This window comes from Streptomyces sp. NPDC026301, assembly GCF_055567935.1.
The window spans coordinates 283,233-339,042 of record NZ_JBVHPN010000009.1; the positions used below are offsets into that span (position 1 = coordinate 283,233).

54 protein-coding genes (2 of these 54 only partly in view) are annotated in these 55,810 nt (G+C 71.7%); 36 read left to right on the forward strand and 18 right to left on the reverse strand.

Going from position 1 to position 55,810, the window contains the following annotated elements:
* The 22 genes from ACZ4MH_RS18410 to ACZ4MH_RS18515 form a co-directional block, all read left to right on the forward strand.
* Positions 1-1,149, forward strand: the 3' portion of a protein-coding gene (locus ACZ4MH_RS18410) for a homoserine dehydrogenase (protein ID WP_351598209.1). 144 nt of this gene lie to the left of the window's left edge; the window shows 1,149 of its 1,293 coding nt (coding positions 145-1,293); the start codon falls outside the window, past its left edge; its stop codon occupies positions 1,147-1,149.
* Positions 1,150-1,157: 8 nt separating this feature from the next.
* Entirely contained in the window at positions 1,158-2,240 is a 1,083-nt protein-coding gene (gene thrC / locus ACZ4MH_RS18415; RefSeq protein ID WP_351598212.1) for a threonine synthase, read from the forward strand.
* A 369-nt stretch (positions 2,241-2,609) separates the two neighbouring features.
* Entirely contained in the window at positions 2,610-3,527 is a 918-nt protein-coding gene (thrB, locus tag ACZ4MH_RS18420) for a homoserine kinase (RefSeq protein WP_031051838.1), read from the forward strand.
* Positions 3,528-3,910: 383 nt separating this feature from the next.
* Positions 3,911-6,007: a transcription termination factor Rho gene (gene rho / locus ACZ4MH_RS18425; RefSeq protein ID WP_351598215.1), complete on the forward strand. Its 2,097-nt coding sequence runs from the start codon at positions 3,911-3,913 to the stop codon at positions 6,005-6,007.
* Positions 6,008-6,434: 427 nt separating this feature from the next.
* Complete coding sequence (locus ACZ4MH_RS18430; protein ID WP_351598218.1) at positions 6,435-7,559, forward strand: LCP family protein; 1,125 nt, start codon at positions 6,435-6,437, stop codon at positions 7,557-7,559.
* Between the two features lie 168 nt (positions 7,560-7,727).
* A complete protein-coding gene (rpmE, locus tag ACZ4MH_RS18435; protein WP_030258568.1) occupies positions 7,728-7,952 on the forward strand; it encodes a 50S ribosomal protein L31 in 225 nt (74 codons plus the stop codon).
* 131 nt (positions 7,953-8,083) lie between these two features.
* Positions 8,084-9,154 carry a peptide chain release factor 1 gene (gene prfA / locus ACZ4MH_RS18440; protein ID WP_351598221.1) on the forward strand — a complete coding sequence of 357 codons (1,071 nt, stop codon included), beginning with the start codon at positions 8,084-8,086 and terminating at the stop codon, positions 9,152-9,154.
* A 134-nt stretch (positions 9,155-9,288) separates the two neighbouring features.
* Complete coding sequence (gene prmC / locus ACZ4MH_RS18445; protein ID WP_351598252.1) at positions 9,289-10,128, forward strand: peptide chain release factor N(5)-glutamine methyltransferase; 840 nt, start codon at positions 9,289-9,291, stop codon at positions 10,126-10,128.
* 88 nt (positions 10,129-10,216) lie between these two features.
* Positions 10,217-10,864, forward strand: coding sequence for an L-threonylcarbamoyladenylate synthase (locus ACZ4MH_RS18450; RefSeq protein ID WP_351598224.1), 648 nt, complete (start codon positions 10,217-10,219; stop codon positions 10,862-10,864).
* Positions 10,861-11,520, forward strand: coding sequence for an arsenate reductase/protein-tyrosine-phosphatase family protein (locus ACZ4MH_RS18455; RefSeq protein WP_351598227.1), 660 nt, complete (start codon positions 10,861-10,863; stop codon positions 11,518-11,520). Before ACZ4MH_RS18450 ends, ACZ4MH_RS18455 begins: the two co-directional genes overlap by 4 nt.
* Positions 11,521-11,667: 147 nt before the next feature.
* Positions 11,668-13,008 carry a serine hydroxymethyltransferase gene (locus ACZ4MH_RS18460; RefSeq protein WP_351598230.1) on the forward strand — a complete coding sequence of 447 codons (1,341 nt, stop codon included), beginning with the start codon at positions 11,668-11,670 and terminating at the stop codon, positions 13,006-13,008.
* Positions 13,009-13,107: 99 nt separating this feature from the next.
* Positions 13,108-14,457, forward strand: coding sequence for an MraY family glycosyltransferase (locus ACZ4MH_RS18465; protein ID WP_467754570.1), 1,350 nt, complete (start codon positions 13,108-13,110; stop codon positions 14,455-14,457).
* 325 nt (positions 14,458-14,782) lie between these two features.
* Entirely contained in the window at positions 14,783-15,220 is a 438-nt protein-coding gene (locus ACZ4MH_RS18470) for a hypothetical protein (protein ID WP_351598239.1), read from the forward strand.
* 279 nt (positions 15,221-15,499) lie between these two features.
* The gene (gene atpB / locus ACZ4MH_RS18475) at positions 15,500-16,303 is read left to right on the forward strand and encodes a F0F1 ATP synthase subunit A (protein ID WP_351598255.1); all 804 of its coding nucleotides are present in this window, start codon (positions 15,500-15,502) and stop codon (positions 16,301-16,303) included.
* 78 nt (positions 16,304-16,381) lie between these two features.
* Complete coding sequence (gene atpE, locus ACZ4MH_RS18480) at positions 16,382-16,633, forward strand: ATP synthase F0 subunit C (protein ID WP_351598242.1); 252 nt, start codon at positions 16,382-16,384, stop codon at positions 16,631-16,633.
* A gap of 41 nt (positions 16,634-16,674) precedes the next feature.
* The gene (locus ACZ4MH_RS18485; protein WP_351598244.1) at positions 16,675-17,244 is read left to right on the forward strand and encodes a F0F1 ATP synthase subunit B; all 570 of its coding nucleotides are present in this window, start codon (positions 16,675-16,677) and stop codon (positions 17,242-17,244) included.
* A complete protein-coding gene (locus ACZ4MH_RS18490; protein WP_467754571.1) occupies positions 17,241-18,056 on the forward strand; it encodes a F0F1 ATP synthase subunit delta in 816 nt (271 codons plus the stop codon). Before ACZ4MH_RS18485 ends, ACZ4MH_RS18490 begins: the two co-directional genes overlap by 4 nt.
* Positions 18,057-18,210: 154 nt before the next feature.
* A complete protein-coding gene (atpA, locus tag ACZ4MH_RS18495; RefSeq protein ID WP_351598647.1) occupies positions 18,211-19,800 on the forward strand; it encodes a F0F1 ATP synthase subunit alpha in 1,590 nt (529 codons plus the stop codon).
* Between the two features lie 20 nt (positions 19,801-19,820).
* On the forward strand, positions 19,821-20,741 hold the full coding sequence (locus ACZ4MH_RS18500; protein ID WP_351598649.1) for a F0F1 ATP synthase subunit gamma: 921 nt from the start codon (positions 19,821-19,823) through the stop codon (positions 20,739-20,741).
* Positions 20,741-22,183, forward strand: coding sequence for a F0F1 ATP synthase subunit beta (atpD, locus tag ACZ4MH_RS18505; protein WP_351598651.1), 1,443 nt, complete (start codon positions 20,741-20,743; stop codon positions 22,181-22,183). Before ACZ4MH_RS18500 ends, atpD begins: the two co-directional genes overlap by 1 nt.
* Before the next feature lie 109 nt (positions 22,184-22,292).
* Complete coding sequence (locus ACZ4MH_RS18510; protein WP_223735126.1) at positions 22,293-22,676, forward strand: F0F1 ATP synthase subunit epsilon; 384 nt, start codon at positions 22,293-22,295, stop codon at positions 22,674-22,676.
* Between the two features lie 119 nt (positions 22,677-22,795).
* Positions 22,796-23,263 carry a DUF2550 domain-containing protein gene (locus ACZ4MH_RS18515; RefSeq protein ID WP_351598654.1) on the forward strand — a complete coding sequence of 156 codons (468 nt, stop codon included), beginning with the start codon at positions 22,796-22,798 and terminating at the stop codon, positions 23,261-23,263.
* A gap of 81 nt (positions 23,264-23,344) precedes the next feature.
* On the opposite strand, the gene ACZ4MH_RS18520 is transcribed toward ACZ4MH_RS18515, so the two are convergent.
* Both ACZ4MH_RS18520 and ACZ4MH_RS18525 read right to left on the reverse strand, forming a co-directional pair.
* Positions 23,345-24,058: a response regulator transcription factor gene (locus ACZ4MH_RS18520; RefSeq protein ID WP_351598656.1), complete on the reverse strand. Its 714-nt coding sequence runs from the start codon at positions 24,056-24,058 to the stop codon at positions 23,345-23,347.
* Positions 24,055-25,248 (reverse strand): sensor histidine kinase, encoded by a 1,194-nt coding sequence (locus ACZ4MH_RS18525; RefSeq protein ID WP_351598658.1) that lies wholly within the window; start codon positions 25,246-25,248, stop codon positions 24,055-24,057. The genes ACZ4MH_RS18520 and ACZ4MH_RS18525 overlap by 4 nt, the downstream gene beginning before the upstream one ends.
* 160 nt (positions 25,249-25,408) lie before the next feature.
* Between ACZ4MH_RS18525 and ACZ4MH_RS18530 the strand changes: the two genes are divergently transcribed.
* Positions 25,409-25,990: a hypothetical protein gene (locus ACZ4MH_RS18530; RefSeq protein WP_351598686.1), complete on the forward strand. Its 582-nt coding sequence runs from the start codon at positions 25,409-25,411 to the stop codon at positions 25,988-25,990.
* Here ACZ4MH_RS18530 and ACZ4MH_RS18535 read toward each other — a convergent pair whose 3' ends face one another.
* Positions 25,991-26,563, reverse strand: coding sequence for a cob(I)yrinic acid a,c-diamide adenosyltransferase (locus ACZ4MH_RS18535; RefSeq protein ID WP_351598660.1), 573 nt, complete (start codon positions 26,561-26,563; stop codon positions 25,991-25,993).
* Between the two features lie 134 nt (positions 26,564-26,697).
* Here ACZ4MH_RS18535 and ACZ4MH_RS18540 point away from each other — a divergent pair, with 134 nt between their 5' ends.
* The 4 genes from ACZ4MH_RS18540 to ACZ4MH_RS18555 all read left to right on the forward strand — a co-directional run bounded on the left by ACZ4MH_RS18540 (position 26,698) and on the right by ACZ4MH_RS18555 (position 31,689).
* Positions 26,698-27,339 carry a TetR/AcrR family transcriptional regulator gene (locus tag ACZ4MH_RS18540; RefSeq protein WP_351598662.1) on the forward strand — a complete coding sequence of 214 codons (642 nt, stop codon included), beginning with the start codon at positions 26,698-26,700 and terminating at the stop codon, positions 27,337-27,339.
* 136 nt (positions 27,340-27,475) lie between these two features.
* Positions 27,476-28,324, forward strand: coding sequence for a 3-hydroxyacyl-CoA dehydrogenase family protein (locus tag ACZ4MH_RS18545; RefSeq protein ID WP_351598664.1), 849 nt, complete (start codon positions 27,476-27,478; stop codon positions 28,322-28,324).
* A gap of 145 nt (positions 28,325-28,469) precedes the next feature.
* Positions 28,470-28,793: an STAS domain-containing protein gene (locus ACZ4MH_RS18550; protein WP_031051797.1), complete on the forward strand. Its 324-nt coding sequence runs from the start codon at positions 28,470-28,472 to the stop codon at positions 28,791-28,793.
* A 286-nt stretch (positions 28,794-29,079) separates the two neighbouring features.
* Positions 29,080-31,689: an ATP-binding protein gene (locus tag ACZ4MH_RS18555; RefSeq protein WP_351598667.1), complete on the forward strand. Its 2,610-nt coding sequence runs from the start codon at positions 29,080-29,082 to the stop codon at positions 31,687-31,689.
* A 90-nt stretch (positions 31,690-31,779) separates the two neighbouring features.
* On the opposite strand, the gene nucS is transcribed toward ACZ4MH_RS18555, so the two are convergent.
* Positions 31,780-32,442 carry an endonuclease NucS gene (gene nucS, locus ACZ4MH_RS18560; protein ID WP_030258485.1) on the reverse strand — a complete coding sequence of 221 codons (663 nt, stop codon included), beginning with the start codon at positions 32,440-32,442 and terminating at the stop codon, positions 31,780-31,782.
* A 282-nt stretch (positions 32,443-32,724) separates the two neighbouring features.
* Here nucS and ACZ4MH_RS18565 point away from each other — a divergent pair, with 282 nt between their 5' ends.
* On the forward strand, positions 32,725-33,117 hold the full coding sequence (locus ACZ4MH_RS18565) for an SCO5389 family protein (RefSeq protein ID WP_030258482.1): 393 nt from the start codon (positions 32,725-32,727) through the stop codon (positions 33,115-33,117).
* 233 nt (positions 33,118-33,350) lie between these two features.
* Here the strand turns inward: ACZ4MH_RS18565 and ACZ4MH_RS18570 are convergent, their stop codons facing one another.
* A complete protein-coding gene (locus tag ACZ4MH_RS18570; protein WP_351598670.1) occupies positions 33,351-34,379 on the reverse strand; it encodes an LLM class flavin-dependent oxidoreductase in 1,029 nt (342 codons plus the stop codon).
* A gap of 191 nt (positions 34,380-34,570) precedes the next feature.
* On the opposite strand from ACZ4MH_RS18570, the gene ACZ4MH_RS18575 reads away from it, so the two are divergent.
* Positions 34,571-34,888: an ATP/GTP-binding protein gene (locus tag ACZ4MH_RS18575; RefSeq protein ID WP_351598672.1), complete on the forward strand. Its 318-nt coding sequence runs from the start codon at positions 34,571-34,573 to the stop codon at positions 34,886-34,888.
* 84 nt (positions 34,889-34,972) lie between these two features.
* On the opposite strand, the gene ACZ4MH_RS18580 is transcribed toward ACZ4MH_RS18575, so the two are convergent.
* From ACZ4MH_RS18580 to mce, 8 genes are all read right to left on the reverse strand, one after another.
* On the reverse strand, positions 34,973-35,755 hold the full coding sequence (locus tag ACZ4MH_RS18580; RefSeq protein ID WP_467754580.1) for an ABC transporter permease: 783 nt from the start codon (positions 35,753-35,755) through the stop codon (positions 34,973-34,975).
* 299 nt (positions 35,756-36,054) lie between these two features.
* Complete coding sequence (locus tag ACZ4MH_RS18585) at positions 36,055-37,320, reverse strand: ABC transporter ATP-binding protein (RefSeq protein ID WP_351598676.1); 1,266 nt, start codon at positions 37,318-37,320, stop codon at positions 36,055-36,057.
* 97 nt (positions 37,321-37,417) lie between these two features.
* On the reverse strand, positions 37,418-38,308 hold the full coding sequence (locus ACZ4MH_RS18590; RefSeq protein WP_351598678.1) for a hypothetical protein: 891 nt from the start codon (positions 38,306-38,308) through the stop codon (positions 37,418-37,420).
* Positions 38,308-39,081, reverse strand: a complete 774-nt coding sequence (locus ACZ4MH_RS18595) for an ABC transporter permease (RefSeq protein WP_351598680.1) — start codon at positions 39,079-39,081, stop codon at positions 38,308-38,310. Before ACZ4MH_RS18595 ends, ACZ4MH_RS18590 begins: the two co-directional genes overlap by 1 nt.
* A 2-nt stretch (positions 39,082-39,083) precedes the next feature.
* Complete coding sequence (locus ACZ4MH_RS18600) at positions 39,084-40,121, reverse strand: ABC transporter ATP-binding protein (RefSeq protein ID WP_351598682.1); 1,038 nt, start codon at positions 40,119-40,121, stop codon at positions 39,084-39,086.
* Positions 40,122-40,323: 202 nt separating this feature from the next.
* Entirely contained in the window at positions 40,324-41,262 is a 939-nt protein-coding gene (locus ACZ4MH_RS18605) for a coiled-coil domain-containing protein (RefSeq protein ID WP_351598684.1), read from the reverse strand.
* Positions 41,263-41,376: 114 nt separating this feature from the next.
* The gene (scy, locus tag ACZ4MH_RS18610; protein WP_467754572.1) at positions 41,377-45,804 is read right to left on the reverse strand and encodes a polarized growth protein Scy; all 4,428 of its coding nucleotides are present in this window, start codon (positions 45,802-45,804) and stop codon (positions 41,377-41,379) included.
* Between the two features lie 162 nt (positions 45,805-45,966).
* Positions 45,967-46,395 (reverse strand): methylmalonyl-CoA epimerase, encoded by a 429-nt coding sequence (mce, locus tag ACZ4MH_RS18615; protein WP_030258452.1) that lies wholly within the window; start codon positions 46,393-46,395, stop codon positions 45,967-45,969.
* Between the two features lie 136 nt (positions 46,396-46,531).
* Between mce and ACZ4MH_RS18620 the strand changes: the two genes are divergently transcribed.
* Both ACZ4MH_RS18620 and meaB read left to right on the forward strand, forming a co-directional pair.
* Positions 46,532-47,737, forward strand: a complete 1,206-nt coding sequence (locus ACZ4MH_RS18620) for an acetyl-CoA C-acetyltransferase (RefSeq protein ID WP_351599480.1) — start codon at positions 46,532-46,534, stop codon at positions 47,735-47,737.
* 80 nt (positions 47,738-47,817) lie between these two features.
* Complete coding sequence (gene meaB / locus ACZ4MH_RS18625) at positions 47,818-48,777, forward strand: methylmalonyl Co-A mutase-associated GTPase MeaB (RefSeq protein ID WP_351599479.1); 960 nt, start codon at positions 47,818-47,820, stop codon at positions 48,775-48,777.
* A 126-nt stretch (positions 48,778-48,903) separates the two neighbouring features.
* Here meaB and ACZ4MH_RS18630 read toward each other — a convergent pair whose 3' ends face one another.
* On the reverse strand, positions 48,904-49,563 hold the full coding sequence (locus tag ACZ4MH_RS18630; RefSeq protein ID WP_351599478.1) for a PepSY domain-containing protein: 660 nt from the start codon (positions 49,561-49,563) through the stop codon (positions 48,904-48,906).
* A 200-nt stretch (positions 49,564-49,763) separates the two neighbouring features.
* On the opposite strand from ACZ4MH_RS18630, the gene ACZ4MH_RS18635 reads away from it, so the two are divergent.
* Together ACZ4MH_RS18635 and ACZ4MH_RS18640 are read left to right on the forward strand one after the other, a co-directional pair.
* Entirely contained in the window at positions 49,764-50,426 is a 663-nt protein-coding gene (locus tag ACZ4MH_RS18635) for a response regulator transcription factor (protein WP_351599477.1), read from the forward strand.
* Positions 50,427-50,430: 4 nt separating this feature from the next.
* The gene (locus ACZ4MH_RS18640; RefSeq protein WP_351599476.1) at positions 50,431-51,822 is read left to right on the forward strand and encodes a sensor histidine kinase; all 1,392 of its coding nucleotides are present in this window, start codon (positions 50,431-50,433) and stop codon (positions 51,820-51,822) included.
* 116 nt (positions 51,823-51,938) lie between these two features.
* On the opposite strand, the gene ACZ4MH_RS18645 is transcribed toward ACZ4MH_RS18640, so the two are convergent.
* The 4 genes from ACZ4MH_RS18645 to ACZ4MH_RS18660 all read right to left on the reverse strand — a co-directional run bounded on the left by ACZ4MH_RS18645 (position 51,939) and on the right by ACZ4MH_RS18660 (position 54,607).
* Positions 51,939-52,415, reverse strand: a complete 477-nt coding sequence (locus tag ACZ4MH_RS18645; RefSeq protein ID WP_351599475.1) for a MarR family winged helix-turn-helix transcriptional regulator — start codon at positions 52,413-52,415, stop codon at positions 51,939-51,941.
* A gap of 136 nt (positions 52,416-52,551) precedes the next feature.
* Positions 52,552-53,322: an AIM24 family protein gene (locus tag ACZ4MH_RS18650; protein ID WP_351599474.1), complete on the reverse strand. Its 771-nt coding sequence runs from the start codon at positions 53,320-53,322 to the stop codon at positions 52,552-52,554.
* The gene (locus ACZ4MH_RS18655; protein WP_351599473.1) at positions 53,319-53,969 is read right to left on the reverse strand and encodes an AIM24 family protein; all 651 of its coding nucleotides are present in this window, start codon (positions 53,967-53,969) and stop codon (positions 53,319-53,321) included. The genes ACZ4MH_RS18650 and ACZ4MH_RS18655 overlap by 4 nt, the downstream gene beginning before the upstream one ends.
* Positions 53,969-54,607, reverse strand: coding sequence for an AIM24 family protein (locus ACZ4MH_RS18660; protein ID WP_351599472.1), 639 nt, complete (start codon positions 54,605-54,607; stop codon positions 53,969-53,971). The genes ACZ4MH_RS18655 and ACZ4MH_RS18660 overlap by 1 nt, the downstream gene beginning before the upstream one ends.
* 184 nt (positions 54,608-54,791) lie before the next feature.
* Between ACZ4MH_RS18660 and ACZ4MH_RS18665 the strand changes: the two genes are divergently transcribed.
* The 3 genes from ACZ4MH_RS18665 to ACZ4MH_RS18675 form a co-directional block, all read left to right on the forward strand.
* The gene (locus ACZ4MH_RS18665; protein ID WP_351599471.1) at positions 54,792-55,142 is read left to right on the forward strand and encodes a DUF3817 domain-containing protein; all 351 of its coding nucleotides are present in this window, start codon (positions 54,792-54,794) and stop codon (positions 55,140-55,142) included.
* Positions 55,139-55,441, forward strand: coding sequence for an MTH1187 family thiamine-binding protein (locus tag ACZ4MH_RS18670; protein ID WP_351599470.1), 303 nt, complete (start codon positions 55,139-55,141; stop codon positions 55,439-55,441). The genes ACZ4MH_RS18665 and ACZ4MH_RS18670 overlap by 4 nt, the downstream gene beginning before the upstream one ends.
* Positions 55,442-55,528: 87 nt before the next feature.
* Positions 55,529-55,810, forward strand: partial view of a MarR family winged helix-turn-helix transcriptional regulator gene (locus ACZ4MH_RS18675; protein WP_351599469.1) — the 5' portion only. 228 nt of this gene lie beyond the right edge of the window; only the first 282 of its 510 coding nucleotides appear in the window; it begins with the start codon at positions 55,529-55,531; its stop codon lies beyond the right edge, outside the window.

The following is a 55,810-nucleotide window of genomic DNA, read 5'->3' on the forward strand; positions in this document are numbered from 1 at the left end:
CGTCCCGACCGGGTGCGCGAGGGCGTGCCGGCCGAGCTGATCACCACCGACGCGACCGCGCTGGTCAAGCGCGGCGACATTGATGTCGTCATCGAGGTCATCGGTGGGATCGAGCCCGCGCGGAAGCTGATCACGACCGCGTTCGAGCAGGGCGCGAGCGTCGTCTCCGCGAACAAGGCGCTGGTCGCCGCCGATGGTGCCGCGCTGCACGCCGCCGCCGAGGCGCACGGCGCCGACCTGTACTACGAGGCCGCGGTGGCGGGCGCGATCCCGCTGGTCAGGCCGCTCCGCGAGTCGATGGCCGGGGACAAGGTCAACCGGGTGCTCGGCATCGTGAACGGGACGACCAACTTCATCCTCGACAAGATGGACACCAGCGGGGCGGGCTACAGCGAGGCGCTGGACGAGGCCACCGCGCTCGGGTACGCCGAGGCCGACCCGACCGCCGACGTCGAGGGCTTCGACGCCGCGGCCAAGGCCGCGATCCTGGCGGGCATCGCCTTCCACACCCGGGTGACCATCGACGATGTGCACCGGGAGGGGATCACCGAGGTCACCGCCGCGGACATCGCCTCCGCCAAGCGCATGGGCTGCACGGTCAAGCTGCTCGCGATCTGCGAGCGCGCCGCGGACGGCGAGTCGGTCACCGCGCGGGTCCACCCGGCGATGATTCCGCTGACCCACCCGCTGGCCTCCGTCCGCGAGGCGTACAACGCCGTCTTCGTGGAGTCGGACGCGGCCGGGCAGCTGATGTTCTACGGTCCGGGCGCGGGCGGCTCGCCGACCGCCTCGGCCGTACTGGGCGACCTGGTCGCCGTGTGCCGCAACAAGCTCAGCGAGGCCACCGGGCCCGGCGAGTCCGCGTACACGCAGCTGCCGGTCAGCCCCATGGGCGAGGTCGTCACCCGCTACCACATCAGCCTCGACGTGGCCGACAAACCCGGCGTCCTGGCCCAGGTCGCCATGGTCTTCGCCGAGCACGGCGTATCGATCGATACGGTCCGTCAACAGGGCAAGGACGGCGAGGCGTCCCTCGTCGTCGTCACCCACCGCGCGGCCGACGCCGCGCTGTCCTCGACTGTCGAGGCGCTGCGCAAGCTGGACACCGTCCGGGGCGTCGCCAGCATCATGCGGGTCGAAGGGGAGTAAAGGAACCCATGTCTGCCAATACGAGCGCCGGTACCACTCATCAGTGGCGCGGCATCATCGAGGAGTACCGCGACCGCCTGCCGGTCAAGGACACGACCGAGGTCGTCACCCTGCGCGAGGGCGGTACGCCTCTCGTGCCGGCGCAGGTGCTCTCCGAGCGCACCGGCTGCGAGGTGCACCTCAAGGTCGAGGGTGCCAACCCCACCGGTTCGTTCAAGGACCGCGGCATGACGATGGCCATCACCCGGGCCAAGGAGGAGGGTGCCAAGGCCGTCATCTGCGCGTCGACGGGCAACACTTCGGCCTCCGCCGCGGCTTATGCCGTGCGTGCCCAGATGGTCTCCGCCGTCCTGGTTCCGCAGGGCAAGATCGCGCTGGGCAAGATGGGCCAGGCCCTGGTGCACGGGGCGAAGATTCTCCAGGTCGACGGGAATTTCGACGACTGTCTGACGCTCGCGCGCAGCCTTTCGGAGAAGTACCCGGTCGCACTTGTGAACTCCGTGAACCCGGTGCGCATCGAGGGTCAGAAGACCGCGGCGTTCGAGATCGTGGACATGCTGGGCGACGCGCCCGACATCCACGTGCTGCCGGTCGGCAACGCGGGCAACATCACCGCGTACTGGAAGGGCTACAAGGAGTACGCGGCGGACAGCATCGCCTCGCGCACCCCGCGCATGTGGGGCTTCCAGGCGTCCGGCAGCGCGCCGATCGTGCGCGGCGAGGTGGTCAAGGACCCGAGCACGATCGCCACCGCGATCCGGATCGGCAACCCGGCCTCCTGGTCCTTCGCGGAGGCCGCGCGGGACGAGTCGGGCGGCGCCATCGACGAGGTGACCGACCGTCAGATCCTGGCCGCCTACCGGCTGCTGGCCTCGCAGGAGGGCGTCTTCGTGGAGCCGGCCTCGGCCGCTTCGGTGGCCGGTCTGCTCAAGGCCGCCGAAGAGGGCAAGGTCGACCCGGGTCAGAAGATCGTCTGCACGGTGACCGGCAACGGCCTGAAGGACCCGGACTGGGCGGTGGCCGGCGCGCCGCAGCCGGTGACGGTCCCGGTCGATGCGGACGCCGCAGCCGAGCGTCTCGGCCTGGCGTAGGCCGGGCGTCCGGGCCCGCCGGGTCCAGGACAAAAATTCGGCCGGAAAGAACCGGTCGGAACGGGTCTCGCGGGACCGGCGCGGCTGTCGCACCGGTCCCGTTCCGCCCCACAGGGCAAACCCTGCAAAGGCTGCAAAGTGAGTGATGTGGCATGAGAGGGCGCGCGACACGCATCGTGCGCCTCCCGTGCGCCCTATGTCGCCACTGAACCTTCCTTCGATAGGCTGGCAGCCAACTCCCCTCCCCGCGGCATAGTGCAGTGGTGTGCAGGGCAGGTCAGAACGGACCCCATGAGCCGATCAGGTGCCTCGGTACCGCGGCACTCAGGGGCAGTACCGCAGTTTCACATCAAGGAGAGTCATCGAGCGATGGCCGGTCCAGCGTTCCGCGCCGCCGCCGTCCGGGTGCGCACCCCCGCCACCAGCGCCAATCTCGGTCCCGGCTTCGACGCCCTCGGCCTGTCCCTGGGTCTGTACGACGACGTCGTAGTACGCGTCGCCGACTCCGGACTGCACATCGACATCGCGGGTGAGGGTGCCGAGACCCTGCCGCGCGACGAGAGCCACCTGCTCGTACGGTCCCTGCGTACCGCGTTCGACCTGCTGGGCGGGCAGCCGCGCGGTCTCGAGGTCGTGTGCGCCAACCGCATCCCGCACGGCCGGGGCCTGGGCTCCTCCTCCGCGGCCATCTGCGCCGGCATCGTCGCCGCCCGGGCGGTGACCATAGGCGGCGAGCAGAAGCTCGACGACGCCGCGCTGCTGGAACTGGCCACCGAGATCGAGGGCCACCCCGACAATGTCGCCGCCTGTCTGCTGGGCGGATTCACGCTGTCCTGGATGGACGCCGGTGCGGCGCGTGCCATCAGGATGGAGCCCGCCCGTTCCGTCGTTCCGGTGGTTTTCGTGCCCGGCAAGCCGGTGCTCACCGAGACCGCGCGCGGCCTGCTGCCGCGCACCGTGCCGCACGGGGACGCGGCGGCGAACGCCGGTCGCGCAGCGCTGCTCGTCGAGGCCCTGACCAGGCGCCCCGAGCTGCTGCTGGCGGCGACCGAGGACCGACTTCACCAGGAGTACCGCGCGCCGGCCATGCCGGAGAGCATCGCCCTGGTGAACCGACTGCGCGCGGACGGTGTCCCCGCGGTTGTCTCCGGCGCGGGCCCGACGGTGCTCGCGCTGGTCGAGGAGGGAGCGGCCGACAAGGTCGCGCGCCTGGCGGGCGAGGGATGGGCGGCCAACCGGCTGTCCCTCGACGCGGCGGGGACGAGCGTCCTGCCGCTCGCGGGGTGACCGACGGATTGCCGGTCTGAGAGAGGGGGAATGTTTGTTGGATCCGGTAGTGTTAACCTCAAGTGAGTACCCGACGCCGCAATGGCGTGGTGCTTCGTGTCCCCAGTCGGGACCACTTTTCTTCCGGGAGCCTCCCAATCTGCTTGGAGTAAAGACCTAAAGCAGCAGCGAGCACGCTCCGGAAAATCGGCGTGATGTGCATGAAGCGTGACCTGCATGAATGCGCAGCATCTTTCGCGTCGGAATCATGAACTGATCTCTCCGCCGAATTCGGCGGGACCACCGCCCCGGCCCGGTCCGTGAACGTCGAGGGACCGCGGTCGGACAGCACAACCGGTCGCCGAGCCAGACAGGCCGACGCCCGCTCCAGGGAAGGACCCTTCGTGAGCGACACCACCGATCTGATGGGCGTACGCACCGATGGCAGTGCCGCAGCGCCCGCCACGGACGCTCCCGCCGCGCCTGCCACCGGGGCCGCCACTGGTGCCTCGCGGCGACGCCGTTCCGGCACCGGCCTCGAGGGCATGGTCCTGGCCGAGCTGCAGCAGGTAGCCTCCGGCCTCGGCATCAAGGGCACTGCGCGGATGCGCAAGAGCCAGCTCATCGAGGTCATCAAGGAGAAGCAGGGCGCCGGCGGTGCCGGTGCGGCCAAGGCCGCCGAGGCGCCTGCGGACGCGCCCGCAGAGGCGAAGCCCAAGCGCCGAGCCACCTCCAAGGCCCGTACCGGCGACGCGGCGGCCGAGAAGACCGCCGAGAAGCCCGCCAAGGCCGAGAAGGCGGAGAAGGCCGCGGACACCGCCGGCCAGCAGCAGATCGAGATCCCCGGCCAGGGCGCCGGCGACGAGCAGCCGGCCGGCGAGCGCCGCCGGCGCCGCGCCACCGCCGCGGCGGGGAGCCCCGAGTCCGCCGCAGGCGAGGCCAAGGCCGAGCAGAAGACCGAGGTCAAGGACGGCCAGAAGGCCGACTCCGGCCAGGACGGCGAGGGCCGCAAGGACCGCGGGGACCGTCAGGACCGCGGCGACCGCCAGGAGCGCGGTGACCGCCAGGACCGTGGTGACCGCCAGGACCGCGGCGACCGTCAGGACCGCGGCCAGAAGGGCGACCGCCGCGGCGGCCGCGACCGCCGCAAGAACGACGGCAACGACGCCGGCGGCCAGCAGGGCGGCGGTCAGCAGGGCGGTGGCCAGCAGGGTGGCGGAAACCGCCAGCAGGGCGGCCGTCAGGACGAGTTCGACGACGAGAGCGGCGGCCGTCGCGGGCGCCGGGGCCGTTACCGGGACCGCCGTGGCCGCCGTGGCCGCGACGACTTCGGTGCCGAGCCGCAGGTCGCCGAGGACGACGTCCTGATCCCCGTCGCGGGCATCCTGGACATCCTCGACAACTACGCCTTCATCCGGACCTCCGGCTACCTGCCCGGTCCGAACGATGTGTACGTCTCCCTCGCCCAGGTCCGCAAGAACGGCCTGCGCAAGGGCGACCACGTCACCGGCGCGGTCCGCCAGCCCCGCGAGGGCGAGCGCCGCGAGAAGTTCAACGCGCTGGTGCGTCTGGACTCGGTCAACTCCGTCGCCCCCGAACAGGGCCGCGGCCGCCCGGAGTTCGGCAAGCTGACGCCGCTGTACCCGCAGGACCGGCTCCGCCTGGAGGGCGAGGCCGGCCAGCTGACCACGCGGATCATCGACCTCGTGTCGCCGATCGGCAAGGGCCAGCGCGGTCTGATCGTGGCCCCGCCGAAGACCGGTAAGACCATGATCATGCAGGCGGTCGCCAACGCGATCACCCGCAACAACCCCGAGTGCCACCTGATGGTCGTCCTGGTCGACGAGCGTCCGGAAGAGGTCACCGACATGCAGCGGTCGGTCAAGGGCGAGGTCATCTCCTCGACCTTCGACCGCCCGGCCGAGGACCACACCACCGTCGCCGAGCTCGCCATCGAGCGCGCCAAGCGGCTGGTGGAGCTGGGCCACGACGTCGTCGTCCTGCTGGACTCCATCACCCGCCTGGGCCGCGCGTACAACCTCGCGGCGCCCGCCTCCGGCCGCATCCTGTCCGGTGGTGTCGACTCGACCGCGCTGTACCCGCCGAAGCGCTTCTTCGGTGCCGCGCGCAACATCGAGGACGGCGGCTCGCTGACCATCCTGGCCACCGCGCTGGTCGAGACCGGCTCGCGGATGGACGAGGTGATCTTCGAGGAGTTCAAGGGCACCGGCAACATGGAGCTCAAGCTCGACCGGAAGCTCGCGGACAAGCGCATCTTCCCCGCGGTGGACGTGGACGCGTCCGGTACGCGTAAGGAAGAGATCCTCATGTCCAGCGACGAGCTGGCGGTCGTGTGGAAGCTGCGCCGGGTGCTGCACGCCCTGGACCAGCAGCAGGCCATCGAGCTGCTGCTGGACAAGATGAAGCAGACGAAGTCCAACGCGGAGTTCCTGCTGCAGATCCAGAAGACGACGCCGACCCCGGGCAACGGCAACGACTGACGCCGCCCGGCGGCCGCGCGCCGTCAGCGAGAGCCCTCCCCGTCACTCCGGTGACGGGGAGGGCTTCGTCGTACCGCGGGTTCGTCGTGCCGCGGCTGCGTCGTACCACGACCGGGCGGCCGCGCCGTGAAAATGGTGTGACGCATTCCGCGCTCCGAAGGCCCCCTCTTGAGACCTTCCGCACAGACCTAAAGTCCGGTTACGTCCCGTTGCGCGACCGCCGCGCCGGGCGAAAGCCCTGGTGAGCGAGGTGCGAACGGCCGTACGGCGGGTCCGGCACGCCCGGCCGGCGCAGCCCGGCCCGCCCCGCCGTCTGTGCAACCCTTCCCGGATGCCTCCCGTCTGAAGGGGTGCGAGACCACCACCGGTGAGAGGACGTGACAGCCGGGGACGGCGAGGCCGGCCGAGCAAGAGGACTGAGGAGCAGATGGCGGACAGCAGCAGGGCCGGGCGGACGGCCGCGAGCCGTTCCGGCGGCATACGCGCCACCGGCCGCCGGCGCAAGGGACCCACGAGGCGCCGCAGGGCGCTGACGATCACACTGTGCGCACTGGTGAGCTGTGTGCTGCTGGGCGGCGCGGGGCTCGGATTCGTCTACTACCAGCTCAACGGCAACCTCAAGGGCGTCGACATCGACGCGGCGCTGGGTGCGGACCGCCCGGACAACGTCGACAACGGCTCGATGGACATCCTGGTGCTCGGCTCGGACTCCCGGGCCGGGGACAACGCCAAGTACGGCTCGGACGGCGGCGGCGCCCGCTCCGACACCGCGATGGTCGTGCACGTCTACAAGGGCCACAAGAAGGCCAGCGTGGTGAGCATCCCGCGGGACACCCTGATCTCGCGGCCCTCGTGCACCAAGGACGGGCAGCAGACCCCGGCGGCGCAGCACGTCATGTTCAACACCGCGTACGAGGTCGGCGGCCCGGCCTGTGCCGTCAAGACGGTGGAGTCCATGAGCGGCATCCGTATGGACCATTTCGTCGAGGTCGACTTCAGCGGCTTCAAGAAGCTGATCACCGCCCTCGGCGGCGTCGACATCACCACGACGAAGCCCATCCACGACCCGGACAGCCACCTCGACCTGGACCCCGGTACGCACAAGCTGGACGGCGAGCAGGCCCTCGGTCTGGTCCGCACCCGGCACGGCGTGCCCGGCGGCGACGGCAGTGACCTGGGCCGCATCCAGCTGCAGCAGACCTTCATCAAGGCGCTGATGGACCAGTTCAAGCAGCTCGGCGTGCTGTCCAACCCGGCCAAGCTCTACGACATCGGGGACACCGCCACCAAGGCGATCACCACCGACACCCGGCTGAACTCGGTGAACTCGCTGGTCGGCCTGGCCAAGAGCGTCGGCGGCATCGGCTCGGACCACATCAACATGGCCACGCTGCCGGTGACCTACGACCCGCAGAACCCGAACCGGGTGCTGCCGCTGGAGGCCGCGAACAAGCAGGTCTGGAAGGCGCTGCGGGCGGACAAGGCCATCCCGAAGTCGGCACTGAAGGACTCGGCCGGCGACAAGGGCGGCACGAGCAACTACGTACGGTGAACGAGGCGGCCCCGTTGCCCGGCCCGCACACGGGCCGGGAATAACGGGAGGCGCCCCCCGGTTTGGGGAGATGCGGCCAGTACTGGCAAACTGGACCGTCGGCCCCGGTTCACGTGACGCAACCCGCGAGCACGACCCGGTGCCCTCCCGAAACACTAGGAGAATCCCTTGAAGCGCGACATCCACCCGGAGTACGTCGAGACCCAGGTCAGCTGCACCTGTGGCGCCTCGTTCACCACCCGTAGCACCGTTGCAGGCGGCGCCATCCGCGCCGACGTCTGCTCCGAGTGCCACCCGTTCTACACGGGCAAGCAGAAGATCCTCGACACCGGTGGCCGCGTGGCCCGCTTCGAGGCCCGCTTCGGCAAGGCTGCTGGGTCCGCCAAGAAGTAGCGACCCACAAGGCGCCGGTTCTCGGTCGCCCCGCGCAGGGGCGACCGGACCGGCGTTTTGCCGTCCTTGGCCCGCCGGCCCGCCGGCCGCGGGCACCCCCGGTAAATCCCAGCCAGCAGAGGAACACCACGATGTTCGAGGCGGTCGAGGAACTGATCGGCGAACACGCCGACCTCGAGAAGCGGCTCGCCGACCCCGCGGTCCACGCCGACCAGCGCGAGGCGATGCGGCTCAACAAGCGTTACGCCGAACTGACCCCGATCATCGCCACGTACCGCGCCTGGAAGCAGACCGGCGAGGACATCGAGACGGCCCGGGAACTGGTCGCCGACGACCCCGATTTCGCCGACGAGGTGAAGGAGGGCGAGGTCCGCCGCGAGCAGCTCACGGACAAGCTCCGGCTGCTGCTCGTACCGCGTGACCCCAGCGACGACAAGGACGTCATCCTCGAGGTCAAGGCCGGCGAGGGCGGCGAGGAGTCCGCGCTGTTCGCCGGCGACCTGCTGCGGATGTACCTGCGCTACGCCGAGCGGGTCGGCTGGAAGACCGAGATCCTGGAGGCCAACGAGTCCGACCTCGGCGGCTACAAGGACGTCCAGGTCGCCGTGAAGGTCAAGGGCCGCACCGAGCCCGGCCAGGGCGTGTGGGCCCGCATGAAGTACGAGGGCGGCGTGCACCGCGTGCAGCGCGTGCCCGCGACCGAGTCGCAGGGCCGCATCCACACCTCCGCCGCCGGCGTGCTCGTCACGCCCGAGGCCGAGGAGGTCGAGGTCGAGATCGGCCCGAACGACCTGCGGATCGACGTCTACCGCTCCTCGGGCCCCGGCGGCCAGTCGGTCAACACCACCGACTCCGCCGTGCGCATCACCCACCTGCCCACCGGCATCGTCGTCTCCTGCCAGAACGAGAAGAGCCAGCTCCAGAACAAGGAGCAGGCCATGCGCATCCTGCGGTCCCGGCTGCTGGCCGCCGCCCAGGAGGAGGCCGAGCGCGAGGCGTCGGACGCCCGGCGCAGCCAGGTCCGTACGGTCGACCGCTCCGAGCGGATCCGGACGTACAACTTTCCGGAAAACCGGATCTCCGACCACCGGGTGGGCTTCAAGGCGTACAACTTGGACCAGGTGCTCGACGGCGAGCTCGACCCGGTCATCCAGGCGTGCGTGGACGCCGACTCGGCGGCCAAGCTCGCCGCTGCCCAGTAAGCCCCGCGGCGGGCCCACGCCCGCTCCGACACACCGCACGACCGAAGTACGTACCGGCTGGAGGACCAGTGCAGCAGTCTCCCGGGGGACACGGCACCCCTCAGCGGCCCGGCCGCGGGCCGAACGCCCGGTCCGTGCTGCTCGCCGAGGTGGCCCAGGCGACCCAGCGGCTGGCCGACGCGGGCGTGCCCTCGCCGCGCTTCGACGCCGAGGAGCTCGCGGCCCACGTGCACGGCGTGAAGCGGTCCCAGCTGCATACGGTGGGTGACGCGGACTTCGACGCCCGGTACTGGGAGGCGATCGCCCGCCGCGAGGCCCGCGAGCCGCTCCAGCACATCACCGGACGCGCGTTCTTCCGGTACCTCGAACTGCACGTCGGCCCCGGGGTGTTCGTGCCCCGCCCGGAGACCGAGTCCGTGGTGGGCTGGGCGATAGACGCGGTGCGCGCGATGGACGTCGTCGAGCCGCTCATCGTCGACCTGTGCACGGGTTCCGGCGCCATCGCGCTCGCGCTCGCGCAGGAGGTGCCCCGGTCCCGGGTGCACGCCGTGGAGCTGTCCGAGGACGCCCTGGTGTGGACACGCAAGAACGTCGAGGGGTCCCGCGTCGTTCTTCACCAGGGAGACGCGCTGACCGCGCTGCCCGAGCTGGACGGCCAGGTCGACCTGGTCGTCTCGAACCCGCCGTACATCCCGCTGACCGAGTGGGAGCACGTCGCACCGGAGGCCCGCGACCACGACCCCGAGCTCGCGCTCTTCTCCGGCGAGGACGGCCTGGACACGATCCGGGGCATCGAACGCACGGCACACCGCCTGCTGCGGCCCGGCGGTGTCGTCGTGATCGAGCACGCCGACACCCAGGGCGGCCAGGTGCCGTGGATCTTCACGGAGGAGCGGGGCTGGGCGGACGCGGCCGACCACCCCGACCTGAACAACCGGCCGCGCTTCGCGACCGCCCGCAGGGCGACGCCGTGACCGGACCCGCAGTTCCCGACCGGGCACCGGCCGCCGCCGGGCGCCGCCGCTCCACCCCTACCACCGTTCCGCACCAGGAGGCCCGCTAATGGCACGGCGATACGACTGCAGCGACGCGACCGACCGCGCGACCGGCCTGCGCGAGGCCGCCTCGGCGGTCCGGCGCGGGGAGCTGGTCGTGCTGCCGACCGACACCGTCTACGGGATCGGCGCCGACGCCTTCAACTCGGAGGCCGTCGGCGACCTGCTGGAGGCCAAGGGCCGCGGCCGCAACATGCCCTCGCCGGTCCTGGTCGGCTCGCCGAACACCCTGCACGGCCTGGTCACGGACTTCTCCGAGCAGGCGTGGGAGCTGGTGGACGCCTTCTGGCCGGGCGCGCTGACCCTGGTCGCGCGGCACCAGCCCTCGCTCACCTGGGACCTCGGCGAGACCCGCGGCACGGTGGCCGTGCGGATGCCGCTGCACCCCGTGGCCATCGAGCTGCTGACCGAGTTCGGCCCGATGGCCGTCTCCAGCGCCAACCTCACCGGACACCCCTCGCCGCAGGACTGCGACGCGGCCCAGGACATGCTGGGCGACTCCGTCTCGGTGTACCTCGACGGCGGGCCCACCCCCGCCGCCGTGCCGTCCTCCATCGTCGACGTCACGGGCAAGGTCCCGCGGCTGCTGCGGGCCGGCGCCCTCGACGCCGACGAGCTCCGCAAGGTCGTACCCGAGCTCGAGGTGGCCAATTGATGGCCCCGCAGGGGCGTGGCATAGCGGGAACGCAGGACGACTACACCTTCCGCATCCTCCACGTCAGCACCGGCAACGTCTGCCGCTCGCCGATCACCGAGCGGCTGCACCGCCATGGCCTGCAACGCAGACTCGGTACCGAGCTGACCAGCGGGATCGTGGTGGAGAGCGCCGGCACCTGGGGCCACGAGGGCGCCCCGATGGAGACCCACGCCGCCACCGTCCTGGCCGACTACGGCGCCGACGCGGCCGGCTTCCTCGGCCGCGAGCTGCTGGACGAGCACGTGATCCGCGCCGACCTGGTCCTGACCGCCACCCGCGACCACCGCGCCCAGGTCATCTCCATGGGCCACTCCGCGGGCCTGCGCACCTTCACCCTCAAGGAGTTCAACCGGCTGGTGAAGGCCATAGACCCGGCCACCCTGCCCGGGCCGGATCCGGCGCTGCCGGACGGCGGCCTGGTGACCCGTGCCCGCGCCCTGGTCGGCGCGGCCGCCGCGCTGCGCGGCTGGCTGCTCGCGCCGAACGCCGAGGCCGACGAGGTGCACGACCCCTACGGCGCGCCCATCACGTTCTTCCGCTCCATCGGCGACGAGATCAACCAGGCCCTCGATCCGGTCGTCACGGCCCTCACCGGGGTCCCCGCCCGCGCCTGAGCCGCCTCACGGCCCGTGTGGCCGCCCCGTGGCCGTAAGAGGCCCCCGACACCCGCCCGGCCGCTCCGTCCCGCCGTACACCGCGCCCGGACGCCGTTCCGCGCCTACATTGGACGTACGTCCCCCGTACGAGGCCCGGAGCGAGCGATGCCAGCGACTCCCGCGTCCACCCGCAGCGCCACCCCGCACTCCCGTCCGGCCCGGCAGCAGAGCGACGGGCCGCCGTCCGCGAGCTCGCCGGGCTCCTGGAGCGGACCCGGCTTCGAGCAGCTGCGCGCCCAGGACCCGCAGATCGCCGACGCGCTGCTCGGCGAGAGCGCCCGGCAGGCGGCGGGCCTCCAGCTGATCGCGGCGGAGAACTTCACGTCCCCGGCCGTCCTGGCGGCGCTCGGCTCCCCGCTCGCCAACAAGTACGCCGAGGGGTATCCCGGCGCCCGCCACCACGGCGGCTGCGAGATGGTGGACTTCGCCGAGCGGACGGCCATCGAGCGCGCCAAGGCCCTCTTCGGCGCCGAACACGCCAATGTCCAGTCCCACAGCGGCTCTTCGGCCGTACTGGCCGCCTACGCGGCCCTGCTGCGCCCCGGGGACAGCGTGCTGGCCATGTCGCTGCCGCACGGCGGTCACCTCACGCACGGCTCGTCGGCGAACTTCTCCGGGCGGTGGTTCGACTTCGCCGGGTACGGCGTGGACCCGGACACCGGCCTGCTGGACTACGACCGCATCCGGGAGCTGGCGATCCGGCGCCGCCCCAAGGCCATCGTCTGCGGCTCGATCTCGTATCCGCGCCACATCGACTACGCGGCCTTCCGGGAGATCGCCGACGAGGTGGGCGCGTACCTCATCGCGGACGCCGCGCACCCGATCGGGCTGGTGGCCGGGGGAGCGGCGCCGAACCCGGTCCCGTACGCGGACGTGGTGTGCGCGACCACCCACAAGGTCCTGCGCGGCCCGCGCGGCGGCATGATCCTGTGCGGCGCCGACCTGGCCGAGCGGATCGACCGTGCGGTGTTCCCGTTCACCCAGGGCGGCGCGCAGATGCACACGGTGGCGGCGAAGGCGGTGGCGTTCGGGGAGGCCGCGACGCCCGCGTTCACGGCGTACGCGCACCGGGTCACGGCCAATGCCAGGGCGCTCGCCGAGGCGCTGGAGGGCGAGGGCCTGACGGTCACGACCGGGGGCACCGACACCCACCTGATCACCGCCGACACCACGCCGGTGGGCCTGGACGCGCGGACGGCGCGCGGCCGGCTGGCCGCGGCCGGGATCGTCCTGGACACCTGTGCGCTGCCCTGCCCGGCGGACGCCTCGGTACGCAGGACCGGCATCCGGCTGGGCACCGCGGCCGTTTCCACGCAGGGAATGGGGGAAGCCGAGATGGCACGTGTCGGGGCGCTGATCGGAGCGGCCCTGCGGGAGGACGGCGCGGTCCGTGCGGCGACCACGGAACTGGTCCGGAACTTCCCGCCATATCCCCCGCACGCCTGAATGCGGGAACCACTTCCGCGCGAGGAACGTCCTTACCTACATTCACGGCTGGGGGTCGGACACGCATATGGTGTGTGGCTGTGATGGCCAGCGATACCAATGGGGCAGCCCGTGCGTGAATACCTGCTGACGCTGTGCGTCACGGCCGCGGTCACTTACCTGCTGACCGGGCCGGTACGGAAATTCGCGATCGCGGCCGGCGCGATGCCGGAGATCCGCGCCCGCGACGTGCACCGCGAACCGACGCCGCGGCTCGGCGGCATCGCGATGTTCGGGGGCCTGTGCGCGGGTCTGCTGGTCGCGGCCCACCTGACGAACATCAAGAGCGTCTTCGAGTTCTCCAACGAGCCGCGCGCGCTGCTCTCCGGCGCCGCGCTGATCTGGATCCTCGGCGTCCTGGACGACAAGTGGGGCGTGGACGCGCTCATCAAGCTCGGCGGCCAGATGATCGCCGCGGGCGTGATGGTCCTGCAGGGCCTGACGATTCTGTGGATCCCGGTGCCCGGCATCGGCACGGTCTCGCTGACCCCCATGCAGGGCACGCTGCTCACCGTGGCGCTGGTCGTCATCACCATCAACGCGGTGAACTTCGTCGACGGCCTGGACGGGCTCGCCTCCGGGATGGTGTGCATCGCGGCCGCCGCGTTCTTCATGTACGCGTACCGCATCTGGTACGGCTACGGCCTGGAGGCGGCGGCGCCCGCCTCGCTCTTCGCCGCGGTCCTGATGGGCATGTGCCTGGGCTTCCTGCCGCACAACATGCACCCGGCGCGGATCTTCATGGGCGACTCGGGCTCGATGCTGATCGGGCTGGTGCTGGCGGCGGGCGCGATCTCGGTCACCGGTCAGGTGGACCCGGACGCGATGCAGCTGTTCGCCGGTTCGGAGCGGGCCGCCGTGCACACGATGGTGCCGGTCTACATCCCGCTGCTGCTGCCGCTGACGATCATCGCGGTGCCCTTCGCCGACCTGGTACTGGCGATCGTGCGGCGGACCTGGAACGGCCAGTCGCCGTTCACGGCCGACCGCGGCCACCTGCACCACCGGCTGCTGGAGGTCGGCCACTCGCACAGCCGGGCCGTGCTGATCATGTACTTCTGGTCGGGGCTGATCGCGTTCGGCGCGGTGGCGTACTCGGTGAACAACGCGAGCGTCTGGATCGTCCTGGGCATCGTCGCGCTGAGCGCGGTGGGCCTCGGTCTCCTGCTGCTGCCGCGGTTCCGGCCGCGGGCGCCGCGCTGGGCGCAGTGGATGGTGCCGCCGCGCTACCGGCGGCAGGCGGGCACGGCCGCGGCGTGGAGCGCGGCTCCGGAAGCCGGGCCGTCCGGTGCGGCGGCCGGGCCGGATGGGGAGCAGCGGGAGCCGGTGCCGGCGGGGATCCACGGGGCCACCGCGATCGGTGACCGGTCCCGGTTCACCGACTGGCGCGGGGCCGACAACCGGCGCTGAAGCGCGGGTTCCGGAAACTCGTCAGCATCGCCCCAGCTTTTTTCGAGATTATGTTCGCCACACTGAAAATCCGACCATTCCGGCCGCATAGCACACAAAACGACGGCCGTCAGCGCACCAACGCGCGGGGTACTGCTCACGTGTGACAGGTAGCACACGAAGTAGGTAAAGACCTCATCAAATAGTTTGTGATACCGTTCACGAGACCCGGTGATAGAGCCGTAAGTCCCGAGTCGGACGGGCCACACGGCTCGTCATCTCGCCGTCGTGCCGGGTCTACGCTCGTCCGCGAGCACACCTGCCCCCACCCCGCCGGAGCGCCGCCATGCAGTCACATGACGCTCGCCTGTTTCTTCGTTGCCTCGTCCCCACGCTCGTCGTCGGCGCCCTCGCCGTCGTCGTCAGTGCGCTGGTGGCCGGCGGAAAGGGCGCGACCGGTGCCGCGGTCGGTGTGGTGCTGGTGCTCTTCGTGATGGGTGTCAGCCTCGTCGTCCTGCAGCAGACCGCGAAGAAATACCCTTCGCTGTTCCAGATGATGGGGCTGCTGCTGTACGCGGTACAGATCCTGATCGTCGCGGTCTTCCTGATGGCGTTCAAGGACACGGCCCTTTTCGACACCAAGACCTTCGCGTTCTCGCTGCTCGCCGCCACCCTCGTGTGGATCGGCGCACAGGCCCGCGGGTACATGAAGGCGAAGATTCTCTACGTCGACCCCGACGCCGCCGAAGCGAAGCGCGCGGAAACGGCGGGGTCCACGACGTGAGACGTAGGGCCGGGATAAACGCAGCCGCGAGAGCCTGCTATCGTCCGGTGCCATCTGCGGCACAGTTGGCGCAGGCGGCGCGGCTCCCGAGTCCCCCGGGGCAGGAGGACGACCAACTCCTGCGGCCCCCGCCTGTGATACGAACCGGCCCAGTGCCGATGTGCCGCCCCCAAATCCGTAAGACCAGTCCAGTGCCGTTCCGCGGATCAACGCCGCGCCGACACAACGAGGTTGCCGTACCTATGCGCCACGCTGAAGGAGCTCGCGGTGAGTGCTGACATGAATACGCTCGCCTTTAATACCGAGTGTCACCTCTTCATTCCAGGGTGTGGCTTCGAGGCTCCCGGCCTGCACTCGTTCGTCTTCGACCCGCTCTTCTCGATCGGCAGCTTCAACTTCAACAAGCCGATGCTGCTGGCTCTGCTGAGCACGGTCGTCGTCGTGTGGTTCTTCTGGGCCGCATTCGGCCGGGCGAAGGTCGTGCCGGGCAAGCTCCAGATGATCGGCGAAGCGGGTTACGACTTCGTGCGCCGCGGGCTCGTTTACGACGCGCTCGGCAAGAAGGAGGGCGAGAAGTACGTCCCCTTCATGGTCGCGCTGTTCTTCTTCGTGTGGATCATGAACCTGTGGTCGATCATTCCGGTCGCCCAGTTCCCGGTGACGTCGGTCATCGCCTTCCCCGCGGGCCTGGCCATCGTGGTCTGGCTGCTGTGGGTGAGCCTCACCTTCAAGAAGCACGGGTTCGTCGGCGGCTGGAAGAACATCACCGGCTTCGACAAGTCGCTCGGCTGGGTTCTGCCGCTGATCGTCGTGCTGGAGTTCGTCTCGAACCTGATCATCCGGCCGTTCACGCACGCGGTCCGACTGTTCGCGAACATGTTCGCGGGCCACATGCTGATCGTGATGTTCACGATCGCCAGCTGGTACCTGCTGAACGGTGTCGGCGTCGTCTACGCCGGTGCCTCGTTCGTCATGACCATTCTGATGACCGCCTTCGAGCTGTTCATCCAGGCCGTCCAGGCGTACGTGTTCGTGCTGCTGGCCTGCAACTACGTCCAGGGCGCGCTCGCCGAGCACCACTGAGCACCCCGCCTCCCCGATAACCACCAGACGTCCGGTGGCCAACCCCCACCGGTCCGTGCAAGAGAAGGAAGTAACGGCATGTCCGCTGCTCTCGACATGGTCAACCTCGCCGCCACCGACACCGTGTCCGGCAACGTCGCCGCCATCGGCTACGGCCTCGCCGCGATCGGCCCCGGCGTCGGCGTCGGCATCATCTTCGGTAACGGCACCCAGGCCCTGGCCCGCCAGCCCGAGGCCGCCGGCCTGATCCGCACCAACCAGATCATGGGTTTCGCCTTCTGTGAGGCGCTCGCCCTCATCGGCATCGTCATGGGCTTCGTTTACAAGTAAACCGAGCGCATCGACGAACCCTTTAGACGGAAGGCATTGATGTGAACGCCCTGATCCTGGCGAGCGAGGTCGAGGTTCCCGAGAACCCGCTCGTGCCGCCGATCCCAGAGCTCATCATCGGCCTGATCGCCTTCTTCATCGTTTTCGGCTTCCTCGCCAAGAAGCTTCTTCCGAACATCAACAAGGTTCTGGACGAGCGCCGTGCGGCGATCGAAGGCGGCATGGAGAAGGCGGAGGCCGCGCAGGCCGAGGCTCAGCAGGTCCTCGAGGACTACCGGGCCCAGCTCGCCGACGCCCGCCACGAGGCCGCGCGTCTGCGCCAGGAGGCGCAGGAGCAGGGCGCCGCGCTCATCGCCGAGATGCGCGCGGAAGGCCAGCGGCAGCGTGAGGAGATCATCGCCGCCGGTCACGCCCAGATCGAGGCTGACCGGAAGCAGGCCGCGCAGACGCTGCGTCAGGACGTGGGCAAGCTCGCCACCGACCTGGCCGGCAAGCTCGTCGGTGAGTCCCTCGAGGACCACGCCCGGCAGAGCCGCACGATCGACCGCTTCCTCGACGAGCTCGAGACGAAGGCGGCGACCGACACGGCGAAGGCCGAGGCCGGCCGATGAATGGAGCGAGCCGCGAGGCACTGGCCTCCGCACGCGAGCGTCTCGACGCGCTGACGGACAACGCGACCGTCGACGCGGCGAAGCTCGCCGAGGAGCTGGCTGCCGTCACCGCGCTGCTCGACCGCGAGGTGTCGCTGCGTCGGGTCCTCACCGACCCGGCGCAGGCCGGCGAGGCCAAGGCCGAGCTGGCCGGGCGCCTGCTGGGCGGCCAGGTCGGCGGCGAGACCGTCGATCTGGTCTCCGGCATGGTCCGCTCCCGCTGGTCGCAGTCGCGCGACCTGGTGGACGGCATCGAGGAGCTGGCGTACAGCGCCGACCTCGTCGCCGCACAGCGGTCCGGTGCGCTCGACGACGTGGAGGACGAGCTGTTCCGGTTCGGCCGGATCGTCTCCTCCTCGCCCGAGCTGCGCTCCGCACTGGTCGACCGCCGGGCGGACAACGCGGCCAAGGCCGAGCTGATCCGCTCGCTGCTGGGCGGCCGCGCCAACGCGGTCACCGAGCGGCTGGTGGTCCGACTCGTCGCACAGCCGCGGGGCCGTAGCCTGGAGGCAGGGCTGGACTCCCTGTCCAGGCTCGCCGCGCACCGCCGGGACCGGCTGGTCGCGGTGGTCACCTCCGCGGTGCCGATCAGCGAGACGCAGAAGCAGCGCCTGGGCGCTGCGCTCACCTCGCTGTACGGCCGGCAGGTCCACCTGAACCTCGACGTGGACCCCGAGGTCCTCGGCGGCGTGCAGGTGCGCATCGGTGACGAGGTCATCAACGGGACCATCTCCGAGCGCCTGGAAGAGGCGTCCCGGCGGATGGCCGGCTGAGGCAGCCAACCAACTCAACAGCATGAGCAGCGGCCCGAGTTGGGCCGTAACGCAGGGAACAGCAACAGGGGGCGAACCCGCCCTCTGCCTGCGGCGGGGGAGCCCATGCCCCGCAACAAGACTTCGGGCCCAACAAGGAGAGCAGGGAACCCAGATGGCGGAGCTCACGATCCGGCCGGAGGAGATCCGGGACGCGCTGGAGAACTTTGTCCAGGCGTACAAGCCGGACGCGGCCTCGCGCGAGGAGGTCGGGACGGTCAGCGAGGCCGGTGACGGCATCGCGAAGGTCGAGGGACTTCCCTCGGCGATGGCGAACGAACTGCTGAAGTTCGAGGACGGCACCCTCGGCCTCGCGCTGAACCTCGAAGAGCGCGAGATCGGTGCGGTCGTCCTCGGTGAGTTCAGCGGTATCGAGGAGGGCCAGCCGGTGCAGCGCACCGGTGAGGTGCTCTCGGTCGCCGTGGGCGAGGGCTACCTCGGCCGCGTCGTCGACCCGCTGGGCAACCCGATCGACGGCCTCGGCGAGATCGAGTCCGAGGGCCGCCGCGCCCTGGAGCTGCAGGCTCCGGGCGTCATGGTCCGTAAGTCGGTGCACGAGCCGATGCAGACCGGCTACAAGGCCGTCGACTCGATGGTGCCGATCGGCCGCGGTCAGCGTCAGCTGATCATCGGCGACCGCCAGACCGGCAAGACCGCGCTGGCCGTCGACACCATCATCAACCAGCGCGACAACTGGCGCTCGGGCGACCCGAAGAAGCAGGTCCGCTGCATCTACGTCGCGGTCGGCCAGAAGGGCTCCACCATCGCGTCCGTGCGCGGCGCCCTGGAGGAGGCCGGCGCCCTGGAGTACACGACGATCGTCGCGGCTCCGGCGTCCGACCCGGCGGGCTTCAAGTACCTCGCGCCCTACACCGGCAGCGCCATCGGCCAGCACTGGATGTACCAGGGCAAGCACGTCCTGATCATCTTCGACGACCTGTCGAAGCAGGCCGACGCCTACCGCGCCGTCTCGCTGCTGCTGCGCCGTCCGCCGGGCCGTGAGGCCTACCCGGGCGACGTCTTCTACCTGCACTCGCGTCTGCTGGAGCGCTGCGCGAAGCTGTCGGACGACATGGGCGCCGGCTCGATGACCGGTCTGCCGATCGTCGAGACCAAGGCGAACGACGTGTCGGCGTTCATTCCGACCAACGTCATCTCCATCACCGACGGCCAGTGCTTCCTGGAGTCCGACCTGTTCAACGCGGGCCAGCGCCCGGCGCTGAACGTCGGTATCTCGGTCTCCCGAGTCGGTGGCTCCGCCCAGCACAAGGCCATGAAGCAGGTCTCCGGCCGACTGCGTGTGGACCTCGCCCAGTTCCGTGAGCTGGAGGCGTTCGCCGCCTTCGGTTCCGACCTGGACGCGGCCTCCAAGGCGCAGCTGGCCCGCGGTCAGCGCATGACCGAGCTGCTCAAGCAGGGCCAGTACCAGCCGATGCCCGTCGAGGAGCAGGTCGTCTCCATCTGGGCCGGTACCACCGGCAAGATGGACGACGTCCCGGTGGAGGACATCCGCCGCTTCGAGCGCGAGCTGCTGGACTGGATGGGCCGCGAGAAGAAGGAACTGCTCACCGGCATCGTCGAGGGCGGGAAGATGTCCGACGACACCATCCAGGCCCTGACCGACTCGGTCTCCACCTTCAAGCAGCAGTTCGAGACCTCGGACGGCAAGCTGCTCGGTGAGGACGCTCCGGGCGCCGGCAAGTGACGACGGAAGGGACCTGATCCATGGGAGCCAAGCTCCGGGTCTACAAGCGTCGCATCCGCTCCGTCACCGCGACCAAGAAGATCACCAAGGCGATGGAGATGATCGCCGCCTCGCGCATCGTCAAGGCGCAGCGCCAGGTGGCGGCATCGACGCCGTACGCGAGTGAACTGACCCGCGCGGTGACGGCGGTTGCGACCGGCTCGAACACCAACCACGCCCTGACGACCGAGGTGGAGAACCCGACCCGGGCCGCGATCCTGCTCATCACGAGCGACCGCGGCCTCGCGGGCGGCTACTCCTCCAACGCCATCAAGGCCGCCGAGCAGCTCACCGAGCGGCTCAAGGGCGAGGGCAAGGAGGTCGACGCCTACATCGTCGGCCGCAAGGGTGTGTCGTACTACGCCTTCCGCGAGCGCAAGGTCGTGGATTCGTGGACCGGCTTCACCGACAGCCCGACGTACGCGGACGCCAAGGCGGTCGCGGCGCCTCTCATCGAGGCCGTACAGCGGGACACGGCCGAGGGCGGCGTGGACGAGCTCCACATCGTCTTCACCGAGTTCGTGTCGATGATGACGCAGACGCCGGTCGACGACCGGCTGCTGCCGCTCAGCCTCGACGCTTCGGCGGACGAGGAAGAGCAGGCCAAGACCGAGCTGCTGCCGCTGTTCGACTTCGAGCCGTCGGCGGAGGACGTCCTGGACGCCCTGCTGCCGCGGTACGTCGAGTCGCGCATCTACAACGCGCTGCTGCAGGCCGCCGCCTCCAAGCACGCCGCCACCCGGCGTGCGATGAAGTCGGCGACCGACAACGCGGAAGAGCTCATCAAGTCGCTCTCGCGGCTTGCCAATGCGGCCCGACAGGCCGAAATCACCCAGGAAATCAGCGAGATCGTCGGTGGCGCCAGCGCCCTGGCCGACGCGACCGCGGGGAGTGACAAGTAATGACGACCACTGTTGAGACGGCCGCCGCCACGGGCCGCGTCGCCCGGGTCATCGGCCCGGTCGTCGACGTGGAGTTCCCCGTCGACGCGATGCCGGAGATCTACAATGCGCTGACCGTCGAGGTCGACGACCCGGCCGAGGCCGGTGTCCGCAAGACGCTGACCCTCGAGGTCGCCCAGCACCTGGGCGACGGCCTGGTCCGCGCGATCTCGATGCAGCCCACCGACGGTCTGGTCCGCCAGGCCGCGGTGACCGACAAGGGCGAGGGCATCACCGTCCCCGTCGGCGACGTCACCAAGGGCAAGGTGTTCAACACCCTCGGCGAGATCCTCAACAAGCCGGAGGCGGCTTCCGAGGTCACCGAGCGCTGGGCGATCCACCGCAAGGCCCCGAGCTTCGACCAGCTCGAGTCCAAGACCGAGATGTTCGAGACCGGCGTCAAGGTCATCGACCTGCTGACCCCGTACGTCAAGGGCGGCAAGATCGGTCTGTTCGGTGGTGCCGGTGTCGGCAAGACCGTGCTGATCCAGGAAATGATCTACCGCGTCGCCAACAACCACGACGGTGTGTCGGTGTTCGCGGGCGTCGGTGAGCGTACCCGTGAGGGCAACGACCTCATCGAGGAGATGACCGAGTCCGGCGTCATCGACAAGACCGCGCTGGTCTTCGGCCAGATGGACGAGCCCCCGGGCACCCGTCTGCGGGTCGCGCTGGCCGGTCTGACGATGGCGGAGTACTTCCGTGACGTCCAGAAGCAGGACGTCCTCTTCTTCATCGACAACATCTTCCGGTACACCCAGGCGGGTTCCGAGGTGTCCACCCTGCTGGGCCGCATGCCCTCCGCGGTGGGTTACCAGCCGAACCTGGCGGACGAGATGGGCCTCCTGCAGGAGCGCATCACCTCGACCCGTGGTCACTCGATCACCTCGATGCAGGCGATCTACGTCCCCGCGGACGACCTGACCGACCCGGCGCCGGCGACCACCTTCGCGCACCTGGACGCGACGACCGTTCTGTCGCGTCCGATCTCGGAGAAGGGCATCTACCCGGCGGTGGACCCGCTGGACTCGACGTCCCGCATCCTGGACCCGCGGTACATCACGCAGGAGCACTACGACTGCGCGATGCGCGTGAAGACGATCCTGCAGAAGTACAAGGACCTGCAGGACATCATCGCGATCCTCGGTATCGACGAACTGGGCGAGGAGGACAAGCTCACCGTCCACCGTGCCCGTCGTATCGAGCGCTTCCTGTCGCAGAACACCCACGTGGCGAAGCAGTTCACCGGTGTCGACGGCTCGGACGTGACGCTGGACGAGTCCATCACCGCGTTCAACGCCATCGCCGACGGTGACTACGACCACTTCCCCGAGCAGGCGTTCTTCATGTGCGGTGGCATTGAGGACCTCAAGGCCAACGCCAAGGAGCTGGGCGTCTCCTGACCCCGGCTTCCGGATCCGGGGGCGGCCGTGGCCGCCCCCGGGCCCGACGCCCACTAGTATTTGACCCGACATCTGCTGTACCCGGCAGGTGGAGACCCGAGGAGCCATCGTGGCTGAGCTGCACGTCGAGTTGGTCGCCGCGGACCGTCAGGTCTGGTCCGGCGAGGCCAGCCTGGTCGTCGCGCGCACCTCGTCGGGCGACATCGGCGTCATGCCCGGTCACCAGCCGCTGCTCGGCGTGCTGGAGTCCGGTCCGGTGACGATTCGTACGACCGGCGAAGGCGGGGACGGCACGGTCGTCGCCGCGGTGCACGGCGGCTTCATCTCGTTCGCCGACAACAAGCTTTCTCTGCTCGCGGAGATCGCCGAGCTGTCGGACGAGATCGATGTCCAGCGCGCGGAGCGGGCCTTGGAGCGGGCGAAGTCGGAGGCCGACGCGGCCGCCGAGCGCCGCGCCGATGTCCGGCTGCGTGCGGTGGCAGGCGTTCACTGAACCCTGTCACAGACGAGCTTTACCCTCAGCCGCGGGCTGCGCTGGAATCCTCCAGAGCGGTCCGCGGCTGAGCCGATGCAGGTGCGTTTCCCGAATACGAGGCGAGGAGGTCGGTGGAGATGGTCCTCGCTCTGTGTGTGAGCGCCGCGGTCGTCGTCCTGGTACTACTGGGGCTCTTCGTCTTCGGACTGCGGCGGCGGCTGATCCAGCGGTCCGGCGGCACGTTCGACTGCAGTCTGCGCTGGGACGTGCCCGCCGCGGCGGCCGTCACGGCGGCGGACGGCGAGCCCAGCGGCAAAGGCTGGATCTACGGTGTGGCCCGGTACAACGGCGACCGCATCGAGTGGTTCCGGGTCTTCTCCTATGCGCCACGTCCACGGCGCGTCCTGGAGCGGGCCTCCATCGAGGTACTGGAGCGGCGCAGCCCGGAGGGCGAGGAAGAGCTCGCCCTGCTCTCCGACTCCATCGTCCTCGCCTGCCGGCATCGCGGAACGCGCCTGGAGCTGGCGATGAGCGAGGACGCGCTCACGGGCTTCCTGGCGTGGCTGGAAGCGGCACCACCCGGACAGAGGGTCAACGTGGCCTGACGACTGTCCGGGTTTTGTGTTTTCCGGGGGGCTGCCGGGGGCCGGGGGTGTCGGGGGTGCCGTCCGGGACGGTCTAACGGTCTAAGGGCCCTCGCGGCGGGCCGCGCCGAGGCCCAGTTCCCGGGCGAGCACGGCGGCCTGTACCCGGCTGCGCAGCTCCAGCTTGTTCAGCAGCCGGCTGACGTGCGTCTTGACCGTGGCCTCCGCCATGTCCAGGCGCCCCGCGATGTCCGCGTTGGACAGCCCTTCCCCGAGACAGCCCAGTACCTCGCGCTCCCGGGGCGTGAGCACGTCGAGCGCCGCGGTGTCCGGCGCCGGGGCGGCCGGGCGCGGCGCGGCGAATTCGGCGATCAGCCGCCGGGTGACGGCGGGCGCGATGATCCCCTCCCCGGCCGCCACCGTACGGACCGCCGCCAGCAGCGTCGCCGCGTCGCTGGTCTTGAGCAGGAACCCGGCAGCGCCCGCGCGCAGCGCCCCGAAGACGTACTCGTCCAGGTCGAAGGTGGTCAGCACCAGTACGTCGGCCAGTCCCCGCCCGGTGATCTCCCGGGTGGCCGAGACGCCGTCGAGCCGGGGCATCTGTACGTCCATGAGCACCAGGTCGGGGCGGAGCGCGGCGGCCAGCCGTACCGCCTCCTCGCCGTCGGCCGCCTCGCCCGCCACCTCGATGTCGGGCGCCGAGCGCAGGATGAGGACCAGGCCCGCACGGACGGCCGACTGGTCCTCGGCCACCAGCACCCGGATCGGCTGGCCGGGGGTGTGGGTGCTGCGGGTGGGATCGGTGCGGTCGGTCATCGGGGGTGCTCCTTCTCGTCCGCGGGCAGTGTTGCCCGTACCCGCCACACGTCGCCGTCGGGCGCCGCGTCGAACGTGCCGTGCAGCAGGGCGGCCCGCTCGCCCATGCCGACCAGGCCGGAGCCGGAGCCGGGCGCGCGCGGGCCGGGGCGGCGGCCGTAGGGGCTGGTGACGGTGACGGCCAGGGCGGCGCCGTCGCGGGCGAGGCGGATCGTCACCTCACCCGGTACCGCGTGCTTGAGCGCGTTGGTCACGGACTCCTGGACGATGCGGTACGCGGCGAGCTCCACCGGCGCGGCGAGCGCCGGGCCGCCGGGCGGGCGGTCGTCCGTGAGCGTGAAGGTGAGCCCGCTGCCGGCGCCGTGGCCGCGGGCCCGCTCCAGGAGGGCGTCCAGGGCGTCGAGGCGGGGCGTGGCGGCGGAGGTCTCCTGGCCGCCGGCGCCACGCAGGAGGCCGATGAGGCGGCGCATCTCGGCCAGGCCCTGCACGCTGTTCTCGCGGATGACGCCGAGCGCTTCCCGGGTGGCGGCGGGCTCGTCGACGGCCTGCGCGGCGGTGGCGTGCAGGGCGATGGCGGAGAGGTGGTTCGCGACCATGTCGTGCAGCTCGCGGGCCATCCGGGCGCGTTCGGCGAGTACCGCCTCGCGGCGGTCCAGCTCGGCCAGCAGGGCGGTCTGCTCGGCGCGCAGCCGGGCGGCCCGGGCGGCCTCGCGGTGGTTGCGGATGATGACCGCGGTCCAGGCCGGGCCGATCGTGCCGACGCCCACGGCGACGCCGATGAGCAGCGCCTGCGGGTCGCGGAGCAGGGCGACGGGCAGCAGCGTGGCGAGGACGGTGGCCAGCACGCAGGCGCGCGGGACGCGGCGGGCCGTGGCCGGGGAGCCGTACATGACGGCCGCGTAGACCACGTCGGTGAACATCAGGACGGTGGCGATCACCGTGCCGGTGAGTACGTCCAGGGCGAGGGCCGGGACGGCGACGGCCAGCGCGGCACCGGGGGCGGTGCGGCGCAGCAGCTCGGCGCCGGCCATCGCGGCGAGGGCGAGCAGCGCGAGCCGCGCGGGCAGGCCGAACAGCGGCGGGCCGCCGTGCAGTCCGAGGAACCACAGCAGGACGCCGCCGAGCAGGCCGGACGCCGCGATGAGGACGTCGTCGCGGTGCGGGCGGGCGGGGGCGCTGAAGGGGCTCACCCGGCCATCCAACAACGCCGCCGCGCCCCGGACCTCCCCATCGGCGACGATCCGCCGCCGGCGCCGGGTACATCGAAGGATGCAGTACGGGATCGTCATGCGCGACGACGAAAGGCGCGTGCGCGGCGGCGAGGCTGGAGGGGAGCGAAGGGAGCGCGCCGTGATCGTGACGCTGGTCGTGCTGTGTGAGGTCGGATTCTGGGTGCTGCTGGCCGTGGGGCTGGCGCTGCGCTACCTGGCGCGGATGCCGCGCACCGGGGCCGCCGTCCTGCTGATGGAGCCGCTGCTGGAGCTGGTCCTGCTCGTCGTGACGGTGCTGGACCTGCGCAACGGTGCGCAGGCGGACTGGAAACACGGGCTGGCCGCGGTCTACATCGGCTTCACGGTCGGCTACGGCCACTACACGATCCGGTGGGCGGACGCGCATGTCGCGCACCGCTTCGGAGGCGGGCCGAAGCCGCCGGGCGCGGGCTACGGCCGGGCACGGGCGGTCCACGAGTGGAAGCTGTGGCTGCGGACGGTGGTGATGGGCGTGGTCGCGGCCGGGCTGCTGCAGGCCGCGATCTGGTACGTGGGCGACGGCGACACCGCGTCCCTGCGGTCCTGGCAGGCCACCGTGGCCCGCATCGTGGGCATCCACGGGCTGATCGCCCTCACGTACACGATCTGGCCCAAGAAGCCGAAGCGGGACGGTTCCGAGGCCGCCGCGGGGGAGCGGCCCCGAACCCTGACCAAGCCCTGATCAGCGCTCCCCGCCGGGCACCCACAGCACGTCGCCGAGCTCCTTGTTGGCGGTGCGCGCGAGGATGAACAGCAGGTCGGAGAGGCGGTTCAGGTAGGTGGCGGTGAGCGTGTTCATGGTCTCGCCGTGCACCTCCAGGGCCGCCCAGGTGGACCGCTCGGCGCGGCGCACCACCGTGCACGCCTGGTGCAGCAGCGCCGCGCCGGGCGTGCCGCCGGGCAGGATGAAGCTGCGCAGCTTCTCCAGCCGCTCCAGGAAGCGGTCGCAGTCCGCCTCCAGCTTGTCGATGTAGCTCTGCTCCACGCGCAGCGGCGGGAACTCCGGGTTCGCAACGACCGGCGTCGACAGGTCGGCACCCACGTCGAAGAGGTCGTTCTGGACGCGGACGAGGACCTTGACGACCTCCTCGGGGAGGTCGCCGAGGGCGATGGCGCTGCCGATGACGGCGTTCGCCTCGTTGGCGTCGGCGTAGGCCGCGATCCGCAGATCGGTCTTGGCGGTCCGGCTCATGTCGCCGAGGGCGGTGGTGCCCTGGTCGCCGGTACGGGTGTAGATGCGCGTCAGATTGACCATGGCGTCAGCGTAGTGACGCGCCCGCCCTGCGGAAGACACGTGTGCCGACCGTCACGGCGGGCAGCGCGCGTCAGTGAGACTTTGCATTGACCCTAATTTTTAAGGCGGTGCAAGGTGGGCCTTAGGATCCCTTCATGGCCGAGGGACTGAGGGCGCGCAAGAAGCGGCAGACCAGGCAGCAGCTGTCGGATGTGGCCACCGGGCTGTTCGTGGAGCGCGGTTTCGACGCGGTGACGATCGCCGAGATCGCCGAGGCCGCCGAGGTCTCCGTCAATACGGTCTACAACTACTTCCCGGCCAAGGAGGATCTCTTCCTCGACCGCGGCGAGGAGCTCGTGGACCGGCTCTCGCGGTGGGTGCGCGCCCGGGACGTGGGGGAGTCGGCCGCCGGCGCCGTCCTGCGCGAGCTGCGCGCCGAGGTGGAGGCGGTCTCGCCGCGGGTCGGACTGTTCGAGGGGTACGAGCAGTTCATGCGGGTCATCCATGGGGCGGCGTCGCTCAAGGCCCGGCTGTGGTACCTCCAGCAGGAACAGCTGGAGCACCTGGAGCGGACCCTGGGGGAGGAGAGCGGCACCGCGGACGACGACCCGATGCCGGCACTGATCGCGGGCCAGCTCAACTGGGTGCACGCCACGCTCATGGGCACCATCGGCCGCGAGATGGCCGCCGGGCGCAAGCCTGCCGAGGTCTCCCGCGAGGCGCTCGTGCTGCTGGACGAGATCGAGGAGCTGCTGAGCGAACGGGTCCTCAATTACGCCGTGCGTCCCATGAGCTGACGGCCGGGGGGTAGTCCGGTGTGATGTCCGTCATGTGAGACGTGACGCGCATCTCTATCCCTCCAAACGACGGCGAACGAGCGCTAACGTCGCTCGGAAGACATCGTGAAGTGCACAGGGTGTGAGGGGTCATTCAGTGGCAAAGAAGCTCGCCGTCATCGGGGCCGGACTCATGGGTTCCGGCATCGCGCAGGTCTCCGCCCAGGCGGGCTGGGACGTGACCCTCCGGGACGTCACCGACGGCGCGCTGGCCCGCGGCAAGGCCGGCATCGAGGCGTCGTACGAGAAGTTCGTCGCCAAGGGCAAGCTGGACGCGGCCGCCGCCGAGCAGGCGCTGGCCCGCATCACCACCAGCACCGACCTCGAAGCGGCGGCCGACGCCGACATCGTCGTCGAGGCCGTCTTCGAGAAGATCGAGGTCAAGCGGGAGATCTTCCAGACGCTGGACAAGCTGGTCCGGGACGAGGCGGTGCTGGCCTCCAACACCTCCGCCATCCCGATCACCAAGATCGCGGCGGCCACCGAACGCCCCGAGCGGGTCGTGGGCACGCACTTCTTCTCGCCGGTGCCGATGATGCAGCTGTGCGAGCTGGTGCGCGGTTACAAGACCAGCGACGAAACCCTCGCCACCGCGCGGGAGTTCGCCGAGTCGGTCGGCAAGACCTGCATCGTCGTCAATCGCGATGTGGCCGGTTTCGTCACCACCCGCCTGATCTCCGCGCTGGTCGTCGAGGCCGCCAAGCTGTACGAGTCGGGCGTGGCCACCGCCGAGGACATCGACACCGCCTGCAAGCTGGGCTTCGGTCACGCGATGGGCCCCCTGGCCACCGCCGACCTCACGGGCGTCGACATCCTCCTGCACGCCACCGAGAACATCTACACCGAATCGCAGGACGAGAAGTTCGCGCCGCCGGAGCTCATGCGCCGCATGGTGGACGCCGGAGATATCGGCCGCAAGAGCGGGCAGGGATTCTACGAGCACTGAGGAACCGGGCCGCGGCACACCCGTTCAGGCGTCACTCCTGGGAGTGATTTCGGTATCGGTTCGCTTACAGGCGGCAACTTCGTCGTGTGAGAGGCAGTCAGTTCTGTAGACGCAAAAACATTTCGCATCACCACGGGGAGCGCATATGCACATCAAGGGCGACCACGCCGAGCTGGTCGTCGGGGGCCGCCTCGACGTCCGCAGCGCGGCGGACGCCCGTACGGCCCTGCACACCGCCGTCGACTCCGGTTGCGGCGATCTCGTGCTGGACCTGACCGAGCTGGATTCCTGGGACGCCACCGGACTCGGCGTGATCATGGGAGCGCACCGCCGCGCGGGCCGGGTGAACCGCCGGCTCGTGCTGCGCGGGGTGCCGCCCCAGATGCAGCGCCTGCTGGTGGCCACACGGTTGCACCGCATTCTGGCCATTGAGGGCGGCCTCGAAGCGGAGTCGCTGCCGCGCGTCTGAGGCTCGCGTGACCTGCGAGTGGCCGCGCGGCCGCCGGTAACTGAGAGGCGTAAGCGGTACATACGGCTTGATCCTCACGAATCCGTGACGTAGCGGGCAGAGCAGGACCCCGGCGCATCGTAGATACTGTCCGCAGGCTTAATGTTCGGTTCTCGTCGCGCCCCGAGCGGCCGCGGCGGACACCGGGCCAGAAGCGGCGGCCGGGGCCACCCGCCCCGGCCCGGTCGGGGAGTGCGGACGGCCGGAAGAGCAGTCGGCACGCCACGCATCTGGGGGGCTTGAGTCCATGGATCCGCACAACGGCCGGCGGCCGGAGGAGCACAGCGCGCAGGACCACCCTGCCGACCCGCTGCCGTCCGGCGCCGGCAGTCCGCAGTTCGTGCCGCCGGACGGCCCGGCCCGTACCGCCCGGCTGGTCACCGGCGACTATCTGCTCACCGTCAATCCCGTCGACGGCAGCGAGATCGAGCCGACGCCGCCGGGCGAGGAGCCGGGCACGCCGCAGAAGCACTCGCCCAAGGAGCGCGCCGAGCGGGCCCGCGCGACGAGCGCCCCGCCGGTGCCGCCCGGCGGCCTCGGCCACCCCGTGGACCGGCTCCCGCTGCTGGAGCGCCAGGAGGAGACCGAGCGGCTGACCCGGCTGCTCACCCGCGGCCGCTCCGTACGCCTCACCGGCCCCTCCGGCGCGGGCCGCACCCGGCTGCTGGACGCGGTCGCCACCGGTTGCGCCGGCCTGGCGCCCGACGGCGTCGTCCGGCTCTCCGGGTACCGCCGCACGGCCACCGACCTGATGTACGACCTGTTCGCCGCCGTGTACCGGGCGCCGAGCTACCGCCCGGGCCGCCCCGAGCTGCTCGCCGCACTGGCCGGCGTCGGCGCCGTGGTGGTCGTGGACGACCTGGAGTTCGGCGGCGCGGCGCTGGAGGAGCTGCTGGGCGCCACGCCCGAGTGCGCGTTCCTGCTCTCGGCCACACCCGACGTGCCCGCGCCCTCGGCCGCCTCGCACATCGAAGAGGTCTTCGTCGCCGGCCTCGGCCGCGCCGCCTGCCAGGAGCTGCTGGAGCGCGCCGCGGGCCGGCCGCTGACCGACGAGGAGGCCGCCTGGGCGGGCGACCTGTGGTTCGAGTCCGAGGGGCTGCCGCTGCGCTTCCTGCAGGCCGGCGCGGTGCTGCGGCAGCGCGACCGGCGGAGCGCGGACGCGGCGGGGAACGCAACGGCGGGCGATGGCGCTGCGGGGGACAGCGCGGAGAGCGATGGCGCGGCGGGGGACAGCGCGGAGGGCGACGGCGTCCCGGACGGCGTTGAGTCCGAGGGTACGGACGGGACCGGTGACGCGGCCGGGGCGCAGCCGCCGCTGCCCGGCATCCCCCAGGCCGCTTCCTTCGCCGCGATGATCGCGGAGCGGCTCGCGCCGGCCGCGCAGGACGCGCTGCGGCTGGCCGTCGCCCTCGGCGGCGACCTCCCGCACCCCACCCACCTGCCCGCGCTCTTCAAGGATCCCCGCGCGGACGCCGCCCTGGGCGACCTGCTGGCCTGCGGGCTGATCAGCCCGGCCGGCACCCACTACCGCCTCGCGGCGACCGTACTGGACCAGCTCACCGCCGCCGGGTACGCGGAGGGCGCGGCCGGCCGCGCCCACGCGGCGGCCCAGCACTACTCCTGGTGGGCCGGGCACCACTCGGTCGCCCCCGAGCGGGCGGCCGCCGAAGCCGACGCGCTGCTCGCCGTGATGGCCCGGCTCACCGCGAGCCGGGAGTCCGGGCACGCCAGCGCCGCCGTACTGCTCGCCCGTACGGCCGCCCCCGCGTTCGCCGCAGCGCTGCAGTGGAACGCCTGGGAGCGCAGCCTCCGGCACGGCCAGGAGGCCGCCAGGATCGCCGGCGAGGTCGGCGAAGAGGCGTACTTCCACCACGAGTTGGGTGTCCTCGCGCTCTGCCTGGGCAACCTGGACAAGGCACGCGCCGAGCTGGAGGCGTCCATCGGGCTGCGCGGCGCGCTCGCCGACCGGCGCGGCGCCGTCGCGGGGCGGCGCGCCCTCGCGCTGGTCGCCGACCGCACCGGCGTCCCGGTGTCCCCGGAGATCACCGCGGCCGCCGTGGCGGCGGCCGGCGAGGAACTCCCGCACACGGGGACCGACGAGTCCGCCTCGCCGCCCGGCTCGCCGACCGCCGTCACCACGCCGGTGCCGCGCGTGGACGAGACCGCGGCGACCGTGGTGAGCCCCGCGGTGAAGGCCGCGGCGGGCCCGGCGGGCGCGAAGAAGAAGCGGGCAGCGGTGTTCACCGGCGCGCGCCGCAACATGGTCGCGGCCGGCGCGGGCGCGCTGCTGGCCGCCGTACTGGGCACGATCGTCACGCTCGGCGCCACCTCCGGCGGCGACGCCCCGGCGAACAAGGTGAAGTCCGGCCAGTCCGCCGAGGAGAGCAAGGACAGCGGCGGCCTGACCGCCGACGAGCCGAGCCACGGCGCGACCGGCGGCCCGGGCGCCTGGGACAGCAGTACGGGCGCGCGGACCGGTGCGCCCGCCACGTCCGGCAGCGCCCGCCCCGGCGACCCGGCCACCAGCGCGAAGCCCGGCAGCCCCGGCTCGACGCAGCCGAGCGACCGGCCGACGGACTCCACGGGCAAGCCGACGACGCCCTCCGGCAAGCCGACCGGCCCGACCGGGAAGCCGCCGACGAGCAAGCCCACGACGCCGACGGCCAAGCCCACCGAGCCGACGGAGGACCCGACCACGCCGACGGAGGAGCCGACCACGCCGGAGCCGACGTCCGGCACCTCGGAGTCCCCCTCGCAGTCCGAGAGCGGCCCGTCCGCGAGCAGCCCGATGAGCGGCGGACCGGGCAGCGGCTCCGCCTCCGGGACCGCGTCCGACTCGGCTGAGCCGACCGCCTGACCGGCCCGTACCGCCGTACATGTAGCAGCGGCCCGCCCGCGGAACCTCTCGCGGGCGGGCCGGCGCGTACGTACGAGGCGGCCGGGGGCCTTAGAACAGCCGCAGCTTGTCGTCCTCGATGCCGCGCAGCGCGTCGTAGTCCAGGACGACGCAGCCGATGCCGCGGTCGGTGGCCAGCACCCGGGCCTGCGGCTTGATCTCCTGGGCCGCGAACACGCCCTTCACCGGCGCCAGGTGCGGGTCACGGTTGAGGAGTTCGAGGTAGCGGGTGAGCTGCTCGACGCCGTCGATCTCGCCGCGCCGCTTGATCTCCACGGCGACCGTCGCACCGTCCGCGTCCCGGCACAGGATGTCCACCGGGCCGATCGCGGTGGGGTATTCACGCCGAATCAGGGAGTACCCCTCGCCGAGCGTGTCGATCCGGTCGGCGAGCAGCTCCTGGAGGTGCGCCTCCACGCCGTCCTTGATGAGACCCGGGTCCACGCCGAGCTCGTGGGAGGAGTCGTGCATGATCTCCTCCATCGTGATGATGAGCTTCTCGCCGCCCTTGTTCTCCACGGTCCACACGTCGCCGTCGCCGCCCTTGAGGGTGCACGGCGGGGACATCCAGTTGAGCGGTTTGTAGGCCCTGTCGTCAGCGTGGATGGAGACGCTGCCGTCTGCCTTGACCAGGATCAGACGGGGAGCGGAGGGCAGGTGGGCGGTGAGCCGGCCGGCGTAGTCCACGGAGCAACGGGCGATGACGAGACGCATGGTGCGCCACGCTACTCGACGCCGGGTGGTCCACGCGATTCGCCCAGGGGCGTACGCGGTGTACCCGTACGACGGCGCGAGCGCGCGCGGGGCGACGTTGCGGGGGAAACCACCGCAGCCCCGACGGGCTCGCGTGGCCGGTTGTGTGCGCAATCTCCTGGTGCGGGCAAGAAAGGCGGAATACCGTTGACGCGGGGGGTCGTGACGCGGACACGCTGCGTGGCGGTCCCTCGTACTGTCCCTGAGGCTCCGCCCCTTATGGAGCCGCGAGAGGAGAACCTCATGTCGCTCGACGTCTCACCGGCCCTCCTCGAACAGGCCGAGCGAGGCGAGGTCGACGAAGCCGCATTTGTCGACTGCGTCCGGACCTCTCTGCCCTATGCATGGGAGATGATCAGCTCGCTGGTGGCCCGGCTGAAGGTGGACGGCGGAGAGTTCGCCGACAACCTGACCCCGCCGCCCGACGAGCAGGCGCGCGGCCAACTGCTGCGAGCACTGGCGAGTGACGCGATACGCGGGTCGCTCGAACGCCACTTCGGCGTGCGACTGGCGTTCCAGAACTGTCACCGGGTCGCGGTCTTCCCGCTCGACCCGTCGGCGGACGACCGCCTGGCCCGTTTCACCTCCGTGCGTGGCCAGCTGCTGAACCAGTCACCCGAACTGCGCGACTGCTGATGGGAGTTGCCGCTGCCGCGTGCATGGGATGTGACGCCGGAGAGGCGTCAGCACGTGAGCGGCGGCATCCGCAACGGTCCGCCGGCGAGGCTCTCCGGCCTCGCCGGCAGGCGGACCGCCCATCGGGCACATGAAGGCTCTCTTCGGACCCCCCAGCCCCCGGGGTCCTCTCGCCCGGAGCATCGGCCCAGTGGTACTCAGGACGGCAGCGGTACTCAGGACAGCATCGGTACTCAGGACAGCATCGGCAGGACCTCTTTGCCCAGCCGGCGGATGTTCTCCTCCGTCACGGCGAGGTCGCCGGAACCCTCGACCAGCAGCGCGTGGCGCCTGATGCCGGTCCGCTCCGCCCTCGCGGCGAGCCGGTCCGCACAGTCCTCCGGCGTCCCGACCGGGTGCAGGCCGCAGAGCAGCTCGGTGTAGGCCAGCGGGTCCCGCATGGCGCGGCGCCGGCCGTCGACCGTGACATGGGCCGAGAGTCCCTGGCGCAGCCAGCCGGGCATCGACTTCAGCAGCGTCTCCCTGGCGTCCTGCCGGGAGTCGGCGATCTGCACCACGCCCGCCGAGATGTGCCCGGCCGCCGCGACCTCGTCCGGATCCCGCCCCGCGGCCAGCGCCGTACGCCGCCAGCAGGCGACCATCTCGGCCCTTTCCTCGTCCCCCGAGTGCATGCCCAGCAGCATCGGCAGGCCGCGCTCGGCCGCCAGCCGCACCGAGCGGGGAGAAGTGCAGGCCACGACCACCGGGGGGCCGTCCCGCCCGGCCGGCTCCTCGGCGGGTCGCGGCACCACCGCCACGTCCCGGAAGGCGAACCGCGCACCGGCCGCCCCGACGCGCGGCTCGCGCAGCCAGCGCAGCAGCAGGTCCAGCGACTCCGGGAACCCTTCCTCGTACGCCGCAAGGCCGCACCCGAAGACCTCCAGGTCGACCCACGGCCCGCCCCGCCCGACACCGAGCGTGAACCGCCCGCCGGACGTCAGATGCAGCAGCGCCGCCTGCTCACCGACCGCGACCGGGTGCGCGGTCGGCAGGACGCTCACGGCCGTGCCGACTCCGATGCGGTGCGTACGCCCCAGCAGCTGTGCTGCCAGGGTCACCGCCGACGGACAGATGCCGTACGGCACGAAATGGTGCTCGGCCACCCAGACCTCGTCGAGCCCGGCCTCCTCGGCCACCTCGGCGGACCGCATGGCCCGGTGCAGTGTCTCCCCCTCGCCCTGTCCCGGAAACTGGGCGGCCAGAATGAAAGCCCCAACGCGCATCGCTCTTCTGCCTCCTCGCAGCCGACGCGACATCCCCCTTACAGGCAACAACGGCTGACACGTGCCAAAGGCACGGCTCCCGACGGAGTTTCCTGATGATCGCAGCATTGCGACGGAGGGTCCGGGACCCCGGCCGGTCGTCGTAGGCTGGTGACAGCCCGTTACTCCCCCGAGAAGTCCCGAGGTGCCCAGTGTCCCCCCGTCGAAACCGTCCGCGCGGCGGTGAGAACCCCTCGGATCGCGTGGGTGTCGCGCGCTACGGCCTGGAGCGTACGGAGGAGTGGCGCGGCGAGGAGTGGTACGTACGGCAGATCGGCGGCGGCGCGGCGGCCAAGCACTACCGCTGCCCGGGCTGTGACCAGGAGATCCCGCCCGGCGTGCCGCACGTGGTCGCCTGGCCGCAGTACAGCGACGGCGACGACCGGCGGCACTGGCACAAGGCGTGCTGGAACGCGCGGGACCGCCGGAGCGCCCGGCTCCAGCGGTCCCGTAACGCGCCCAGATACTGACCCCGGACACGGCGCTTTCCGGACGTCCTGCGGTCTCCGGACGTCCGGCTGCTCGGACGTTCCGCTGCTCAGGCGTCCCGCTGCCTAGACGTCCCGCTGGTGCAGCGCGACGAAGGCGCCGCCGAGGACTACGGCCGTCAGCCCTGTCATGATCCACAGCGGTTCCCAGCCCGAGGGGCCGGTCGCGGCGACGGCGTTGCTGTACATCACGCCGAGCTGGCTGGGGATGGAGTACTCGAACAGGAACTGCCGCAGGTCCCGCAGGCTCTCCGCCATCATGAACAGCGCCAGCACCAGCGGCAGCAGCACCAGGCCGATCATGATGGTGATGGCGCCCGCCGAGTGCCGGAGCAGCGCGCCGACGGACAGCGCGAGCAGGCCGAGCATCGCGACGTAGAGGCTCACGCCGACCGTCGCCTTGAACCACTCCGAGCCGCTCGGCGTGGCGCCGCCCTGGCCGCTGAGCACGCCGGTCTCGAGCAGCGCGACCAGTGTCGTGGTGACGGCGGTGACCACGAAGGACAGCAGGAAGAAGACGATCGCCTTCGCGGCGAGCACCCGCGCCCGGCTGGGGCAGGCGGTCAGCGTCGTACGGATCATGCCGGTGCCGTACTCGGAGGAGACGCACAGCACGCCCAGCGTGATCACGCACATCAGGCCGAGCAGCATGCCGGGCATGCCCAGGCCGAGCGGTGACTCGCCGCCCAGGCTGGTGCCGGCGGCGGAGACGATGAGGGCGGCGCCGGCTCCGATGCCGAGCACGAGGACGATCATCACGCTGAGCGTCCACACGGTGGAGCGGACCGACTTGATCTTCGTCCACTCCGAGGCCAGCGCGTGCCCGAGGTGCGCCTGCCGCACGGGTATGGGCGAGACGTAACCGCCCCCGGAGAACTGCGGCTGCGGGGGAGCGGCGGCGTACGCGGGCTGCTGCCGGGGCTGAGCGACGGGCTGCTGCGGCGGCTGCGCGGGGGCCTGCTGCGGCTGCTGGGCCTGCGGCTGCGGCTGGGGCTGTGCCTGCGGTTGCGGCTGGGGCTGCGGCTGTGCGCCCGGCTGCGGCCCGGCGGCCCGCGGTCCGACGGCGTTCAGCATCATCGTGCCCTCGTCCTGGCGGGGCGGCTGCTGCGGCTGCGGCTGCTGCGGCTGCTGCGACTGGTCCGGGCTGGTCATCGGGCGTCCTCGCTGTGCTGCTGGGTCGGGTCGGCGGGGGCGGCGTGCTGCTGCGGCTGGGCCTGCGGTTGCTGGGGCGGCGCCGGGGGCGCTCCGTACGGGCCGGGCACCGGCGCGCCCTGCGGCTGCGCGCCGTACGGGCCGGGCTGTCCGGGCTGTCCGGGCTGTCCGGCGTACGGACCGGGCGCCCCGGCCTGCGCGCCGTACGCACCGGCGTACGGGTCACCCGCGTACCCCTGCGGCGGCAGCCCACCAGGCATCCCGCCAGGCACCCCACCGGGTACCCCGCCCGGTATGCCCCCGGGCACCCCACCGGGCATGACGCCCGGTACGGCCTGCGGGGGGACCGCCGAGCGGTAGTCCACCGCGCCCTGCGTCAGCTGCATGTACGCCTCTTCCAGGGACGCCTGGTGCGGCGACAGCTCCCAGAGCCGGACCCCGGCCTCGTGCGCCAGGTCGCTGATCCGCGGCAGCGCCAGCCCCGTGACGCGCAGCGCCCCGTCCGGCTCCGGTACGACCTGGCCGCCCGCCTCGCTCAGCGCGGAGGTCAGCTTCTCGCCCTGCGCGGGCTCGGTGTCGGGCGTGCGGACGCGCGCGAAGCCGGCCGAGTTGGCGGCGATGAAGTCCGTGACGTTCATGTCGGCCAGCAGCTGGCCGCGCCCGATCACGATCAGGTGCTCGGCCGTCAGCGCCATCTCGCTCATCAGGTGCGAGGAGACGAAGACCGTACGGCCCTCGGACGCGAGCTGCTTCATGAGGTTGCGGACCCACAGGATGCCCTCGGGGTCCAGGCCGTTGACGGGCTCGTCGAAGAGCAGCACCTGCGGGTCGCCGAGCATCGCGGCGGCGATGCCGAGCCGCTGTCCCATGCCCAGCGAGAAGCCCTTGGACCGCTTCCGCGCCACGTCCTGCAGGCCGACCAGGCCCAGTACCTCGTCCACCCGGCGGGCCGGGATCCCGGAGAGCTGCGCGAGCGACAGCAGGTGCTGGCGGGCGCTGCGGCCGCCGTGCACGGCCTTCGCGTCCAGCAGCGCGCCCACCTGGCGCGTCGCGTTCGGCAGTTTGCGGAAGGGGTGGCCGCCGATCGTCACGTGCCCCGAGGTCGGGTTGTCCAGGCCCAGGATCATGCGCATCGTCGTGGACTTCCCGGACCCGTTGGGCCCCAGGAAGCCGGTCACTGTCCCCGGCCGTACCTGGAACGACAGGTTGTGCACGGCCGTCTTGGCGCCGTAGCGCTTCGTCAGGCCGACTGCCTCGATCATTCTCCGCCCCTCGCGAGATGGTGTGGGGCACGGCATGCCGAAGTGACCTCATGCCCCCGTGAGGGTTAGGAGGCTATCGAGCCATTGACGGTTCCGCTCAATCCCCGCGTGTCGGTGACCGGCGAAGTCCCGCTTCGCCCCCGATGGGCGGCAGATCGTCGTACGTCCGGACCTCCGCGTCGTCGTCCACATAAGGGGCGAACTCCTGCTGCGGCAGCACCTGGCCCTCCGCGCGGAAGATCTGCCGCGCCTGCGACCGCACCGCGCCGTCCGCCGCGGCCCGCGCCACCCACCCCTTCGGATCGGGCCCGAGAATCCGCCGCAGGGCCGCCGAACCGGCCAGCAGCGCGGCGAGCAGCGCCGGCTGCGGCCCGGCAGGGCGCGGCCCGCCGTCCGGCCCCGCCAGTACGCCGTGCCGGCTGACGTACAGGTACGCGCCGCTCAGCCGCTCCCCGGACGGCAGCGTCATGGGGAACCGGTCGCCGGGCAGCAGGACACGGTGGTACTGCGCCTCCGTCGCGTCCACGACCTCCAGTTGCGCGGCGTCCAGCCACCCCGCCACGAGCGTCACTTCGGAGTGCGGGTCGGTGAACGGCGCGGCGGCCACGTAACCCGGCGTACCGATGTGCGCAGAGCTGCCCACCCCGATGCCGCGCAGCCGTACCGGGGCCATCGGGACGGCCGCGGGGACGCCGCGCCGGGTGAGCTTGTACGAGACCTGCGCGGGGCAGGCGTTGGAGCCGACGGCGAGGACGGGGTGGCGCTGCCCTGCGGGCAGCAGGCCGCGGGCCCGCAGCACGTCGTCGAGCGTGCGGTCCGGATCCGGGCCGAGCCGCCAGCCGCCGACCCGGTGCGGGCCGGGGACCGCGGTGAGCGGCAGCAGCGTCCCGCCGTCCAGCAGCGCGGGCGCCGTCACCGGCCGCCCCGGATACGCCAGCGGCTGCAGGGCCGGGACGGCGCCGAGCCCCGGCGCTCCCACGGGCAGCACTACGCGTCCCGCTTCTTCAGGAAGAGGTATCCGGCGATCAGCGCGGCGATGACCCACAGGGCCATGATGCCGAGGCCGCCCCACGGGCCGTAGGGGACGTCGTCGCCGGTGGGCACCACCTTCATGACCTTCTGGCCCGCCTGGTCGGGGAGGTACCGGCCCAGCTTCCGGGTGGCCGAGACGGCGCCGAGGATGTTGGAGATCAGGAAGAAGAACGGCATCAAGATGCCCAGCGAGAGCATCGGACTGCGCAGCACGGCGGCCACGCCCATGGAGAACAGCGCGATCAGCGTCATGTAGAGCGCGCCGCCGAACACCGCGCGCAGCACGCCCGGGGCGCCCAGCCCCACCCGGAGGTCGGCGCCCAGCATGGCCTGGCCCACGGAGAAGGTGACGAAGCTGGTCACCAGGCCCACGACGAACGCGAGCAGGGTGGCCACCGCGATCTTGCAGAAGAGGAAGGTGCCGCGCTGCGGCACGGCGGCCAGGGAGGTGCGGATCATGCCGGTGCTGTACTCGTTGGCGACCACCAGCACCCCGAAGACGATCATCGCGAGCTGGCCGAGGCCCATCCCGGCGAAGGCCGTGTTGGTGGCGTCGAAGGTGAGCCGCTCGCGGATCGGCATGGAGCCGAAGTCGTTCTTGACGAGCAGGCAGATCACCGCGCCCAGTACGACCGTGACGACCACGGCGATGCCGAGTGTCCACACCGTGGAGCGCACCGACCGGATCTTGGTCCATTCCGAGGTGAGGACCTGGGAGACCACCGCCATGGTCAGCGCCCCTTCTTCCGCTGCCAGTCGGCGCCCCAGCCGCCGCCCGGCTGCCCAGCGGACGGGCCCGGAGGCGGCCCCGCGTCCGGACCGGGCGCGGGGCCCCCGGGCTCCGCCGGATCCGGATGTGCCGGGTCCGAGTGCGCGTGGTACTCCACCGACTCCGCCGTGAGCTGCATGAACGCCTCCTCCAACGATGCCTGCTGCGGGCTGAGTTCGTGCAGGACGAGGCCGTGCCCGGCGGCCAGCTCGCCCAGCCGGTCGGCGCCGACCCCGTCGATCTCCAGCGCGCCGTCCGCCGCCGGTACGGCGGTGTGCCCGGCCGCCGCCAGCACGTCCCGCAGCCGCTCGTGCTCCGGGGAGCGCATCCGTACGTAGCTGCGCGAGTTGCGCCGGATGAACTCGGCCATGGAGGTGTCGGCGAGCAGCCGGCCCTGCCCGATGACGACGAGGTGGTCGGCGGTCAGCGCCATCTCGCTCATCAGGTGCGAGGAGACGAAGACCGTACGGCCCTGGGCGGCCAGCCGCTTCATGAGGTTGCGGATCCAGTGGATGCCCTCGGGGTCGAGCCCGTTGACCGGCTCGTCGAACATCAGGATCTGCGGGTCGCCGAGCAGCGCGGCGGCGATGCCGAGCCGCTGTCCCATGCCGAGCGAGAACCCCTTGGCGCGCTTCTTGGCGACGGCGGTCAGGCCCACGGTGTCCAGCGCCTGGTGGACGCGGGCGCGCGGGATGCCGTTGCTCTGCGCCAGGCAGAGGAGATGGTGGTACGCGCTGCGGCCGCCGTGCATGGCCTTGGCGTCCAGCAGGGCGCCGATGTACTTCAGCGGGTCGCGCAGCTGACGGTAGTGCCTGCCGTCGATGCGGACCGTGCCGGCGGTGGGGTTGTCCAGGTCGAGCATCATCCGCATGGTCGTGGACTTCCCCGCGCCATTGGGACCGAGGAAGCCGGTGATGATCCCGGGCCGGACGGTGAAGGTCAGCCCGTCCACGGCAAGCTTCTCGCCGTACCGCTTGGTCAGCCCCTCGATCTCGATCATGCAGCCACGCTAGGGGCGGCAGCGCTCCTCCGCCCCTTGAACACACCCATTCCAGCCTGTCCGGTGTTCGAGGACCTGCACCGCCAAAATCAAGCCCGTCCGGCGTTTGAGGACGAGCGGCCGCCAAGCCGCGATACGGACCCGCACGCACCACTGCCCCGCACCGCACAACGCGGCACGGGGCAGTCGGTCAGCGGCAGGGTCAGCGACCCTGCTGGGCAGGCACCCCGCGGGACGCCGAGTCCTCCTCGCCCGGCGTACCGGCGGCAGCCACCGCCGCACCGGTAAGCGTGGCAAGCATCTCCCGCACATTGGTGAGCTGGGCGTTGATGGAGTCGCGCCGGTTCGTCAGCGCAGCGAGCTCCCGCTCCGATTCCGAGCGGATACGGTCCGCCTTCGCGTTCGCGTCGGCCACGATGTCCTCGGCCTGGCGCTGCGCGGTCTCCACCGTCTGGCGGGCCCGGCGCTCCGCGTCCGTACGCAGCTTCTCGGCCTCCAGGCGGAGCTGCTCGGCGCGGTGCTCGATCTCCGCGAGCCGCTTCTCGGCCTTGGCCTGACGCGAGGCCAGGTCCCGCTCGGACTGCTCGCGGCGCTTGGCGAGGTTGGTCTCGAAGTCGGCCGCGGCCTGGGCGGCCTTCGCGCGGGTCTCCTCGAAGAGGGAGTCCGCCTCCTCGCGCTTGGACTGCGCGTCCTTCTGCGCGTCGGCCCGCAGCGTCTGCGCCTCGCCCTTGGCCTTCTCGACGATCCGGGCGCCCTCGTCCTCCGCCTTGGCCTTGCGCTCGGTGGCGAACGCCTCCGCGTCGTTACGGACCTGCTGGGCGGCCGACTCGGCCAGCTCACGGTGCTGCTCGGCGGCCCGGCGCGCTTCCTCGCGCAGGTCCTTGGCCTCCTCCTCGGCGAGACGGAGGATCTTCTCGACCCGGGCACCGAGGCCCGCGTAGGACGGCTCGGCGTCGTTTACCTGGGCCTGGGCGTTCTGCGTTTCGAGGTGCAGCTCCTCGATGCGCTTTTCCAGCGAGGTGATACGGGCCAGCGCGCTGTCGCGGTCGGCGACGAGCTTCGTAATGCGGTCGTCGACCTGACCGCGGTCGTACCCACGCCGCACGAGCTCGAAACCGAAGGGGGAGGAAGTGTCGCTCATGGGGTTCCTGTCGAAAGAGACCGGTGAGGTGATAAGGGGAATCCTAGGGGCCCGAGCGGCGTGTCATCGAGTCATTGACCGTTTGAAGTGGAGAATGAACCCTCATTTGAGTGGCTAAGCATCAGACTGCTTGCCACCCGAACGAGTTGCTCCCGCGCCCGCCGCGGCCTTGACGCCCCCCGAACCGGAACCCTGCCCCGAGCCGCCCTTTCCGCCGCCCGCACCGCCCGGCGTCTCGAACGACTCCAGCGCCTCCAGGACGTCCTGGACCCGCGAGATCTCGGTGTTGATGTCCTCCCGGCGGCGGACCAGCACCTCCAGCTCGCGCTTCCCGTCGTCCACGATCCGCTGGGCCTCCTGCTCGGCCTCGGTACGCAGCGCCTCCGCCTCCCGTACCGCCTTCGCCTTCTTCTGCTCGGCCTCCTTGATCAGCCCCTCGGCCTTCTTCACCGCCGCGATGCGGACCCTGCTCGCCTCGCTGCTCGCGTCCGAGAGCATCTCCTTGGCCTTCTCCTCGGCCTCCACCTGCTGCGCGGTGGCCTGCGCGATGAGCTTGTCGACCCGCTCGCCCGCCGTCTTCATCGCCTCGGCCGACTCCCGGCGGGCCCGGTCGTGCAGCTCCTCGACCTCGGCCTCGATGCGGGCCCGCAGCTCCTCGGCGCGCTCCCGGATCGCGGTCGCGTCCCCCCGCGCCTCGCTGAGCAGCGTGTCGGCGTCCGTACGGGACTTCTCCACCCGCGCGTTGCCGTCGGCGGTGGCCTCCGAGACGATCCGCTCGGCCTCCTTGCGGGCCGCGCCGACCATCGTGTCGGCCTGCTCCTCGGCCGCGGTGGCCGTCTTCAGCGCCTCCTCCTGCGCTCTGGCGATCAGCTGGTCGGCCTGCTCGGCGGCGTCCGCGCGGCGCTTGGCCGCGTCCTTGCGCGCCTCGTCGAGCGTACGGTCGGCCTCCTCCAGCGCCTCGTTGCGGAACCGCTCGGCCTCGGCCTCGGCGTCCGCCTTGACCTGGTCGGCCTCCGACCGCGTGCGCTGCGCGTGCTGCTGCGCCGAGGTGACCGTTTCGGCCGCCTCGCCGCGCATCCGGTCCGCGTCCGCCGTCGCCTCGGCGAGCATCCGGTCGGCCTGCTCGCGGGCGTCGGCCCGGGTGCGGTCCGCCTCCCGCTCCGCCGTCGCGGTGGTCTCCGCCGCCTCCGTACGCAGCCGTTCGGCCTCCGTACCGGCCTCGGAGATCAGGCTGTCGGCCTGCTCGGCGGCGTCCGCGCGGCGCTTGGCCGCGTCCTTGCGCGCCTCGTCCGCCGTCCGGTCGGCCTCCGCACGGGCGTTCTCCAGCGCCTCGGCGGCCTCCGCGCGCAGCCGTTCGGCCTGTGCCGTGGCGTCCGCGACGAGCCGCTCGGCGTGCTCGCGCGCCTCGGCCCGCAGCCGGTCGGCGGCCTCCTGGCCCTCGCGGATGCTGCGGTCGGCGTCCGCCTGGGCCGACGAGGTCAGCTCGGTGGCCTCGTTGACGATCCGTTCGGCCTCCGTGCGGGCCTCGGCGATCAGCCGGTCCGCCTGCTCGGCGGCGTCGGTCCGCATCCGGTTGGCGTCCTCGCGCGCCTCGGCGCGGGCCCGGGCGGCGTCCTGCTCGGCGGCGGCCAGCGCGTCCGAGGCGTTCGTCCGCAGCTGCTGCGCCTTCTCCGTGGCGTCCGCGACCAGCTTCTCGGCCTGCGCGGTGGCCTCCGTCAGCAGCTCGTCCGCCTGCTCGGCGGCCTCGCTGCGGCGCTTGTTGGCGTCCTTGCGCGCCTCGTCCAGCGTGCTGTCGGCCTCCGCGCGCAGCCGCTCGGCCTCGGCGCCCGCCTCGGCCACCGTACGGTCGGCCTCCTGCGTGGCCTCGGCCAGCAGCTCGTCGGCCTGCTCGGCGGCGTCCGCGCGGCGCTTGTCGGCGGCCTGCCGCGCCTCGTCCAGCGCGCCCTGCGCCTCCGTGCGCAGCCGCTCCGCCTCGGCGATCGCCTCCGCAACCGTGCGCTCCGCCAGCGACTTGGCGGCCTCGGCCTCGGTCTGCGCGTCCTGCCGGATGCGGCCGGCGTCCTGCGAGGCCCGCTCGCGCTCGTCGTACGCGTCGGAGCGGAGCCGGTCCGCCTCCTGCCGCGCGTCCTCCTTCGTACGCTCCGCCGCGTGCTCCGCGGCGGACCGCAGCCCGGCGATCTCCTCCTCGGCCTGCTCGTGCAGCCCGGCGACCGCGTCGCGTACCTGCTGCGCGGTCTGCTCGGCGGTGGCGACCAGCTCCTCGGCGCGCCGGTCCGCCTCCTCCACCAGCCGCTCGGCCTCGGTCTGCGCCTCCGCCACCCGGTTGCGGGCCGCGGCGAGCAGCTCCTCGCTCTGCTCGCGGGCCGCCGTGCGCTCCTGGTGGGCCTCCTCGCGGGCCTCGCCCAGCTGCTGCTCGGCCTCCCGGCGGCGGCGCGCGGCCTCCTCCTGCGCCGCGGCCAGCGCCTCGGCGGCCTCCGTGCCCGTACGCTCGGCCGCCGCTGCGGCCTCCGCGCGCACCCGGTCGGCGGTCTCCTGCGCCTCCGCCTTCAGCCGCTCGGCCTCGGTGGTGGCCTCCGTGCGCAGCCGCGTGGCGGCGGCCTCGGCCTCGGCCCGCGCCTCGGAGGCGTCCGAGGCGGCCTCGGCACGCAGCCGCTCGGCCTCCTCCTCGGCCTGCTGCTCCTTCTCCCGGCGCCGCTCGGCGGACTCCGCCTTCAGCCGGGCAGTCTCCTCCTGGGCCTCCTTGCGCAGCCGCTCGGCCTCCTCGCGGGCCTCGCGCAGCGCCGTCTCGGCCGCGGTGACCCGCTCCTCCGCCTCGCCGTGCAGCCGGTCCAGCTCCGCCTGGGCCAGCTCGCGCCGCTCGTCCGCGCTGCGCTCGGCCTCGGCCCGCAGCTCGGTGGCGGCCGCCTCGGCCTCGGCACGGGTCGCCGCCGCGGCCTCCTCGGCCGCGGCATGCAGGTCCTCGGCCTCGCCGCGGGCCTGCTCCAGTGCCTCCTGGGCCTGCGTGCGCAGCTGCGTGGCGCGCTCGGCGGCCTCGGCGCGCAGCCGCTCGCTGTCCGCCGTCGCGCCCGAACGGGTCTCCTCCGCGTCGGACTTCGCCTTGGCCAGCAGCTCCTCGGCGGTGGCCGCGGCCTCCTCGATCTGCTGCACGGCCTCGCGGCGGGCCTCGCCGCGGATCCGCTCGCCCTCGTCGACCGCCTCGGTCCGCAGCTGCTCGGCCTCGCCGCGCAGCCGGCGCGCCTCCTCCTGCAGTTCGACGGTCTTGGCGCGGTACTCCTTGGTGTCGTCCTTGGCGGCGCCCTTGAGCTGCTGGGCGGTCTCGTGCGCCTCCTCGCGCAGCCGGTCCGCCTCGGCCTCGGCCTCCTTGCGGATCCGCTCGGCCTCCTCGGCGGCGGCCCGGGTGGTGGCCTTGGCGTCCTCCGACGCCTTGCTCACCATCTCCTCGGCGGACCGCGCGGCCTTCGCCAGCTGCGCGGCGGAGTCCTCGGCGGCCTTCGCGCGGGCCGCCTCCTGGGCCTCCGCGACCAGCCGCTCGGCCTCGGCCTTGGCGTCCGCGCGCAGCTGCTCGGCCTCGGCCTTCAGCGCCTCGGCCTCCTTGGTGGCCTCGCCGACCAGCCGGGCGATCTCCTGCTTGGCCGTACGGGTGCGCTGCTCGTTCTCCGACTCGGTCGCCGACAGCCGCTTGGCGGCGCTCGCCTCGGCCTCCTCGACCAGCTTGTCGGCCCGGGCGCGCGCCTCGCGCAGCGCCGTGTCGGCCTCCTGCAGCCGCTCTTCGGCGGTGCGGGTCAGCTCGGCGCTGCGCCGGCGGGCCTCCTCGGACTCGCCGGCCGTGGACGTCCGCAGCTGCTCGGCCTGGTCGGTGGCCTCCTGGGCCTGCGTGGACGCGGCGTTCAGCAGCCGCTCGGCGTCCGTACGGGCGCGGCGCAGGATCGCGTCGGCCTCGGCGCGGGCCTGCTCGGCCTCGGCGCCCAGCCGCTCGCGGGCCTGCTCGGCCAGCCGCTGGGCCTCGGCGCGCGCCTGCGACAGCGCCTGCTCGGCCTCGGCTCTGGACTCGTCCATGAGCCGGCGGGCCTGGGACTCGGTACGGGAGCGCAGTTGCTCGGCCCAGGCGACGTTCTCGTTGACGTGGCTCTCGACGGTCTGGCGGCGCTCGTTCAGCTCCTCGTCCAGCCGCCGGCGGCGCTCCACCGCCTCGGTGTGCAGCTCCGCTTCGAGGCGGGACTGGCGCTCGGCCTGCTCCTGCAGCAGCCGCTGGGTCTGGGCCCGGGCCTCGCGCAGCTCGCGCTCGGCGTCCGTGCGCAGCTGGTCGGCCTGGATCTGGGCGTTGCGCAGCAGCTGTTCGGCCTGGGCGCTGACGTTGTCGTACGCCGGGCGCGTCATGAGGGTACGGCGTGCCTCGTGGAGCTTGGCACGCAGAACTTCGACCTGGTAGCCGAGGTCGTCGGCATGCTGGACGGCCTTGTCCCGCTCCGTCTTCAGCCGCTCCATCTCGGCTTCGAACTGCGAGAGGTGATCGTCAGCCTCGTAGCGGTCGTTGCCCCGCACTGCGCGGTCCCATCCGTCCCCTGGTCATGGTGGCGGCCGGCTCCGTCGTGCGTGGAGCTGACCCTTCCGAAGAAATGGTGTCAGATCATCGGCGGAGATTGGACCGAGCCCCGATCCGGACCCCGGCCGAAGCAGCACTCTACCGGCCGGGGAACGTGAAGGTCAGTGCTCTTGGGAGGCCGTGACCAGTTCGGTCAGCACACCGTGGCAGTCCTTGGGGTGCAGGAAGGTGATCCGGGACCCCATCGAACCGGTCCGCGGCTCGTCGTACAGCACCCGCACGCCCTTCCCGCGGATGTCAGCAGCATCACCGTCCACATCGGCGGTGCCGAAGGCGATGTGGTGCACCCCCTCACCGTTCTTCTCCAGCCACTTGCCCACGGCCGAATCCTGCCGGGTCGGCTCCAGCAGCTGAAGGTACGAAGCGCCGCCGTCCGACGTATCGTTGATCTTCAGCATGGCCTCCCGCACGCCCTGCTCTTCGTTGACCTCGGAGTGGAACACCTCGAAGCCGTACGTCGCCCGGTAGAACTCAACAGTCTTGTCGAGGTCGAAGCAGGCGATCCCGATGTGATCGATTCGCGTCAGCATGCTTCCAGTGCACCGCTCGCACGCATGATTACGCAACGTGCGCGCGATCACACCCGCGGCCCGGTGACCCGGCCGGTACCGCTCAGTACATTGAGGAAAACCCTCGTTAACTTCCCTGCACAGGAAGGCCGCGCTGATGTCCTCATCGAACGGCAGCACCACCTCCGTGATCGTCGCGGGGGCACGCACCCCCATGGGGCGCCTCCTGGGCTCCCTGAAGTCCTTCTCCGGCGCCGACCTGGGAGGCTTCGCCATCAAGGCGGCACTGGACCGGGCCGGCATCGGCGGCGACCAGGTGCAGTACGTGATCATGGGCCAGGTCCTGCAGGCCGGCGCGGGCCAGATCCCCGCCCGCCAGGCGGCCGTGAAGGCCGGCATCCCGATGAACGTCCCGGCCCTGACCGTCAACAAGGTCTGTCTCTCCGGCCTGGACGCCATCGCGCTGGCCGACCAGCTCATCCGCGCGGGCGAGTTCGACGTGATCGTGGCCGGCGGCCAGGAGTCCATGACCAACGCCCCGCACCTGCTCCCGAAGTCCCGCGGCGGCTACAAGTACGGCGCCGTGGAGATGCTGGACGCCATGGCGCACGACGGGCTCACCGACGCCTTCGAGAACGTCGCGATGGGCGAGTCCACCGAGAAGCACAACACCCGCCTCGGCATCCGGCGCCCCGAGCAGGACGAGATCGCGGCCCGCTCCCACCAGCGCGCCGCCGCCGCGCAGAAGAACGGCCTCTTCGAGGCGGAGATCACCCCCGTGGAGATCCCGCAGCGCAAGGGCGAGGCGGTCGTTTTCAGCCAGGACGAGGGCATCCGCGGCGAGACCACCGCCGAGTCGCTGGGCAAGCTGCGCCCCGCGTTCGCCAAGGACGGCACGATCACCGCCGGCACCTCCTCGCAGATCTCCGACGGCGCCGCCGCCGTGGTCGTGATGAGCAAGGCCAAGGCCGAGGAGCTGGGCCTGGAGTGGATCGCGGAGATCGGCGCGCACGGCAACGTCGCGGGCCCGGACAACTCCCTCCAGTCCCAGCCCAGCAACGCGATTACGCATGCGCTGGGCAAGGAAGGGCTGGGCGTCGAGGACCTTGATCTGATCGAGATCAACGAGGCCTTCGCGGCGGTCGCGGTCCAGTCCATGAAGGACCTCGGCGTGTCCCCGGAAAAGGTGAACGTCAACGGCGGCGCGATTGCGCTGGGCCACCCGATCGGCATGTCCGGTGCGCGGATCGTGCTGCACCTCGCGCTGGAGCTGAAGCGCCGCGGGGGCGGCGTGGGCGCGGCGGCGCTGTGCGGCGGTGGCGGTCAGGGTGACGCCCTGATCGTCCGCGTACCCGGCAAGTAACCCGGAAGGGTGCCCGCACATCAACGGCGGGCACCCGTACCGACGCACCTTCACAGGGACCGAGAACGGAGCACCGACCCATGGCAGACGTCCCCACCCTGGTCGAACAGGCCCGAGAGGGCCGCCCGCGCGCCGTGGCCCGGCTGATCTCTCTCGTCGAGGGCGCCTCCCCGCAACTGCGCGAGGTGATGGCTGCGCTCGCACCCCTGACCGGCGGAGCGTACGTCGTAGGCCTCACCGGTTCCCCCGGCGTAGGCAAGTCGACGTCCACGTCCGCCTTGGTCACGGCTTACCGCAAGGCAGGCAAGCGGGTCGGCGTGCTGGCCGTCGACCCGTCTTCCCCCTTCTCCGGCGGCGCCCTGCTCGGCGACCGGGTACGGATGAGCGAGCACGCCTCCGACCCCGGCGTCTACATCCGCTCCATGGCCACCCGCGGCCACCTCGGCGGCCTCGCCTGGGCGGCGCCGCAGGCCATCCGCGTACTGGACGCGGCCGGCTGCGACGTGATCCTGGTCGAGACAGTCGGCGTGGGCCAGTCCGAGGTGGAGATCGCCTCCCAGGCCGACACCAGTGTGGTCCTGCTGGCCCCCGGCATGGGCGACGGCATCCAGGCCGCCAAGGCGGGCATCCTGGAGATCGGCGACGTCTACGTCGTCAACAAGGCCGACCGGGACGGCGCGGACGCCACGGCGCGCGAGCTGAACCACATGCTGGGCCTGGGGGAGTCCCGCGCGCCCGGCGACTGGCGCCCGCCCATCGTGAAGACCGTCGCGGCCCGCGGCGAGGGCGTCGACGAGGTCGTCGAGGCGCTGGAGAAGCACCGCGCCTGGATGGACGAGCACGGCGTACTCGCCGAGCGCCGGGCGTCCCGCGCGGCCCGCGAGGTCGAGACGATCGCCGTCACGACCCTCCGCGAACGCATCGGCGATCTGCACGGCGACCGCCGCCTGGGCGCCCTGGCCGACCGCATCGTGGCCGGCACGCTCGACCCGTACACCGCCGCCGACGAGCTGGTGGCGGGCCTGACGGAACAGGGCTGACGGCACAGTCCTGACGGCACAGGACCGGCGGCACAGGACCGACGGCAGAAGGCCGGCCGGCTCCTCGGGGGGCGAGGAGCCGGCCGGCCCGGCAGGCGGCGGGGGGCGCCGCCGTCATGGGGTGGTTCAGTCGTCGTCGCCGTCGTCGTCCGACGGCGCGTTGCTCACCGCGCCGCTGCCCGGGTCGACGTTCACGTGGTGCTCGGCGCCGTCCTTGGTGACCGTCTCGGCCTCCCAGACCAGCTTCTTGGCGTTGTCGGGGCCGTCCAGCTCGACCGAGACGACCGTGCCGTGCGCGGCCGCCCGCTGCGCCGCCTCGGCGATGTCCACGGACGCGCTGTTCAGTGCCGCGTCCACCTTCTGCTTGCCGAAGTCGCCGTCGCCGTCCCGGTCGACGTGCTGGTGCCGCACCTCGGCCTTGTCGGCGCCGATGGTGAGGTCGTGCCACTTGCCGTCCTTGCCCAGCACGCTGACCTCCCAGGCGGTGCCGGACGCGTCGTCGTCCAGGTCGACCTCGGTGACCGCACCCGGCACGGCCTTCAGCGCCGCGGCCGCCGCCTGCTGCGCGGTGACCGTCGCCGCCCGCGCCTCCCGCGCGTCGTCGCCGTCCCCGTCCTGCCCCTGTCCGTCGTCGTACCGCGCCACGCCGCCGGCCTGCTGACCCTGCGCCGCGCTCGGCGCCGAGCCGGTCGTCCCGTCCTCGCTGCCGATGGCGACGGCGGTCGCGGTACCGCCGGCGATCAGAGCGGCCGCGGCGACGGTGGCGATGACGACATTGCGCTTCATGGTGATGACTCCCAGCGATAGGTGGCATTCAGGCAGGATCACCCGGGGGCCGGGGGTCTCCCGGAGGGGGCCGGGGATGGCCCCCAGGTGATGCCCTCACACTGCCGACCCGTTCCTGAAGCCACCCTGAAGGAGCCTGAAGCCGTCTTCAGGAAGCGACCCTGAAGCGGCCTTCAGCAAGCCGGTGGCACCCTTGTCGCATGCGCCTGTTGATCGTGGAGGACGAGAAGCGGCTGGCCCGTTCCCTCGCCGCCGGCCTGACCGCCGAGGGATACGCCGTGGACGTCGTGCACGACGGCCTGGAGGGCCTGCACATGGCGGGCGAGGGCGCGTACGACCTCCTCGTCCTGGACATCATGCTGCCCGGCATGAACGGCTACCGCGTCTGCGGCGCCCTGCGCGCCGCCGGCAACGACGTGCCCATCCTCATGCTCACCGCCAAGGACGGCGAGTACGACGAGGCCGAGGGCCTGGACACCGGCGCCGACGACTACCTCACCAAGCCCTTCAGCTACGTCGTGCTGGTCGCCCGCGTGAAGGCGCTGCTGCGCCGCCGCGGCCGCACCGCGCTGCCCGTACTGACCGTCGGCGCCCTCACCGTCGACCAGGGCGCCCGCACCGTGCGCCGCGCGGACGCCGACGTGCCGCTGACCACCAAGGAGTTCGCCGTACTGGAACAGCTCGCGCTGCGCGCCGGCGAGGTGGTCGCCAAGTCCGAAATCCTCGAACACGTCTGGGACTTCGCCTACGACGGCGACCCGAACATCGTCGAGGTCTACGTCAGCGCCCTGCGCCGCAAGCTCGGCGCGGCCACGATCCAGACCGTGCGCGGCGCGGGCTACCGGATGGTGCCCGGTGTTTAGGGCCATGGGATCGGTACGGGCCAGAGCGGCCGCGGGCGCCACGGTCGTGGTCGCCCTCGCCCTCATCGGGGTCGGGATAGCCGTCCTGCTGGTGCTGCGGGACAACCTGGCCGCGCAGGCCGATCTGCACGCCGAGGTCACCGCTCGCGAGGTGGCCTCCCAGATCGCCACCGGCACCCGCTACCGGGACCTCGACCTGCCGGACGCCGACGACCATCCCGTGCTCGTCGACGACGAGGACGGCCGCGTGCTGGCGGCCGGTGAGGACCTGCAGGCCGTCGACGGCGCGAAGGTCTCCTTGGGGACGCAGGGCAACGGCCGCCACGGTGACGACGACGGCGACGCCCCCCGCCCCGGGGAGGTGGACGACGATGTCGAGCACTCCGACGGCACGGCCGTCGTGGACGGCGAGCGCGCCGACTACCGCTGGGCCGAAGTGGACGCCACCGACACCCACGACCGTACGGTGACCGTCATGGCCGGCACCTCGCGCGCCGCCGAGGAGGAGACCATCGGCTCGGTGCGGAACGCCATGCTCATCGGCCTGCCGCTGCTGCTCCTGGTCGTCGCGGGCGTCACCTGGCTGGTCACCCGCCGCGCGCTGCGCCCCGTCGAGGGCATCCGCACCGAGATGGCCGCGATCACCGCCAGTACGGACCTGTCCCGGCGGGTGCCGGAGCCCGCGTCCCGCGACGAGATCGCCCGGCTGGCCCGCACCACCAACGAGACGCTGACCGCCCTGGAGGCGTCCGTCGAGCGCCAGCGCGCCTTCATCGCGGACGCCTCGCACGAGCTGCGCAGCCCCATCGCCAGCCTGCGCACCCAGCTGGAGGTCGCTCAGGCGCACCCCGAGCTGCTGGACCTGCCGGGCGCGGTGGAGGACACCGTACGGCTCCAGCACCTGGCCGCCGACCTGCTGCTGCTGGCCCGCCTGGACGCGGGGGAGCGGCCCAAGGACACCCGGATCGACCTGGGCGCGCTGGCCCGCGAGGAGCTGTCGCAGCGGGTCGCCGACCGGCTGCCGGTGCGCGCGGGGGAGCTGCCGAGCGTGGAGGTCACCGGCTCGCGCGGCCAGCTGAGCCGGATCCTGGGCAATCTCGTCGACAACGCCCAGCGGCACGCCCGTTCGCAGGTCGCGGTGGACGTGCGCCGGGACGGCCGGTGGGCGGTGCTGCGGGTGGACGACGACGGGCCCGGCGTGGCGGCGGCCGACCGGGAGCGGATCTTCGAGCGGTTCGTCCGGCTGGACGACGCGCGCAGCCGGGACGACGGCGGCGCGGGCCTCGGCCTCGCCATCGCCCGGGACATCGCCGAACGGCACGGCGGCACGCTCGCGGTGCGCGACGGCGCGGCCTTCGAACTGCGGCTGCCGGTCGCGCCGGACGGGCAGCACTGAGCACCCCCTCATCGGGGCAGAGATCGGCCGAGCGGCGCCGCGCGGGTGCGACGGTGTTCCCCCACCCGCGTCCCGCACGGCGCCCGGCCGGTTCAGTACGTAAGCCCGTACGGGGATCAGTACTTGCCGCGGTGCCCCCGCAGGTGATCCGCCACCGGCGTCAGCGAGGCGCGCAGCGCGGCCAGGTCGTCCGCCGAGAACAGGTCGATGAAGTGCTTGCGCACGGAGGCCACGTGGTGCGGCGCGACCCGGCGCATGGTGTCCCAGCCGTCGTCGGTGAGCACCGCGTACAGCCCGCGCCGGTCGGACTCGCAGCTCTCGCGGCGCACCAGCCCGGCGTTCTCCATGCGGGTGATCTGGTGCGAGAGCCGGCTCTTGGACTGCAGGGTGGAGGCCGCGAGGTCGCTCATGCGCATCCTGCGGTCCTCCGCCTCGGAGAGGTTCACCAGGATCTCGTAGTCGTTGTAGGTCAGCCCGAACGGCTGGAGATCCCGCTCCAGCTGGTGCGTCAGCAGCCTGCTGACGTCGAGATGGGTGCGCCAGGCACGCTGCTCCTGGTCGGTCAGCCAGGGGGTGTCACTGTCGGTCGTCATGAATGAATTCTACCCGTGAAAGTTGAATGGTAAATTAGTCATGCCCCGTGATCGTGGCCTCACCGGGCCGTTCCCGCCGGGGGTCATTCCGGCGGCAGGGCTCAGACGTTCGAGGTCACCCTCCGCAGACTACCGCTCACAGGCCGAAGCGGCGCTGGAGCCCCCCGAGTGATCCCGGCAGCTGTGGCATTTGTGAGCCACCGGCGTGGCCGGCGGACCCGCCCGGCACCCCCGGTTCCGCCGGCACCGTCCCCGTCGGCGCCTCCGGCATCAGCTGCTCGGTCGACTGCAGCAGCACCGTGCCCGCGCCGACGAACTCGAATTGGTGCTCCTCGCCGGAGACCCCGCCGATCCCGGTGTGCGCCCGCAGGCCCCCGAGGAAGCCGCGCAGATACTGATGATCGTAGTGATGGCACGGCGAGGGGCAGTCCGCCCAGCCCACCAGCGCCTGCGGATCGACCCGGATCGGCGGCTCGGCGAAGACCACCGGGCCGTTGGAGGCCGCGACGAATTTCCCGGTGCCGATGAGCGTCGAAAAGCCCGGCACGATCGACTGCTTCAGCGACAGGGATGGCTGAAAAGCGAGCAGGTTTCCCGACCGGATCGTGAGGTTGCCCTCTTCCAGGTCATAGGAATTCACATCGAACGCCCGGTCCGCCAGCAGCATTTTTCCCCGGCCCTGCGCGACCACCCAGTCCGCGGCGTGCAGCGGCGAATGGAAACTGCTCGCGATCAACCGGTCCAGCGCGCCGTGCCCGATTCCCTGGAAATCGATCTGCCCGAAATAGGCGATCATCTTTCCCTTCTGCAGGAACCACTGCCCGTCCAGCTCCACGCTGAAGGCGTACGGATTGACGTTGTCGGCCGCGGGCAGCGAATGCACATCGTGAATGACGGGACCGGTCACAGCTTTTCCTCCGAGGCCTGTACGTAGACGGTGCCCTGGCCCGACAGTTCCAGCTGGAACGCCTCGCCCGAGCCGCGGCCGACCATCTCCCGCCAGCCCAGGGCCGTGGAGAGCTTGTTGCGGACATCGCCGCGGTGGGCGACGTACGCCTGCGGGTCGACATGGACCGGGCGGTCCGGGCGGATCGGCAGTTCGATGACGCCGCCGTGTGCCATCACGGCGGCCGAGCCGCGGCCTTCGAGGGTCGTGGTGAACAGGCCCTGGCCGGTCACCTGGCCGCGCACCATGCCCATCACGCCGCCCTGCGAGCCCATGAACATCGTGCCCTGGCGGAGCGTCCCGTCGAATGCCAGCAGCCGGTCGGCCTCGACGTAGAGGGTGTCGCCGGTGAGGTCGACGACGTGGACGTGGTGGCCGCCGTGGCCGAACATCACCGAGCCACTGCCCTCGACGGTCATCAGCGGTGTCGCCTCGTTCGCGATCCGCCGGCCGATCATGGAGCCGATGCCGCCCTGGCCACCCTGGATGTTGGGCGTGAAGGACACCTCGCCCTGGTACGCGAGCATCGCGCCGCGCTGGCTGAACAGCCGCTGCCCGGGCGCGACCTCGGCCCGCACCATGCGCGAGTTGAGGACCGTGAACGGCATCAGACCTCACCGCCGACGGTGTTGCGCTCGCTGGGCTGTACGTACACCAGGCCCTCGCCCTCGAAGCGGATCTGGAAGGCCTCGCCCGAGCCCTCCCCGATGAACGTGCGGAAGTTCACACCGGACTGGAAGTGCTGCCGCAGGTCTCCGGTGTGCGCGACGTACGCGCCCGGGTCGACCTGGAGCGGGGCCTCGCGGGTCACCCGCAGCACGACGGCGGGCCCGTCGGAGGTGAGCGCGGCCTGGCCCGTGCCCTCCACGGTCGTGGTGAACAGCCCGTTGCCCTGCGAGGCGCCGCGCAGCCCCGTGAAGGTCGTGCCCGTACGCAGTGCGGCGTCCGTGCACAGCAGGTTGCTGGCCTCGACGTACAGCTTCTCGCCGTGCAGGTTCACCAGGCTGATCTCGCTCGCGCGGTCCGCGAAGTAGCAGGTCCCCTCGCCCTTCACCTCCATCACTTCCATCTGTTCCCCGGTCAGCCGCCGGGTCACCATGCCGCGCAGGCCCTCGCCCCCGCCGCTCATCTTCTTGAACGCCATCCGGCCGTCGTACGCGACCATCGCACCGTTCTTCGCCTTCACGGCATCGCCGGTCATGTCGACGGCGAGCACCTTGCTCCCCTGGAGCCGAAACTGAGCCACGGCACCAGACCGTAGTCCGCGGCGGCGCCGGAGGGCAGAGGACCGGGTGCGGACCGGCCGGGCGGCGGGGGTCGGGGGCGGGCCCGGCGACAGGGGGCCGCGGCGCGGCTGTCACAATGGAGCGGTGCTTGTGAATGTAAGCACAAGCTAAAGGCTGTACCGACCCCACCCGAACGAGGTTCCCGTGGACATCAAGACCGCATCCGCCCTGCGCCGGCTCCGCCTGGTCTCGGCCCCCGAGGCCGTCTCCTTCCTGCTGCTGCTGATCTGCTCGGTCCTGAAGCGGACGACGGACTTCAACGCGGTGCCGGTGATGGGCGCCGTCCACGGCGTCCTGTTCATCCTGTACGTGATCTTCTGGCTGGACGCCTGGAACCGTACGAAGTGGTCGTTCGGCAGGGCCGCGCTCTACTTCGTCCTCTCCGTCCTGCCCACCGGCGGCTTCTTCGCCGAGCGGAAGCTGAAGCACGAGGCCGAGGCGGTCGTGATCGCCGCCCGCGCGCGCAAGGAGAAGGAAGGCGTGGTCAGCGCATGATCGTCGCATTCTCGGTGAGCCCGCTCGGCGTCGGCGAGGACGTGGGGGAGTACGTGGCCGACGCGGTGCGGGTCGTCCGCGAGTCCGGGCTGCCGAACCGTACGGACGCCATGTTCACCTCCATCGAGGGCGAGTGGGACGAGGTCATGGACGTCGTCAAGCGCGCCGTCGCCGCGGTCGAGGCACGCGCGGGCCGGGTCTCGCTCGTCCTCAAGGCCGACATCCGGCAGGGCGTCACCGACGGGCTGACCTCGAAGGTGGACACGGTCGAGCGGTATCTCGCGGAGGGCCGCGACTGACCGGAACGGGCGGGGCGCCGGCCCCACCCGCGCCCGTTCTCTGAGACGGGGCTGACCACCATATGGGCGACCGGTAGGGTCGGAGATGTGCCGAAGCCGCTCAGTCTTCCCTTCGATCCCATCGCCCGCGCCGATGAGCTGTGGCAGCGCCGGTGGGGGGCCGTCCCGTCGATGGCGGCGATCACCTCGATCATGCGGGCCCAGCAGATCCTGCTCGGCGAGGTGGACGCCGTGGTCAAGCCGTACGGCCTCACCTTCGCGCGCTACGAAGCCCTGGTGCTGCTGACCTTCTCGCAGGCCGGCGAGTTGCCGATGTCCAAGATCGGCGAACGCCTGATGGTGCATCCCACCTCGGTCACCAACACCGTC

Excerpts from the sequence above, each read along its gene's own strand:
- thrC (WP_351598212.1), top strand. The coding sequence starts at position 1,158 with ATGTCTGCCAATACGAGCGCCGGTACCACTCATCAGTGGCGCGGCATC.
- thrB (WP_031051838.1), top strand. The coding sequence starts at position 2,610 with ATGGCCGGTCCAGCGTTCCGCGCCGCCGCCGTCCGGGTGCGCACCCCC.
- ACZ4MH_RS18430 (WP_351598218.1), top strand. The coding sequence starts at position 6,435 with ATGGCGGACAGCAGCAGGGCCGGGCGGACGGCCGCGAGCCGTTCCGGC.
- prfA (WP_351598221.1), top strand. The coding sequence starts at position 8,084 with ATGTTCGAGGCGGTCGAGGAACTGATCGGCGAACACGCCGACCTCGAG.
- ACZ4MH_RS18450 (WP_351598224.1), top strand. The coding sequence starts at position 10,217 with ATGGCACGGCGATACGACTGCAGCGACGCGACCGACCGCGCGACCGGC.
- ACZ4MH_RS18460 (WP_351598230.1), top strand. The coding sequence starts at position 11,668 with ATGCCAGCGACTCCCGCGTCCACCCGCAGCGCCACCCCGCACTCCCGT.
- ACZ4MH_RS18465 (WP_467754570.1), top strand. The coding sequence starts at position 13,108 with ATGGGGCAGCCCGTGCGTGAATACCTGCTGACGCTGTGCGTCACGGCC.
- ACZ4MH_RS18470 (WP_351598239.1), top strand. The coding sequence starts at position 14,783 with ATGCAGTCACATGACGCTCGCCTGTTTCTTCGTTGCCTCGTCCCCACG.
- atpB (WP_351598255.1), top strand. The coding sequence starts at position 15,500 with ATGAATACGCTCGCCTTTAATACCGAGTGTCACCTCTTCATTCCAGGG.
- atpE (WP_351598242.1), top strand. The coding sequence starts at position 16,382 with ATGTCCGCTGCTCTCGACATGGTCAACCTCGCCGCCACCGACACCGTG.
- ACZ4MH_RS18490 (WP_467754571.1), top strand. The coding sequence starts at position 17,241 with ATGAATGGAGCGAGCCGCGAGGCACTGGCCTCCGCACGCGAGCGTCTC.
- atpA (WP_351598647.1), top strand. The coding sequence starts at position 18,211 with ATGGCGGAGCTCACGATCCGGCCGGAGGAGATCCGGGACGCGCTGGAG.
- ACZ4MH_RS18500 (WP_351598649.1), top strand. The coding sequence starts at position 19,821 with ATGGGAGCCAAGCTCCGGGTCTACAAGCGTCGCATCCGCTCCGTCACC.
- atpD (WP_351598651.1), top strand. The coding sequence starts at position 20,741 with ATGACGACCACTGTTGAGACGGCCGCCGCCACGGGCCGCGTCGCCCGG.
- ACZ4MH_RS18515 (WP_351598654.1), top strand. The coding sequence starts at position 22,796 with ATGGTCCTCGCTCTGTGTGTGAGCGCCGCGGTCGTCGTCCTGGTACTA.
- ACZ4MH_RS18520 (WP_351598656.1), bottom strand. The coding sequence starts at position 24,058 with ATGACCGACCGCACCGATCCCACCCGCAGCACCCACACCCCCGGCCAG.
- ACZ4MH_RS18535 (WP_351598660.1), bottom strand. The coding sequence starts at position 26,563 with ATGGTCAATCTGACGCGCATCTACACCCGTACCGGCGACCAGGGCACC.
- ACZ4MH_RS18540 (WP_351598662.1), top strand. The coding sequence starts at position 26,698 with ATGGCCGAGGGACTGAGGGCGCGCAAGAAGCGGCAGACCAGGCAGCAG.
- ACZ4MH_RS18550 (WP_031051797.1), top strand. The coding sequence starts at position 28,470 with ATGCACATCAAGGGCGACCACGCCGAGCTGGTCGTCGGGGGCCGCCTC.
- ACZ4MH_RS18555 (WP_351598667.1), top strand. The coding sequence starts at position 29,080 with ATGGATCCGCACAACGGCCGGCGGCCGGAGGAGCACAGCGCGCAGGAC.
- nucS (WP_030258485.1), bottom strand. The coding sequence starts at position 32,442 with ATGCGTCTCGTCATCGCCCGTTGCTCCGTGGACTACGCCGGCCGGCTC.
- ACZ4MH_RS18565 (WP_030258482.1), top strand. The coding sequence starts at position 32,725 with ATGTCGCTCGACGTCTCACCGGCCCTCCTCGAACAGGCCGAGCGAGGC.
- ACZ4MH_RS18570 (WP_351598670.1), bottom strand. The coding sequence starts at position 34,379 with ATGCGCGTTGGGGCTTTCATTCTGGCCGCCCAGTTTCCGGGACAGGGC.
- ACZ4MH_RS18585 (WP_351598676.1), bottom strand. The coding sequence starts at position 37,320 with ATGATCGAGGCAGTCGGCCTGACGAAGCGCTACGGCGCCAAGACGGCC.
- ACZ4MH_RS18595 (WP_351598680.1), bottom strand. The coding sequence starts at position 39,081 with ATGGCGGTGGTCTCCCAGGTCCTCACCTCGGAATGGACCAAGATCCGG.
- ACZ4MH_RS18600 (WP_351598682.1), bottom strand. The coding sequence starts at position 40,121 with ATGATCGAGATCGAGGGGCTGACCAAGCGGTACGGCGAGAAGCTTGCC.
- ACZ4MH_RS18605 (WP_351598684.1), bottom strand. The coding sequence starts at position 41,262 with ATGAGCGACACTTCCTCCCCCTTCGGTTTCGAGCTCGTGCGGCGTGGG.
- mce (WP_030258452.1), bottom strand. The coding sequence starts at position 46,395 with ATGCTGACGCGAATCGATCACATCGGGATCGCCTGCTTCGACCTCGAC.
- ACZ4MH_RS18620 (WP_351599480.1), top strand. The coding sequence starts at position 46,532 with ATGTCCTCATCGAACGGCAGCACCACCTCCGTGATCGTCGCGGGGGCA.
- meaB (WP_351599479.1), top strand. The coding sequence starts at position 47,818 with ATGGCAGACGTCCCCACCCTGGTCGAACAGGCCCGAGAGGGCCGCCCG.
- ACZ4MH_RS18630 (WP_351599478.1), bottom strand. The coding sequence starts at position 49,563 with ATGAAGCGCAATGTCGTCATCGCCACCGTCGCCGCGGCCGCTCTGATC.
- ACZ4MH_RS18635 (WP_351599477.1), top strand. The coding sequence starts at position 49,764 with ATGCGCCTGTTGATCGTGGAGGACGAGAAGCGGCTGGCCCGTTCCCTC.
- ACZ4MH_RS18640 (WP_351599476.1), top strand. The coding sequence starts at position 50,431 with ATGGGATCGGTACGGGCCAGAGCGGCCGCGGGCGCCACGGTCGTGGTC.
- ACZ4MH_RS18645 (WP_351599475.1), bottom strand. The coding sequence starts at position 52,415 with ATGACGACCGACAGTGACACCCCCTGGCTGACCGACCAGGAGCAGCGT.
- ACZ4MH_RS18655 (WP_351599473.1), bottom strand. The coding sequence starts at position 53,969 with ATGCCGTTCACGGTCCTCAACTCGCGCATGGTGCGGGCCGAGGTCGCG.
- ACZ4MH_RS18670 (WP_351599470.1), top strand. The coding sequence starts at position 55,139 with ATGATCGTCGCATTCTCGGTGAGCCCGCTCGGCGTCGGCGAGGACGTG.